Annotated in this window: 43 protein-coding genes and 1 riboswitch (2 of these 44 cut by a window edge); of the genes, 33 read left to right on the forward strand and 10 right to left on the reverse strand. The window is 35.2% G+C overall.

Going from position 1 to position 57,671, the window contains the following annotated elements; all coding sequences use genetic code 11:
• The 5 genes in view from SBO79_RS08945 to SBO79_RS08965 are tightly spaced (at most 52 nt apart) and all read left to right on the forward strand, a layout consistent with a single transcriptional unit that may run on beyond the window.
• Positions 1 to 3,800: the 3' portion of a DUF6603 domain-containing protein gene (locus tag SBO79_RS08945; RefSeq protein ID WP_318640076.1), read on the forward strand. 1,552 nt of this gene lie to the left of the window's left edge; the window shows 3,800 of its 5,352 coding nt (coding positions 1,553-5,352); its start codon lies beyond the left edge, outside the window; its stop codon occupies positions 3,798 to 3,800.
• A 17-nt stretch (positions 3,801 to 3,817) separates the two neighbouring features.
• A complete protein-coding gene (locus SBO79_RS08950) occupies positions 3,818 to 5,794 on the forward strand; it encodes a hypothetical protein (protein WP_318640077.1) in 1,977 nt (658 codons plus the stop codon).
• Positions 5,779 to 7,656, forward strand: coding sequence for a hypothetical protein (locus SBO79_RS08955; protein WP_318640078.1), 1,878 nt, complete (start codon positions 5,779 to 5,781; stop codon positions 7,654 to 7,656). Before SBO79_RS08950 ends, SBO79_RS08955 begins: the two co-directional genes overlap by 16 nt.
• Positions 7,657 to 7,708: 52 nt before the next feature.
• Entirely contained in the window at positions 7,709 to 13,708 is a 6,000-nt protein-coding gene (locus SBO79_RS08960; RefSeq protein WP_318640079.1) for a hypothetical protein, read from the forward strand.
• Between the two features lie 30 nt (positions 13,709 to 13,738).
• Positions 13,739 to 15,706: a hypothetical protein gene (locus SBO79_RS08965; protein ID WP_318640080.1), complete on the forward strand. Its 1,968-nt coding sequence runs from the start codon at positions 13,739 to 13,741 to the stop codon at positions 15,704 to 15,706.
• Positions 15,707 to 16,628: 922 nt separating this feature from the next.
• Here SBO79_RS08965 and SBO79_RS08970 read toward each other — a convergent pair.
• The 3 genes from SBO79_RS08970 to SBO79_RS08980 all read right to left on the reverse strand — a co-directional run bounded on the left by SBO79_RS08970 (position 16,629) and on the right by SBO79_RS08980 (position 21,383).
• Positions 16,629 to 17,327 (reverse strand): pseudouridine synthase, encoded by a 699-nt coding sequence (locus tag SBO79_RS08970; RefSeq protein WP_318640081.1) that lies wholly within the window; start codon positions 17,325 to 17,327, stop codon positions 16,629 to 16,631.
• 543 nt (positions 17,328 to 17,870) lie between these two features.
• Positions 17,871 to 19,421 (reverse strand): SDR family NAD(P)-dependent oxidoreductase, encoded by a 1,551-nt coding sequence (locus tag SBO79_RS08975; protein ID WP_318643495.1) that lies wholly within the window; start codon positions 19,419 to 19,421, stop codon positions 17,871 to 17,873.
• 513 nt (positions 19,422 to 19,934) lie between these two features.
• The gene (locus tag SBO79_RS08980) at positions 19,935 to 21,383 is read right to left on the reverse strand and encodes an FAD-dependent oxidoreductase (protein ID WP_318640082.1); all 1,449 of its coding nucleotides are present in this window, start codon (positions 21,381 to 21,383) and stop codon (positions 19,935 to 19,937) included.
• A gap of 366 nt (positions 21,384 to 21,749) precedes the next feature.
• Here SBO79_RS08980 and SBO79_RS08985 point away from each other — a divergent pair, with 366 nt between their 5' ends.
• Positions 21,750 to 21,893, forward strand: a complete 144-nt coding sequence (locus tag SBO79_RS08985) for a hypothetical protein (protein WP_318640083.1) — start codon at positions 21,750 to 21,752, stop codon at positions 21,891 to 21,893.
• A 103-nt stretch (positions 21,894 to 21,996) separates the two neighbouring features.
• Here the strand turns inward: SBO79_RS08985 and SBO79_RS08990 are convergent, their stop codons facing one another.
• Complete coding sequence (locus tag SBO79_RS08990; RefSeq protein WP_318640084.1) at positions 21,997 to 22,377, reverse strand: Fur family transcriptional regulator; 381 nt, start codon at positions 22,375 to 22,377, stop codon at positions 21,997 to 21,999.
• Positions 22,378 to 22,618: 241 nt separating this feature from the next.
• On the opposite strand from SBO79_RS08990, the gene SBO79_RS08995 reads away from it, so the two are divergent.
• The 9 genes from SBO79_RS08995 (at position 22,619) to SBO79_RS09035 (ending at position 32,141) form a co-directional block, all read left to right on the forward strand.
• Positions 22,619 to 22,840, forward strand: coding sequence for a hypothetical protein (locus tag SBO79_RS08995; protein WP_318640085.1), 222 nt, complete (start codon positions 22,619 to 22,621; stop codon positions 22,838 to 22,840).
• Between the two features lie 203 nt (positions 22,841 to 23,043).
• The gene (locus SBO79_RS09000; RefSeq protein ID WP_318640086.1) at positions 23,044 to 25,113 is read left to right on the forward strand and encodes a TonB-dependent receptor domain-containing protein; all 2,070 of its coding nucleotides are present in this window, start codon (positions 23,044 to 23,046) and stop codon (positions 25,111 to 25,113) included.
• A gap of 9 nt (positions 25,114 to 25,122) precedes the next feature.
• Positions 25,123 to 26,004 carry a hypothetical protein gene (locus tag SBO79_RS09005; RefSeq protein ID WP_318640087.1) on the forward strand — a complete coding sequence of 294 codons (882 nt, stop codon included), beginning with the start codon at positions 25,123 to 25,125 and terminating at the stop codon, positions 26,002 to 26,004.
• Between the two features lie 400 nt (positions 26,005 to 26,404).
• On the forward strand, positions 26,405 to 26,863 hold the full coding sequence (locus SBO79_RS09010; RefSeq protein ID WP_318640088.1) for an RNA methyltransferase: 459 nt from the start codon (positions 26,405 to 26,407) through the stop codon (positions 26,861 to 26,863).
• Between the two features lie 405 nt (positions 26,864 to 27,268).
• Positions 27,269 to 27,483, forward strand: a riboswitch (cobalamin riboswitch).
• A gap of 167 nt (positions 27,484 to 27,650) precedes the next feature.
• A complete protein-coding gene (locus SBO79_RS09015) occupies positions 27,651 to 28,952 on the forward strand; it encodes a T9SS type A sorting domain-containing protein (protein WP_318640089.1) in 1,302 nt (433 codons plus the stop codon).
• Positions 28,952 to 29,929 (forward strand): T9SS type A sorting domain-containing protein, encoded by a 978-nt coding sequence (locus SBO79_RS09020; protein ID WP_318640090.1) that lies wholly within the window; start codon positions 28,952 to 28,954, stop codon positions 29,927 to 29,929. Before SBO79_RS09015 ends, SBO79_RS09020 begins: the two co-directional genes overlap by 1 nt.
• Before the next feature lie 435 nt (positions 29,930 to 30,364).
• A complete protein-coding gene (locus tag SBO79_RS09025) occupies positions 30,365 to 31,042 on the forward strand; it encodes an SGNH/GDSL hydrolase family protein (RefSeq protein ID WP_318640091.1) in 678 nt (225 codons plus the stop codon).
• 116 nt (positions 31,043 to 31,158) lie between these two features.
• Positions 31,159 to 31,518, forward strand: a complete 360-nt coding sequence (locus SBO79_RS09030) for a nuclear transport factor 2 family protein (protein WP_318640092.1) — start codon at positions 31,159 to 31,161, stop codon at positions 31,516 to 31,518.
• Between the two features lie 158 nt (positions 31,519 to 31,676).
• The gene (locus SBO79_RS09035; RefSeq protein WP_318640093.1) at positions 31,677 to 32,141 is read left to right on the forward strand and encodes a VOC family protein; all 465 of its coding nucleotides are present in this window, start codon (positions 31,677 to 31,679) and stop codon (positions 32,139 to 32,141) included.
• A 335-nt stretch (positions 32,142 to 32,476) separates the two neighbouring features.
• Here the strand turns inward: SBO79_RS09035 and SBO79_RS09040 are convergent, their stop codons facing one another.
• The 3 genes from SBO79_RS09040 to SBO79_RS09050 form a co-directional block, all read right to left on the reverse strand.
• Positions 32,477 to 34,078, reverse strand: coding sequence for an ice-binding family protein (locus tag SBO79_RS09040; protein ID WP_318640094.1), 1,602 nt, complete (start codon positions 34,076 to 34,078; stop codon positions 32,477 to 32,479).
• Positions 34,079 to 34,554: 476 nt separating this feature from the next.
• Positions 34,555 to 34,857, reverse strand: a complete 303-nt coding sequence (locus tag SBO79_RS09045; protein WP_318640095.1) for a hypothetical protein — start codon at positions 34,855 to 34,857, stop codon at positions 34,555 to 34,557.
• A gap of 128 nt (positions 34,858 to 34,985) precedes the next feature.
• Entirely contained in the window at positions 34,986 to 35,978 is a 993-nt protein-coding gene (locus SBO79_RS09050; RefSeq protein ID WP_318640096.1) for a hypothetical protein, read from the reverse strand.
• A 430-nt stretch (positions 35,979 to 36,408) separates the two neighbouring features.
• On the opposite strand from SBO79_RS09050, the gene SBO79_RS09055 reads away from it, so the two are divergent.
• From SBO79_RS09055 to SBO79_RS09095, 9 genes are all read left to right on the forward strand, one after another.
• Complete coding sequence (locus SBO79_RS09055) at positions 36,409 to 36,549, forward strand: hypothetical protein (RefSeq protein ID WP_318640097.1); 141 nt, start codon at positions 36,409 to 36,411, stop codon at positions 36,547 to 36,549.
• A 226-nt stretch (positions 36,550 to 36,775) separates the two neighbouring features.
• Positions 36,776 to 39,073 (forward strand): glycosyltransferase, encoded by a 2,298-nt coding sequence (locus SBO79_RS09060; protein ID WP_318640098.1) that lies wholly within the window; start codon positions 36,776 to 36,778, stop codon positions 39,071 to 39,073.
• On the forward strand, positions 39,070 to 40,485 hold the full coding sequence (locus SBO79_RS09065) for a tyrosine-protein phosphatase (protein WP_318640099.1): 1,416 nt from the start codon (positions 39,070 to 39,072) through the stop codon (positions 40,483 to 40,485). Before SBO79_RS09060 ends, SBO79_RS09065 begins: the two co-directional genes overlap by 4 nt.
• On the forward strand, positions 40,472 to 41,437 hold the full coding sequence (locus SBO79_RS09070) for a methyltransferase (protein WP_454771241.1): 966 nt from the start codon (positions 40,472 to 40,474) through the stop codon (positions 41,435 to 41,437). Before SBO79_RS09065 ends, SBO79_RS09070 begins: the two co-directional genes overlap by 14 nt.
• The gene (locus SBO79_RS09075; protein ID WP_318640101.1) at positions 41,434 to 42,135 is read left to right on the forward strand and encodes a methyltransferase; all 702 of its coding nucleotides are present in this window, start codon (positions 41,434 to 41,436) and stop codon (positions 42,133 to 42,135) included. Before SBO79_RS09070 ends, SBO79_RS09075 begins: the two co-directional genes overlap by 4 nt.
• 1,054 nt (positions 42,136 to 43,189) lie before the next feature.
• Entirely contained in the window at positions 43,190 to 43,501 is a 312-nt protein-coding gene (locus SBO79_RS09080; protein ID WP_318640102.1) for a transposase, read from the forward strand.
• 8 nt (positions 43,502 to 43,509) lie between these two features.
• Positions 43,510 to 44,397, forward strand: coding sequence for an IS3 family transposase (locus tag SBO79_RS09085; protein ID WP_318643393.1), 888 nt, complete (start codon positions 43,510 to 43,512; stop codon positions 44,395 to 44,397).
• A 306-nt stretch (positions 44,398 to 44,703) separates the two neighbouring features.
• The gene (locus SBO79_RS09090; RefSeq protein ID WP_318640103.1) at positions 44,704 to 45,390 is read left to right on the forward strand and encodes an NAD-dependent deacylase; all 687 of its coding nucleotides are present in this window, start codon (positions 44,704 to 44,706) and stop codon (positions 45,388 to 45,390) included.
• Positions 45,391 to 45,751: 361 nt separating this feature from the next.
• A complete protein-coding gene (locus SBO79_RS09095) occupies positions 45,752 to 46,231 on the forward strand; it encodes a hypothetical protein (protein ID WP_318640104.1) in 480 nt (159 codons plus the stop codon).
• Positions 46,232 to 46,548: 317 nt separating this feature from the next.
• Here the strand turns inward: SBO79_RS09095 and SBO79_RS09100 are convergent, their stop codons facing one another.
• A complete protein-coding gene (locus SBO79_RS09100; RefSeq protein ID WP_318640105.1) occupies positions 46,549 to 47,016 on the reverse strand; it encodes a DUF6252 domain-containing protein in 468 nt (155 codons plus the stop codon).
• Positions 47,017 to 47,993: 977 nt separating this feature from the next.
• On the opposite strand from SBO79_RS09100, the gene SBO79_RS09105 reads away from it, so the two are divergent.
• Both SBO79_RS09105 and SBO79_RS09110 read left to right on the forward strand, forming a co-directional pair.
• Positions 47,994 to 50,312 carry an outer membrane beta-barrel protein gene (locus tag SBO79_RS09105; protein ID WP_318640106.1) on the forward strand — a complete coding sequence of 773 codons (2,319 nt, stop codon included), beginning with the start codon at positions 47,994 to 47,996 and terminating at the stop codon, positions 50,310 to 50,312.
• 4 nt (positions 50,313 to 50,316) lie between these two features.
• Positions 50,317 to 51,315, forward strand: a complete 999-nt coding sequence (locus SBO79_RS09110) for an OmpA family protein (protein WP_318640107.1) — start codon at positions 50,317 to 50,319, stop codon at positions 51,313 to 51,315.
• 129 nt (positions 51,316 to 51,444) lie between these two features.
• Here SBO79_RS09110 and SBO79_RS09115 read toward each other — a convergent pair whose 3' ends face one another.
• On the reverse strand, positions 51,445 to 51,621 hold the full coding sequence (locus tag SBO79_RS09115) for a BF3379 family histone-like protein (RefSeq protein ID WP_318640108.1): 177 nt from the start codon (positions 51,619 to 51,621) through the stop codon (positions 51,445 to 51,447).
• 434 nt (positions 51,622 to 52,055) lie between these two features.
• Here SBO79_RS09115 and SBO79_RS09120 point away from each other — a divergent pair, with 434 nt between their 5' ends.
• The 7 genes from SBO79_RS09120 to SBO79_RS09150 are packed head-to-tail and all read left to right on the forward strand — an operon-like array spanning position 52,056 to position 57,390.
• The gene (locus SBO79_RS09120; protein WP_318640109.1) at positions 52,056 to 53,183 is read left to right on the forward strand and encodes an NAD(P)/FAD-dependent oxidoreductase; all 1,128 of its coding nucleotides are present in this window, start codon (positions 52,056 to 52,058) and stop codon (positions 53,181 to 53,183) included.
• On the forward strand, positions 53,183 to 53,893 hold the full coding sequence (locus SBO79_RS09125; RefSeq protein WP_318640110.1) for a methyltransferase domain-containing protein: 711 nt from the start codon (positions 53,183 to 53,185) through the stop codon (positions 53,891 to 53,893). Before SBO79_RS09120 ends, SBO79_RS09125 begins: the two co-directional genes overlap by 1 nt.
• Positions 53,890 to 54,942 (forward strand): type III polyketide synthase, encoded by a 1,053-nt coding sequence (locus tag SBO79_RS09130; protein WP_318640111.1) that lies wholly within the window; start codon positions 53,890 to 53,892, stop codon positions 54,940 to 54,942. The genes SBO79_RS09125 and SBO79_RS09130 overlap by 4 nt, the downstream gene beginning before the upstream one ends.
• 2 nt (positions 54,943 to 54,944) lie before the next feature.
• Complete coding sequence (locus tag SBO79_RS09135; protein ID WP_318640112.1) at positions 54,945 to 55,376, forward strand: 3-hydroxyacyl-ACP dehydratase FabZ family protein; 432 nt, start codon at positions 54,945 to 54,947, stop codon at positions 55,374 to 55,376.
• Position 55,377: 1 nt separating this feature from the next.
• Positions 55,378 to 56,664, forward strand: a complete 1,287-nt coding sequence (locus SBO79_RS09140) for a beta-ketoacyl-[acyl-carrier-protein] synthase family protein (RefSeq protein ID WP_318640113.1) — start codon at positions 55,378 to 55,380, stop codon at positions 56,662 to 56,664.
• Positions 56,651 to 56,896 carry a phosphopantetheine-binding protein gene (locus tag SBO79_RS09145; RefSeq protein WP_318640114.1) on the forward strand — a complete coding sequence of 82 codons (246 nt, stop codon included), beginning with the start codon at positions 56,651 to 56,653 and terminating at the stop codon, positions 56,894 to 56,896. The genes SBO79_RS09140 and SBO79_RS09145 overlap by 14 nt, the downstream gene beginning before the upstream one ends.
• A complete protein-coding gene (locus SBO79_RS09150; RefSeq protein ID WP_318640115.1) occupies positions 56,893 to 57,390 on the forward strand; it encodes a 4'-phosphopantetheinyl transferase family protein in 498 nt (165 codons plus the stop codon). Before SBO79_RS09145 ends, SBO79_RS09150 begins: the two co-directional genes overlap by 4 nt.
• Positions 57,391 to 57,478: 88 nt before the next feature.
• Here the strand turns inward: SBO79_RS09150 and SBO79_RS09155 are convergent, their stop codons facing one another.
• On the reverse strand, positions 57,479 to 57,671 hold the 3' portion of the coding sequence (locus SBO79_RS09155) for a DUF6132 family protein (RefSeq protein ID WP_318640116.1). Its footprint extends 17 nt past the window's final position; the window shows 193 of its 210 coding nt (coding positions 18-210); its start codon lies off the right edge, out of view; the stop codon is at positions 57,479 to 57,481.

Consider the following 57,671-nt stretch of genomic DNA (forward strand, 5'->3'; position numbering starts at 1 on the left):
CAAAAATAGCCAATAATTTTTCCACCGTTCTTACTGATACTGAACAAGAATTAAGAAGCTTTAGTCATCTGACATTTGCAGATGAAATGGAAAACGAATTAAAGGCTGAATTTGTAAAGCAAACTAAAAATATTCCTCACGACTTGGGTGAGTTAACAAATAAAATACTGAACAATCCTTCTAGTCTGGCACCAAATGCCCTTATTTCTAATTTTGATTTAATCAACTACTTTAAAATTATTTCAGAAAAAATAAAGGAAACTGCTGCTCCTTTAAATCCTGAAACCTATTATGATAAATTTATTTCTACCAGTTTACAAGGTCTTCGTGAAATTGTAAATCAATCAAATAGTACGGCGGCTAGTTTTAAAGGTGTTGTGACAGGTACAGACTTGAAGGTGCTTGAAACAAGCTTTATTGCATTTTTTTCAGAGGTTTTAATAAGTACCTGGAAAGCACTTGCCAAGGAAATTATTGATTCTTACCTCAGACCATTTATCCATGTGATAGAGGCGATAATGAAAGGTAAGCTGCAAGAACTTTTAGTTTTAATATTGGATAGGATTAAAGATGAAGTAAGAACTATCAAAATTCTTATAGAGGAAATCCCAGCGATTTATAAAAATTTTGCAAATACTGTTTTTCCAATTATTCTAGATGTAAGTCAAGAGGGGATAAATAAATGGCAGGACGGCGTAGATCTTGCAATTACATTAGGAAGGCCTCTGTATGAGTTAATTGACGGTATTATTGCAAGTTCTGCATCTACTAAGAAAGACGAACACAAGGCTGTATTGGGAGGCGAAATTCCTCCAATTCCACCACAAGAAAATTCGGGAGCAAGTACTCTTCCATCGCCCTCATACCGCCCTACTTATTCATTAGATACTAATAATAAATTTCTATATATTAACTTATACGATACTAGAAAAAAAGAATATTCGACAAGCTATTTCGCGGCCGCCCTCACAATTTTTATTGCTGACAAAGAGATCAGTGCAGGAGTGTTTGAAACGGGAATTTATATGATTCCCGTGCTAAAAGGTGACTTAGATAAAGCATTTGACCTTGGTCAAAAGCATCAGATTAAATTTGGCCTTCAAGCATTTTTAAATAATGAAAGCGCCACTGATCCAGAGAAGATTAAGACCGCATTTCAAGAGGGTGCCATAGGTGTATTTTTCTCACACAAGTATTTTCAGTGGCTTGACGATACCGGCAGTATTGAAACGAGCGCCGATATTACGTTTTCTAGAAAAGCAACTGCTGGACCTATTGATATTATCAAGAGCACTTATTTAGATTTTTCTATAAAAGACTTTCCTCAAATGATATCTGTAGGTTATAAGAAAAGTGATTTTTTCTTTCGATATGAGGGAGAGGCAAAGGAGGGAACGATTGTCTTGAAAATTAGAGAAATCAATTCTTTTTTTTCTGAATTGCTCTCTGAAGATATTAGTGCGAAGTTTGATGTTGCACTTCTATATGATAGTTCAGATGGATTCAAATTTGATGGAGCCGCATCATTAAAAGTCGACTTTAATCCTAACATTAAAATTGCAGACTTCTTCACATTAAATAAAATTGGTCTGCTTATCGGGCCTGGAGATACCGAAGACTCTTCGATCAGCGCGATGATTACTACTTCTTTTACCGTAGATGTAGCTGTAGTTAAATTTTCGGTCGCAAACTTAAAAATTGGTGCTAACGTAAATTACCTAAAGGCCGATGGCTCTTTAGGAGATTTCGAGTTTTCTCCAACATTTGGATTTCCAACAGGAATGGCAGTTTTTATTGATGCATCTGCCGTTAAAGGAACTGGGATAATTGCGTATGATCCAGAAAAAGAAGAATTTTTAGGCGTCTTATATCTTAAAATACTTGAAAAAGTAGAGGTAAAGGCGTTGGCTTTATTAACTATGAAAATGCCAGATGAAGGCAAAGGCTTTAGCTTCGTAGGATTAATAAGTGTTTATTTTACCCCGGGAATCCAGCTGGGTATGGGATTCTCGCTTACTGGTTTAGGTGGTGCGATCGGACTTAATCGAGGTATTGATAAAGATGTCATGCAAGATGGCGTTAGAAAGGGAGAAGTTACCAGTGTGTTTTTTGTAGAAGATGTAGAAGAACACATGGATACTATGCTAACTCAAATTGGTTCCTATTTTCCTATCAAACGTGATCAGTTCTTTTTTGGAATATTAGCTCGGATTACGTATGCTGAAATTATAATCGTTGACTTTGGGTTGTTAATACAAGCCCCAAGTCCTACACAAGTTTTAATTGTTGGTGGTCTTTTTATCAACCTTCCTACAAAAGAAAAAGCCCTAGTAAAAATCAATGTATATTTTGACGGAGGGATAGATTTTGATAAAGGAATGTGGTTTAATGCATCTCTGGTCAATTCGGAACTAGTGAAGATTCAATTATTTGGCGATATCGCTTTTAGACTTAATTGGGGTAAAAATAAAGGATTTTTACTTTCCGCGGGGGGATTCCATCCAGCGTTTAAACCAGACGCATCATTCAATTTAGGAACATTGGTCCGTTTAGGGATGAAATTAGATTATAAAATAGTCAAATTAACTTTTGAGAGCTATTTTGCAATCACTTCTAATACGGTTCAATTAGGCGCGCAAGTCGATTTAAAAATAGGATGGGATAACGTTGGATTATTCGGGTATTTCGGATTTGATTGTCTTTTCCAATTCAAACCATTTCATTTTATTTTCGATGTTAGAATGGGTGTGGAAGCTAGATGGAGAAGTTGGAAATTACTTTCAATTAATCTTGAATTCTCGCTTTCTGGTCCAGCAAAATGGAATGCGAAAGGCCAAGCAAAATTCAAAATTTTATTCGTTTCCTTTAAAGTTAACTTCAATATTTCTTGGGGTAACGAGAATGTAGATACTCAAATAGGGTATGTTTCAACTTATGAAATGATTAGCACTGAATACTTTAAAGTTGAAAATTGGACCATTATTTCATCAGATTTCCAAAACCAGCAAGTTAAATTGGCGGAGCGTGTTCCAGAAGAGACGGATATTATCATGCAACCATTTGATGGTATTCAGTTTGAGCAACCCATGATTCCCTTAGGCGGAGATAAAGGAATTCAACGTTACGGGGAAGGAATTAGACCAATTGATTATTCTATAATTAAAATTACCAAAGTTGAAATTGGAACCACTAAATTTTTAAATTTAGGTGAGACCAAATATGATTTTGCTCCTTCTTTATTGTTCAATCTAGATGATAAGCAAAAATTGGCAAGCCCTTCTTACGAGAAAATGGCTAATGGAATACGAATTGAGACGAAGCTTAAAGAACGCCTTGTATCTAATGTTAAAGTAAAGAAGATTGATTACGTAATAGAACAGGATGAAATATCTCTAACCTCTGTGGGATATACTCGTACCAATACACAAAATGGAAAAAGGGAGAGAATTTTAAACGCTATCATTCCACATTCTACATCATCGACTATCACCTCTTTGCCAAAAAGCATTTCTGCTAATAGAGCTTTTACAAATGTATCGCATCGATCAGAAAATAGTTTTCAGCGTTATGCGTCGAGAATACAGAAAGATTTAGAAGAAAGAAATAGTAAAAAAATCGACAAGATTTTAAAGAGCTTAGAGAAGTCCTACGTGATTGTAGAAAAGGATAAGCCACCAGTGAGTGACAGTAACAACAATCGTAATAAAAGCCGTAGTTACGCGAAAATTAAGAAGGATAGTGAAAGAGCAATTAGAGATACGCCAAAATTAAAAGGCAAAATCTTTATAGTAAGAAAGTAACAGTAAAAATAGAAATCATGGCGGATAATAATAATACATATAGTTTTATTCCTTGGTTACGACGTGGCTTAAGTCGACAGATAAATCCAGCTGAAGTTGATACTTTCGCTAGTATAATTGATGAGGGTCCAACTTTAAAGCGTGCAAGCTTACGTGTTAAGACTACTTTCGATTTAACGCCAATTGCAAAGGATGGGCAAACTGCGCAAAATGATATTCGAACAGAAACAATAAATATCTCATTAGTAGGGCCTGGAGATGTTTCGGGTTTGCAACCAATTTCTATTTTGCAAGTCGTACCTGCAAATGGTGTAAAAAACTTTGAAAGTAACTACTTTCCTTTTATCGAATTTTTTGAGGAAGATATTCCTTGGAGATACACTCCCGCCAAAGAAGCTGGTGACAGATTGAGACCTTGGTTGACCTTACTAGTTTGCAAAAATGACGAATTTTTTGTGACCTCCAACAATGACGGACTTTCTCATTTATCACTTAAAATTACTGATGATGATAATTTTCTTAAAATATTTCCAAAGCCAAAAAATATTTGGAAGTCAGCTCACGTGCAATTTTCAAATAAAAAACTTGAAAAAGATGACAATTTAATTACAACTACCAATAGATTGCTAAATGAGAATGAAGATATTGCTTTTTCTCGCCTATTGTCGATGCGAAAACTTGAAGATAATACAGCCTATACCGCATTTCTCATTCCTTCTTTTGAGACAGGACGTTTATCAGGCTTATCATTACCTTTCAACGAGATTCCGGCTCAGCGTGCAGCTTGGGCCGAGAGTTTTGATCTTCAAAAAACCTCTAGGATACAGCCTTTTGACTTTCCAATTTATCATCACTGGGAATTTGAAACTTCGACAGCTGACTTTATTACACTAGCACGTAAACTTATGCCCATTGCTGCAGAAACGATGCCTGCAGCTTTACGAGTAGATGTGCAAAATATGGGAAACGGCTTGAGTTACTCAACACTTTCAGAAAGACCAAAGCGTAACGTAATTGATGTAGAAGTTGCTACAAAACCTATCAATTTTGAGTCCGAAGCTTTTCCAAATAGAGCAGATGAGCAAATAGTTGCGGATGTAATGAAAAATTTGCTTTCAAAAAATCCGACTTTGTTAGAGAATATGGGGCAAATAGGATTGCTTTCAACACATGCAGGCACTCAGAAAATGCAGAAGCAGACCAAAAACTTTGTTATCAGTAGAGTAATTGCATCGCTCAAGAATCCAACTCGAAAATCAACCGAAGAGTTAGAGGAACTTAAATTACGAAGAAATAAAGATTTGAAAAATCTCAATGTTCGTAGTGTCATGTCTCGTACACGAAACAGCGAAGATACTAGTGAAATGGACGATCCGTGGATTGTTCCACCTCTCTACGGCGCAAAGCACATAATGGCAACCTCACTTGAAATTGAAGATAATATCGATCACTCCTGGTTTCCGGAACTTAACTTAGATGTTAGACACAGATCTGCAGCAGGACTCGGAAAAAAAGTAGTGCAAAATAACCAAGAAGAATTTGTTCATAGGGCGTGGGAGCAAGTAGAGCTTATAAATGAGCTAAACCAGAGATTACGTGAGTACTTACTGAACTTACAATTGAATTCATCTTTATACCAGACACGATTTAATAGTAAATATTTAAAAGATTTGATGATTTATCTACAACCAATGAAATACGCACCTATTGGCGAAGATGGAGGTACCTTAAATGATGAGATTGTACGTAGAGGAATTCCTTCGGCTTACGCATCATCCGCCTTTCAGAGTATTTCTTCAAGTAAGTCTACTCCTGAGGTAACTACCGCATCGTTATCCAAAGCAATAGTTGATAATCGGGCGTATAAGATGAAAGATCATCTAATTAAAGACTTGCTGGATAAAGAACAGATCGAAGAAATATTCACATACTATCAAACTAGTTTAGAGTATAAGGAGCTAATTAAATACGAGGAATTATGGAAAAGCGTGTAGTAATAATTAATTCTATAGAAATTTACAAAAATCAGGCTTTTGCAAACGATGATATTAAAATTGTAGTTTGCTCTTTTGATGATGATGCTTCTGAAGAAGAAATTAATGCTGAACTTTTAAAAGTTGAAAGGGACGCATTTGAAGTTATCAAAACACTTCCACCTAATATGAAAATTGAACGTATTGATTTTGCAAGAGAGGTTGAATCATCAATATATGTTCTGGTGTACCGAAAAGCAGCAGATGTAGTTGGAAATATATTTGAACTCTTTGACGAAATTTCAATCAGAGACTTTATTGGGTATGGTTCGCAGACTAAGGTTCTTAAAAATTCTAAGTGTAAGTTATCTTATACCGTAGAAGGACCAAAAGTTGTGGACAATACATCAAAATTTGGATCATACGTATTCATAGTAAAACAAGTAACTTGTTATAAGCAAGAGGATTGGACTGGAAAGGATCAGCTAAGGTTAGAATTAACTCCTGATAATGGAAGCAAGAAAAAGTTTCCAAATAATACATCACATCGTAATATTGGAAAGGGGCAGACAATTAATTTTCAAGCTGGTGACGCTATTAAAGTAGTATTTCAAAATAGTATTACTTTAAAAGTTTTAGAAATTGATCGCTACGATGCCAACGATACTTTGGGCTTTGGAACATTTTACGGAACGGAAGTTAGCGACAAGATTTTTAAAGCAACACAAGATGGCGCAGACTACAGTATAGTATATGACATTAAAGCAATTACAAAAGTTATTGATAATTCATATGGCGGCTTCAATTCTACACCTTCAACTGGATACAAAAGACCTAATTTCCGTCCATTCTTTAAAAAGATTGATAATACTCAAAAAAAACTATCTAAACTACTAAGCTTTAACGAAGTAATTAGTTCTCCACTGATATCCACTATGCCAATTGTGGAAAATTTAAATGATAACATGAATCCGCTAAATAGTGCGGAGAAAGCACGAGTAGAAAAATTCATTGGAGCATATTATGAAGAATTTTTCAGCAATCCTGATGTACAAAAACGCTACATTGAAGAGTTGACGCATAGTCAATATCCAGTAATGGCATATCCGGTATTTCCAGAACCTGCCTATTACTATTTAAAACAATTTTCAGAGAAATTGATCTTGCCCGCATCAGGCTCTATGCCCGATAACTCAATGGCGCTCTTTGTAAACAACCCAGTCTTTGTGGAAGCATTTCTGTGTGGAATGAATACTGAGATGGGAAGAGAATTATTATGGAGAGAATATCCAACCGATTCTCGTGGATCCTATTTCCGTAAATTCTGGGATTCAGAAATTAAAAAAGACATAGGGCAAGAAGTCGCAAATGATTCTTTTTTTGATATTTTACCCATTCATAAATGGGAAAATGATAACGCAAATCACTCTGAAATCTTGAAAACGAAGAGTCAATTGGGACAAAATCACATGTCTGGAAAGGATGACTTATTAATATTTGCAATTAAAGGTGAGTTGCTAAAGAAATATCCAGAAACCTTAATTTTCTTGAGTAAAGGAGAACTTGATCATAACAAAATTATGTTGAAAGAAGATGCTCTAAAAATTCTTCCTGATTTGTCAGCGTGGTTAGGGGACGATACTTTCATAGTTGGTTTTCCTTCAAAATTTGAAGAGTTAATTGGAAACCCCGCTACTAATGATCCTGGATACTTTTTAACATTTATGAATCGTCCCGCTGAAACGCGCTTTGGAAGTTCAGAGTATAATTTTGATCAGGAAGGGACTGAGCATTCAGGAGAATCCGCTGCCAATTTATTAGTACAACCTTATATTTTCGGGAAGCACATTAGTCAGTTTTTAGATGGTTGGAAAGATATGTAATGAAGATTACAGATTTTAAATTTTAATTATTCGATTCAAAAAAAGTAATGGTATGAAAAAAATAAATTCACAAATAGATGCTGCTAGACTTGCCAAATTAAATCATTCGGTAACGCTTAATAGTACGCTATCGCCATATATGCTTTTTCCTGTGCGACTGGAAACTCATTTCAGAGAAGCTACTGTAAGTTCTAGACCTGAACATGAAAAAGAAATAGAAGATATATTAACTTCATTTGCAAACATTACCAATCGTTTAAATACAACTTTTCTTGTAAAAAATGAAGGCGTGATAAGCACTTATAGCGACTCTCTGCCAGAAGAGTTGTATGATTTGCGAGTCTTAATTGAAGAACTTGATCTGGTATCTTCTGAGCACAAAGGAGTAATACAAGACCTTGCCTTGAGATTGCATAATATCATGCCTAATTTTGGCGACAGTAAATTAGATACTTATTCAAAAGATATTGTAGAGGCTGCAAAAACTATAGAAATATCTACAGCTTTAAAAGAGAATAGAGCAACCGTTTTTATTAATGAATTACGAGCAAACTATAAATCATTAAAAACTCTCGCTGAATACACATATACTCCATATCGCAGTACTAAATATTATCAAAATAAAGATAAAGTTAATGCCGAAAATAAGCGTTTATACCGATATGTTTCTGGTCGTGTTATGACTATTAAAGATTCTTTCAGTACAGCCGAAAATCAATTGAAAGATATTCCTAGTCTCGATAATCGTCAAAGACACGTCGCTGTATTTGAATTATTTGCTAACAAATATTCTGAGTGGGAACTTTTATTTAATAAAATCGAAACAAATTTTAAGAATATTTATAAAAAGTTTGATTTCCAAAGAGAAAAATTAAATCAGAGGTATCACGAAGATTGGTTAAGTATTCTATTGGAAACCAAAACAAAGGCGAAAAACTTCACAACAAACTTTGATAAAAATATAGAAAATAAACCACGCACAGTTGCGCATTACACAAGGGTTGTTCAGTCTGCTTTACAAATGCAAATTGATTTATTACACGCATCCATTATCCAGAAATATATTCCCTACACTGAGTTGAAAGCTAAAATTTCAGGACTAAATTCTTCACTAGAAAAAACAATTTTTAATAATAGAACCGAAAAGGAATTGACTCTTGGAATATCTGCACAATTAAATGTAAACCTATCTGCCTACTACTCGTTGATGGTATCAAGAAATTTTGTTGATTATCAAGCTACAGTCAGCTCACAAAATAATGATATGTTCCTGAATTCTGTAAAACTGCAGACAGTTGTTGCAAAAATAGAAACTTTCAAAACTCAAAAACAATTGTGCGTGCGAATTTTTCCGGATGATATATTTATCCATCAGCATGAAAAGTTATTATCCAAGGAAGAGTTGACAGAAGGCAAGCGTTTCTGGATTAAATATTTTATAGCATCGGAAAATGAAAGTCATGAGAGAGAGGCTTGGAGCAGTTTTTGGAGAAAATTCGAAGTAATGCGTGCTTCATGGATAGCGCGGACACTTCGTCCCGAAGAATTATCAAAATTTTCTGATCGTCAACCTTTTAAAAATAGCGGAGTTTTAGAGAAGTTGCTTGATGAATTGGTGGAAATTAGTAATAATTACAATATTGATGAAAGTAAAAGCCAGACTTGTAACGAATCGAAAGTAATAGAAATGGTGCAGGTTTTCCTTCCCAAATTCTATGAAGTTCGAAAAATCGTTATGCAATATTCGAAAATCGTTGATTATCTATTCCAAAAAATAAATGGTGATCTAAGTTATGTTAAACGAAGATTGGAGACTTTTATATTCTTTTATAATAAAAATCTAGAATATATGAAGCGCGCAGATATGGTTTATACCGATCTTGATTTCCAATCATTATCAGCGTTTTACGATGAGTTAAATGATCTATTAGCACATATTGAAGATCACGAAGTGTCATTAGAAGTAATGGTCGACGAATATCTTGAGCGACTAGATTTTAAAGAGGTATTTTTCAAACAGAATATTAAAACTAGAGATGGTGATGCTTTCACTCCACCTCTTTCTGCCATTCTTCCAAATCGTTTTTTATTTTTTGGAGACACGATGCTAAATATTAATGGCAAGAAGCGAAATAAAAGAATTGTTCATGCGGGCCGAAAAGTAAAAAAAGGTTTAAAGTTAAGCATTGATTTTGGTGAAGATAATAATATAAATCCCTACCATTTAGACGTAGAGACGGGTGAAATTGACATTAGAGGTGGGATTAGATGGATGACTGATTATGAAATAGCTGTAAAGTCAGGGATGGCAATTACTATTCCGCTACCACACAGCGATTCTGAATATGAGAAGGCAAAATTTTCAGTTATTTATGTTTTAGGCGTTAAGGACAAGGTAAGTGACGATATGCTAGAGGATTTCTACAATGGTCATATTTATGGACAGTCAGGATTAGATTTTTTAAAGATTGGAACACCCACCAACAGTTTTGATGATATTGTTTCCGGGTATAACAGTGACGAATCTTTGCTGGAACAAAAACGATTTGAAATTGATGTCAAGGAAAATTTTAAAGGTGCGAATTCAAAACAGCTTTTTGATTCTTTATCCAATACAATCGGCATAGATATAAATAAGTTTAATGCTACTTTAGGCAGAGTAAATAGCTACGATAATAACGAAATTCAGAAAGCGAAAACTACTAACGCAATGATGTGCGAAGAATTATCTGATGCATTTAAAATTGCAAAAGATGGATCTGTGGAGAAGTGCAAAACGGGATTATTTTTAAAAAAAATACCTGAATTTGTTACCAACTACACTTTCGCAAGGGGGATTATTCCGCCTTTGCGAATTGGAAATCAGCCTTATGGGATACTACCAACGACAGCATATTCAAAATTTGAACTAGAATCTGCGTCAGACGATATAATTAATTATAGTAATCCTTCATTCCTAAAATTTGCACGTGAACTGTACTACCTATTAAAACGTTTAACCAATATATGGAACAGTTTAAAGCGAGATCATGTCATACATTCTGAAAATCTTAAAAAAGGAAATCCTCAGAAAAGATATTTAGAAATGATGAACTTGACCCCAACCTCAGTATCTTTTTTTGAAAGAACATTAGTTGAAGCGCTTCCAATTCTACACCCGGCAATTAACTATATGCCAATTGAAAATACACAAAATGCAGTTGCCAAGATCCTAAAAGATATGTTTGATATAACTTTTGAGACTAACAAAAATAGTGCGCGTGTCTTGGACGAATTACCTCTATTTAGATCTCATGCAATAGATGGAATGCTGGAAGAATTTTTTGATAAAGAAGCAAATGAACCAACCCTCAAACCTTTTATCGAAGAAATTCTCTATGGAATTGGAAATGAAAGTACAACAAATGATAATAAAGAGAAACTTTTAACAATAATGGAAGAGGATGAAATTCCACTTTTGGTCGCTGAATTTCTGGATCTATTTACTTACAGATTAGATGCTTGGTGGTCAGGATTGGTAAACTTCCAATTAGAGCGAATTCGTAAGGGAGAGTTTGGAAAAGCTAGTTTCGCCACAAGTATTGGAGCCTATGGCTGGGTGTTTAACTTAAATAGAAATATCAATAAATCTAAGAAAGAATTACCAAAGGCTCAAGCAGATAAGATTGGTCAAGAAATGAATCTTCGTGATCAAAAAAGTCCGATTTTTCAGGACGAAGAACACAACGAATTTATTCTTGCGCCATCTATTAATCAAGCTATTACTGCCGCAATTCTTCGGAGCGCTTATAAGAAAAGTAAAATTGAGGACGGCGACAGTCGTTTATGTATAAATTTATCATCGCTAAGAGTGAGACAGGCATTAAGATTAATCGATGGTGTGCGCAACGGTCTTTCTGTTGGAGCAGTTTTGGGCGCTGATTTAGAAAGAGGATTGCATGAAGCTTATAAAACTACCGGACAGGAATTAGATCGATATATCTATCCACTGCGTCAATTATTTCCATTAAAAATGGATATAAAATCTGAAAGTGAAGGCCCAGAAGCTAATTCTTATATAATGAGTGTCATTAACGGGGAATTGCTACTAAACAAAATTAACAAGGATAATGACGCTAGTGATTTCCGCTCGATGACCTTGTCAAATTATCTTCTTACTACTAATCCCGACGCCGAACCTGTAAAGTGGTTTCATGATTTATTTAAAGGTCGTCCAAGTGAACACAAATTAATTGCCGCCCGTCAAATTGAACAGTTGGCCGATACATTTGATGCATTGAGTGATTTGGTTTTATCTGAAGGTGTCTACCAACTTGTTCAAGGAAATCGAGTAGCTTTTTCTGCCTTAATGCAAAATATGCAGGACGGCCGCGTTTTCAATCTTCCTCAAATTACCGAAATTCCGATTCACTCCGCAGTAGTGCGTCATAAAGTAGCTATTGCACTTGATGCTACATCAGATATTGAGGTTTTGGGATGGGATAGAAATATATCGTCCGAGAATACTCAAAATGAAACCGTGATTGGAATCAACCCATGGGTTTTATCAAAGGTTGAACCAGCACTAAGTAGTTGGATTGGTAAAAATCTAGGAAGTGCTGATGATATTCGTTTTGTTATAGAACAAACGGATGACGACGATAAAATAACTGAAAGTTATTGTTCAATTTCTGAACTTGGGATTTCGCCTCTAACATATTTTTATCTATCTAGTAATATTTCCTTATTTGTCAGATATATTGAATTATCGTACAGAAAAAAACACAGACTATTTTCTCAAAAATTATCAATTGATTATAAAAAGAGAAAGAATACGTGGGGAGCAGAAATTAAAACGATTTTTGAGAATGAGTGGGTATTAAATAATCTCCGTTCACTGCTCGCTAATAGTCGTGCATTAACTGCTGAAGATTTTTCTACGACAGTTACTCATGGTGGTGGAATAAATTTAAAAGGAATAGATAAGGCCGAATTAAAAAATAGATTTCAACTACTATTAGATTATTGTAAAAAACTAAGTACAGACTTGCAATATTTAATAGAGGCTAGATCAAATTCTGAAAGCGAAACTGCTAACATGCAATTATGGACCGAGGCCGAAGTGATTGAAGTTGTAGATAAATTAGTAGAAAGTGCTTCGTTAGGTATTTCTACAGCGCTCACTTCTATATCATCAAATACATTTGAGTCTAAAACAGAAGAACAACAATTAAAGATGCAGAATAGTCTATTAGCTACTTGTCGTATCGTTTTTAGTACTATTACTTCCAATATTAAAAAATCAGAAACTGCGATTGCAGAGATAGATAATAATGATGAAGATTCTGTTTTAGCCACTTATACAAAAGCAATGCAAGAATTGTTGTATGCTAGTTTTCGAGTAATACCACACTTTAATTTGAAACCACTTTCTGCCGAAGAATTTGCAGCTCAATCAGAGCAACTAAAAGCTGATTTCTCATATCAAAATGTTTCACCTTTAGAAATGGAGAGTTGGACAAGTGAAGTTAGTAAAGTTCGTGAACCTATGGCTCAGTTTAATCAAATGAGAATGTTCTCTGACTTTTCAGGAATTCCGCTAGGGCAAGCAGCTGTTTTGCAGTTTCCTTTTAATGCTGAAAAGGATAAAGAATGGCTAGGAAGAGAAGTAGTTTCGGAAGATGCAATGGACGACAAGGAATCATTAGTTATTTATGAGAGAGAGAATTTTACTTCAGATGCCACTACTTTTAATGCAGGTTTAATTATTGACAATTGGATGGAATTCTTACCATATGAAAAACAGCGCGGAGGAATCGTCTTCAATTTTGACCAACCAAACGCCGAAGCACCTCAGGTAATTTTACTCTCAGTGCCTTCGAAAATTGTCATGCGAAAAAGAAAAGATCAGTCGATTGAAGCAAAAAATTGGACTTTGAATGATTTGATTGTCACTTTAAATGACACACGATTGATGGCGGAAAATAGGGCAGTAGAACCAGATCATTTATATGCAGAACCTGAACTTGCTAAAGTAATACCGTTATTAAAATATAAGAAAGTGAAAATTTGAAATAGTTAACATACTAAAATTATAGAAATTATGCCAAATAATAGTCCAAAATACAAGAACAAGTTTATCAAAGCTTATTTGGGTAGTAGTGAATTCAATAAGGCTGCCGAAACTTTTGGGTTATACTCGAAGGGGGAAATTCCTATGTTTCAGTCTCGAAGACTAGAAAGTCGCACTCGAAAACAAAATTCAAATACAGCACTTTCTTTTGGTGTACACGATCCTTTGTGGATGCTTACTCGTCAATGGCAATTTGGAGAATTTAAAGGAGATGATTGCGGTTCAGCTATTTGGGCAAAGGTCAAGATTGAGCACGCCGAACTGAGTTCAATTAGCAATGGGGAACATACTGTAAACATTAACAGAGACGACGCCCTAGAACATCGTGTAGAGCGAATGAACATCCACATTAGCGAAGCTGTTCGAGTTGATAGCGCTTACCGCTTTAAGAAAAGTATGGACTTCAGCTCAATAAAAAGTAAATCTAATCAAATAGTACACTATCTAAAAGATAAGTATGCAATTGCTTTTTTTGCGAATTCAGATCTTGAATTAGACACACCCAAAGAAGTAGTTGCCCAAGTGAGGAGGGAAAAAAACAATCATCTTGAAGCTTTCTTGTCAGCTTTTGCAACTAGATCATTTGACGGATATCAGGTATATCTCGGCATTATCGCAAACACTATTTTGGATGCAGAATTATCAAATATGCTATCTGCATCTGAGAACGCAGAATTTTCTTCTCTATGCCAGAATTATGCCGAATGGTTTAAAAAGACTTACCAACCAGTAGACGATAATTCTAATTTCTGGGTAGATGAAAAATTGGGTTATGAACTCTCAGTATCTTCAAAAGCCATACAACAGAAATATTCTGTAGAAGATTATCACTCCGGGCGACTTTCTTGGTATTCATTTGACGTTGAAAATGATGAAATGATACCTGAAGAATCTCAAACTACTCAAGAAAAATTTCTTACTTTTTTACCAACTCTAGCGGAGTTTCCAGGTTCACCTAACAAGAGATTATGGGCATTTGAAGATGCCAAAATAGCAATGGGAAATTCTGAATTGAGTGCAGATTCTTTAGCGAATGCGGTCATTTTACAATATACTACCATGTACGGAAATGATTGGCTAGTAACTCCCATGGAGCTCAGCGCGGGAATGATTTCGCAAGTAAAAGGAATTATAGTAACCGATGTTTTTGGAGTTCGCTATTTTATCGATAAATCAACCGGCGCAACTACTTCTGCAAATAGCTATTCTGGAAATTGGGAAATGTTTACCTCATCGATAAAAGGAGCTTACGAAAAGCAAAATTTTAAAACAGACGGTCGTCTATTTTTTCCTCCAACTGTACCTAGAACAGAAGAGAGTGGGGCAGTAGAAGAGGTACAGTTTTTAAGAGATGAAATGGCCAATATGGTGTGGGCCGTTGAAACAAAAATTAATGATGGTTGTGGAGGTACTTTAGATGGAGACAACTATGCTGCCGATGTAAGTGAAGTTTTAGAAAGTCTCAATGTTAAATCAGAAGGGTTGGAGGAGACAGACGCGGATTACTCTTACTTATTCCAAAATTCGGTACCTCTCAATTGGATTCCTTTCAGCCCCGTAAAATTCAATCCGGGAGAAGATAATGCTATCCGTGAAATACGTTTTCAAAGATCTACAATGCCTCTTTTTATTAAGGATCGTTTTGTTCCTATTAGACCATCTACACATTTGATGCGCACTGGAATCAATCTTCACGATGAGGTCACAGAATATAAGTTTATAAATGAAGAAGAGATTCTCGCTGTGGGAACAAAAGTTGTACTAACCAATCAACGAACTCGCTGGTTTAAAGGGAAAACCTATAACTGGCTGGGTGCTAAAAAAGAAATCAGTAAAACACAGGCAAATAGTGGACTGTCTTTTGACGAATTAGTTGAAATAGTATCTAAATCAGCTTCTGATTTAGACTTTAGAAAACCAGAAGAAAATTCAGAATAAATTATTATTTAAATCAGAAAGAATAAATACGTAAAACCTTGATAAACAACAATCTATTACGTATATTTACATTACGCAACGAAAATAAGTAGAACTAAGGAAGGGACCAGTGGCGATCTTTGAGGTAGAATACTATCTAATTGAACAAAATTGTAACGGAGAGAGGAGCGAAAAATAATAGTTGCGATACAGAGATATAGCTACGGCAACATCTTAATTGGCAAACCAAGCATTATATTTTTCTCAATTCGTTGAGATTTTTATGAGTAGGTATTTAACTGAGAAAGGGAAACAGAAAAGACTAATTGTTCATGCAAAGTCGATTTAATACGGCATAGTATGGCGATTTTGAAACTATCAAGTTTATCTAATTGGTGGGTTTGTTCAGGTATCAATGAGAGTATGGTCTCTTCCGGTCGGTCGTTAAGACCACGGCGGAGGCGGGATTAAAAATCGTTCATTCGGTCTTCCCTCGAGTTGATTATTTAAATCTAAAGCGCTACTTTGGTAAAACGAGGCAGCGCTTTTTTATGATTGTTTCTAAACCAATAAAGTTGACAGAAATGTTTACAACTAGGACTTATGCAGCATGACTGAAGGCACTACTTCTACTTTTATCGACCTATAATTTCTAGACTTATAAGCACAAGAAAATTTTGCCCTACTATTAAGTAGCGCACAAAATCTTAGAGCAAGCGATATCTCTACTGCCGGTTTTCACTATATTAAACAAACGTGTGAAGCCGAAGTTGCAAATTTTCTTAATTCTGATAACGTCTAAATAAGTGCACCCTTTTGAGAGCTAGGTAATGTGATGTCAATTCAGAAAAATTCGCAGCAATTTTGATATTTCAATTGTTGGTAAGAATCTTTCCTAAATTCTAAAAACACTCCAAAAAAAGAATACTTTTAATTTAGCATTCTATTCATACTCACCCAAATCCAGATTAAGAATATCACCTACGCGACTAAACTCTTCATTAATCTTTGCATTCAAGATAAGTTGTTCATTGTTAATAGGATGATGAAAAATCAGTTGATGTGCATGAAGCATCATTCCTTTCAATTCAAAAGTTTCTAGCCATAATTTATTTTGTTTGTTGCAACCATGAGGACGACTTCCTAAGATGGGATGAAAAATATGTTTGAAATGTTTTCGCAATTGATGCATGCGGCCCGTTTCGGGAATCGCTTCTACGAGGCAGTAGCGAGAGGTTGGTTTATGATTAAACTCTAAGTCAATTTCGGTTTTTTGCAGACGATGAAAGTAAGTAATTGCATTTTGCGTAATGTCATCATCATTGGTTAAATCATAATCAATAGTTACTTCTTCAGGCGACCAGCCACGTAAAATGGCTAGATACTTTTTCTCAACTTCGCGTGTAGCAAATCGCTCATTCATGATTTTCAATACTTCCTTATCCAACGCAAATAATAAAACGCCAGATGTTTTGCGGTCTAAGCGATGAATAGGATAGACGTGTTGTCCGCCAATTTGATTTCGCAATTCCTGAATTGCAAACTCTTTTGCGTCTCGCGCATAAAATGATTTGTGAACCAACAGTCCACTGGGTTTATTAATTGCAATAATATATTCGTCTTGGTACAGAATTTCTAACATTTGGCAAAAATAAATGAAATTCTGCCACAACGCCCGTTCTGACTTCATTACTTTGAGCATATTATGAACCTCTAAAAATCTTATTTCTATTGTTGTTTTTAAAATTATGGTTAGACGTTAAGGATTTGGTTCCCAAATTGGCGTAGTTTCCCCGCCATTATTATCGGGCGTAGTGGTCTTGATTAGCAAATAGTTATATATCTAAATTAAAATAGAATATAATTTTTTTACAAATTTAAACTGCTCTATAAAACTTGTTACTTATTAATTTTATATCCCAAATGTTCTAAGATGATGAGGTTTTGCGCAAAGGACAGGAACGGCATCCTTTGCTGCCAATTCAAAATTTTTAACTTGAAAACTAGAATTTGTGGCAGCAAAGATACAGTGGATGGCCTGACCTGAGCCAAACGAAATTTTCAATGTTATGATGGTCGTTGTGGCGAAGGTTGCGCCCAAAAAAAAGGCATCGAAATGAGCACTCAACCACTTTTGAAACTATGGATTACGATGCGAAACTGCCTGATGGCAATGGCGCTGCGTCTACCACGGAATCGGATTATAATCCTTTAAAAATTTTCCGCACCAATGTTTTCCGGTATTTATTCCGTCAAATAAAGGGTCCATCACTCGGGCGGCGCCATCTACAATATCCAAAGGTGGCTGGAAATCTTCTAATTCCTGCTTCTTTTTGGCCAATTCTGCCGGATCTTCATCGGTTACCCAGCCGGTATCTACGGCGTTCATAAAGATTCCAGCTTTGGCTAATTCGCCGGCGGCAGTGTGGGTAAGCATGTTCAGTGCGGCTTTGGCCATATTGGTGTGTGGATGACGCGCTTCTTTGAAAAAGCGATGGAATTTCCCTTCCATAGCCGAAACATTTATGATGTGTTTCTGTCCGGTATTGTCTTTTTTCATCACTTCCGAAAGGCGGTTGCACAGCACAAAAGGCGCTACGGAGTTCACAAGTTGCACTTCGATCATTTCGGTGGTTTCTATTTCGCCCAATTTCAATCGCCAGCTATTGGTTTTTCTCAAATCTACTTGCTGCAAATCGGCATCAAGTTCACCTTCGGGGAAAACTTCATTCGCCACCAACGCATTGTCAAAAGAGTAGGGGATCTGAGATAATTTGGCGGAAGCCCTCAAACCAATTCCTGGCTCAGGACCGTGCCAAGTTACCGGCATATTTTGGTTGGAAGAAGCGCCAGAAGTCAGCACTTTCAATTCGTCCAAACAACTTGTATGGTCTAGCAATAATGCTTGTGCTTGTTTTGGCAAAGAGGAGATTGGACTCTCTTCGTTCTCCATCAAATGGGTGTAAAATCCAGAAGGACGCCGCACAGTTTGAGCCGCATTATTGATCAAAATATCCAATCGATCGTACTTTTGTTCGATAAAATTGCAAAAAATCTCGACACTCGGAATATGGCGTAAATCCAATCCGTGAATCTTTAGGCGATGTCCCCAGTCCATAAAATCAGCTTCTTTTGAAAAACGCAAAGCCGAATCTACCGGGAAGCGGGTTGTTGCAATCACGGTCGCACCTCCGCGCAAAAGCATCAACGTAATATGATACCCAATTTTCAGGCGAGAGCCAGTGATCACCGCTACTTGCCCGTTAACATCGGCAGTCTGAAAACGTTTTGCGTAATTAAAATCACCGCAATCGCAACACATGGTATCGTAAAAATGGTGCATTTTTGTAAATTCCGTTTTGCAGACATAACAATTTCTAGGCGTTTCTAGTTCAAATTGTTCCTTACTATTGAGCTCGGTGAAAGCCAATAATTTTGGTGCTTGAAACACACTCGCTTCACGGGCATATCGAATTCCAGTCTCTTTTCTTGCCGTCCGGTCTTGCTTTTCCTTTTTGCGTTTGGCAACCAATTTACCGTCCTTTTTTCTGCGAGAAAGTTCATCTCTGTCGGGTCTAGAAAATTTTCCAGCCGCTATTAACAAAGCCGTTCGTTGCTCTTTTTCGATATCAAATATCTGGTCGGTATCGGAATTTAACTGTGTCAAAATGGCGATGCATCTATCAATTTCATCTGAACTTATGGCGCTATTAGGCGCTATTTCATCTTTCGTCATCATAAAAAAACGGGGATTATTTTTGGTCTTAATTCCAAATCGGCAAATATAGTTTTTTTAATTTTTATGGCGGCTTGTGGCTGTTTCATTCTTCACAGCCACAACCGGGCCATCCACTGTATCTTTGCTGCTATAACGATTTTCTCATACAAGAAATAGTCGTGATTACCGCCATTGTTAAAAATTTGAGTAGCAGCAAAGGATGCCGCTCCTGTCCCTGCCGCGGGCTAAAGTTCTTAATTCACACATTTTATTACATAGGGAGAATTATCAAGGTAAGATGTCTTCTTCAACTCGTGGATTATTTATGTGTTGTTTCTTCCACTTTACTTTGGCAACTGCCGCGACAGAAAAGCCGCACTTTTCATAAATTCATTGCAATCAAACGTTTACGAGTGAACAGAATTGTTTTTAAGATGTTTGCAGGTATTTGTTTACTAGCGAATTAATAGCCTAAAATTTTGAAGTGTTAGTCACTTTTAATTAACCTGCTGTTCAAAAAAAATAAATTGCTTATTTCTTCAAAATCCGTCCTCTTGGTGCATCGTTCTCGCAAAGTACTATTTCCGAATGTAGGAATTCGGCAGCAGTAGCAGAATCTTTTACTTTGACCGCACTACGATTGAGCATCTCCGCTTCAAATTCCTTTAATACTATTTGGCGTAAGCCCGCTTCTTTCCATTTCGAAAAAGAATTGCATTCATTATAAAGTAAACGTGCCAAAGTAAGTGCATCAATCAAGGCTTGATTTGCCCCTTGACCTTTAAAGGGACTCATCGGGTGGGCGGCATCGCCAATGAGGGTTGCTCGATTTGCTTTGCACAATTGTTCTGCTTGCAGAAGTTCGCGATCATACACAGGATAACCAGATATCTGAGCCTCCGAAGTCGCGGCTACAATTTGCGGAATAGGAGAGTGCCACTGTGTTCTTCGGCATGCCTCTTGTTTTAAAGCTTGAGGTCCTTTGGAGCTTAAGACTTTTGCATCTTCTTCCTCCATCGGAAAACTCAACTGCCACATCACGGTATCTGCATCGTAGGGCATTATATAAATACGTTCATTTCCGTTTGCAGTCTGAAATACCGTGGCGGAATCTAATAACGGACTTTCTAGATCATTTAATGAACTTAAGGGGCAAATGCCCAGTATTACAATACAACCCAAATAATGCAAGGGGGAATTTTCCTCGCCAATTAGTAGTTTTCGCACTGAACTGCGGATACCATCGGCACCAACCACAAGATCTGCTTTATAATGTTTGATTTGTCCATCAACCTGAAAACTTAAATCGACTTTTTGATCTTCTGTATCACAAAAGTCGATTAATTGATGTCCCCACTGTACCGAATTATCGCTGCCTAATTGCTCCAATAGTGCCAAACGTAGTTTTTGTCGTGCGATATGAATGTTGCAACGTTTTTGAGAAGTTGCTTCGGCGGTAGGCATCCATTTCCGCATTCCCCACTCTCCAATTACTTTCCCTTCGCAGGTGTGCACAAGGTGCTTTGTAGAAGTAACCCCAGCTTCCAAAGAGGATATCCCAAAACTTTCGATGACTTTGCTTGCCTGCTGCAAGGTGAGGCCGTAGCCTTGGGAGCGGGCTTCATAATCATTGTCGCGTTCAAAAATTGTGAAGGGAATTCCGCGATGCAAACAGGCCACGGCAAGTGCAACACCGCCAATTCCGGCGCCAATTATGGCAATATGCGGATAGTTTTCGGTGTCTGCAGCAGGAGAATTATCAGACGGAATTATTCCAGATCCCGAACATTTTGAGCATGTCTGCAAATGAGCTTTAGGAGGTAGCGGAGCAGAATTTTTATTTTCGCTGCTTTCAAACTGCTCTAGCGCTGCTTTATAGCGAAGCCGATTCTTCTTGCGAATGCCTTGACTCTTTTTGCCACGACCTTTACATTCTAAACAAATCGTCCAATTTGCGGCTTGATTTTCATCCTTTTTCACTGCTTCTTGCTTATTTTGACATTGATTTCTATCGGAAGAGATTGTATTTTCTTAAATCGCTTCTGGCGCTGAAAGTTTCTTTATTGAGTGGAATTACCTCAATTCTCCCATAGAAAATTATCGTCTAATACGTTTTTCTGTTTAGATCGATGGCGCAAAATTACTACAAATGAGTAGTCTAACAATTTTTTGACGTCTTAAAAATTATAAAGGTTCGTTATAATAATTGCTAATTTAAATTCTAAAAATGGTGCTAAAATACTTTTAGCGCTGTCCAAAAAGAGTCAACTTACGAAGCGTGACTTTGTGGTAGGGACAGAAATCCCCCGAGCGAAGTACATCCTTGCTGCTAGGCTAAAAAATCTTATGAAAATGGAATCAGGATTGCTGTACTACACGGCAATGCTATGGCAGCAAAATTATAGTGAATGTGCTGGTTCTGGCGGTAGGAACGCTCCGCTGCTAGTTGAGATGATGAAAACAATAAAAATGTTTTGCAAAGAAATATAGTTTCTAAAAGTGTACAGTATGCTATAAATTACATCAACTTTCCTACAAGTTAACTCTGTATATCAAATTTAAATAGAAGTCTGCACTCAGATTTTCGAAATCCTTACAATGTTCGACAGGATTTGCATACGCCGGTTAAAATACAATTGACGTTTTGAACCAGATAGTCGTCTGATATAGAAAATGTAACTTCTACAGGCAAGCATTCAATCCTTTCGCACTGCAAGCATTTAAAGTGGTAATGACTTTCAAATTTTTTGTTTTGATCACTCTTGTCACTGATGGCAAAATACTGCTTTCCGTCGTCCGCAACTATCCGGTGCAAAATGCCATCATCGCAAAAGCTGTTTAAAATACGGTAAATGGTAGCCCTATTTATTTCTAAATCTATTTCCTGCTCAATTGCATCTTGGCTCATGGCTTTTCCTGCCAAAGTTAAAATGTTCAGAACAGCCTCTTTAGCGGGTGTATTTCTTCTAATCATTGCTTAATGCGATTATTTCGCAATAACTTATCGCGATTATCTTGCAATAGTATAAAAATATATTATATTTGCCAAATATTTCAAATGCGACATAGTTGCGTTAGAGTGTCTTTTAATAGTCACAGAAAATAAGAAAGATAGCATTTCTCACATTATGATAGTTAGTCGCAGTAAAAACACAATTGTATATTTATTTCTCTTCCTTTTTCTCTCTTTGAAAATGGTTGGGTTACATACTTTTATGCACGCTGAAGATGACGATCACGCAACACCTTGTGCGGTCTGTGAACATGCGATTACCCAAAATCTCACGCCTTTTATTAGCCCTCAGGAGGAAGAGTTGGTAATTGCTAAAATCCAGATTAATGTCTTAAAAGAAACAAGAACAGCCTACAATTTTCTTGTGTCTTATTGTATTGCAACAAATCAGTTATTTTCAAGACCACCTCCCGCTACAACTTAAATCACCTCCGAACTTGATTGCCTGAACGACAGCGAACTTTAATTTCTCACGAGATTAAACCACTTTCGCATGCTTGAATAGTAACTGCTGCTTTAGAGAAAAATTCTTTTCCAAAAAAGAACATTTCTCCTCACAGCGGCATTCAATAAGCAGATCATCATTTTCGCTCCTCACTATATTTTCCCACAATTAAAAACGCACAAATGCATAATAAAAATATGCTAGTTGTTGCCTTCGCGCTATTTCATATAGTAGTATTTGGGCAACAGGATACTACCGCAATACATTTAGACGCCGTGATTTTAAAAACTGTCAATCTTCAAAAATCAATTTTTAAAACGCAGGATGTTAGCGAACTAGTGCAACGCATCAATACCGGTAAAGACCTTGCACATCATTTGCAGTCATTAACTGGTGTTCAAATTAGAAAATCTGGAGCCAATGTTTCAAAACCAATAATTGATGGTCTATCAAGTAGCCGTATTGTATATATGATAAACGGTGTAAAGTTAGAAAATCAGGATTGGGCAGATTCTCATTCGCCAGAAATAGATGCCGATTTAGCCAATATTCTAAGTGTATTGCGAGGTGCAGAGTCGGTTAAATATGGTTCTAATGCGTTAGGAGGTGTAGTTAATATCGAAACTGGTAGAATTCCAGATAATACTAGTATTAACGGGTCTGCAACAGTTCACTATTCTCAAAACACGCGTGGAATGGGCAGTAATTTGAAGCTTCAGCAGAATTTAAATCTTATAAAAGGCTTGCGTTGGCGAATTGGAACAAATTATACAAAACACGGCGACTATCATAATCAAGAATACAATGTTGCAAACTCTGGAACAAGTCTAAATAGTTACCAAACCGAGATAGAATATGCAGTTAAAAATGTGAAATTTAAATCCTTCTATTCTTATTACAATTCAAAGCAGGGGAATTATTTTGGAGCGCTTACTGGTAATATCGAAGAATTTGAAGAACGCATTAAACACGGTAAACCACTCGTCACTTTTCCTTACTCGTTTAATCTCCACGCACCCTATCAGGAAAGCACCCACCAGATTGCAAGTACCTCTGTGGATTGGAAATTTGCACCACATTATTTTTTAAAATCGCACTACTCATATCAAAAAAACCAGAAGGAAGAATTTGATATAAGACGAAGTGCATTGAGTTCAGTTCCCATTCAAGATCTGACTTTAACTGCAAATCACCTTGATATAGAATTAGGTAATAAAATCAACAATCGATATTCAGCACTCGGATTTCAAATACGAAGCAAGACCAATTACAATCAACCGGGGACGGGAGTCACTCCGAGCTTGCCGAATTATATCTATATGGAAAATTCACTTTATACCCATCACACGCTAAAACTGAAACAGTGGATGCTAAATGCGGGATTGCGTTATGATTGGGCATTTATGAACGCTAGAGGAATTAATTTCTTAGGTCAAAATTATGGAGAGAACAAAAACTTCTCAGCCTTGTCTGCCCAAGTAGCAGCCAAACGATCTACCGAAATGTGGGATTTCTATTCGTCCTTAAGTTACGGATGGCGCGTACCTGAATCGTATGAATTATATGCGAATGGCAAACAACACGGTATTCCTATTTATTATGTTGGAAATATGAATATGAGTCCAGAAAAAGGACAGAAATGGATGAATTCCATCACCTACAAAACAACGAATACAAGTTTAGAATTTCAGGGTTTTATTAATAGGATAGAAGATTATATTTATGCTGTGCCGACTCATCAGTACAAACAACTTTTTTCAGGTCCGGCTGCCATTTTCCAGTTTAAGCAACAAGATGCGTTACTAGCAGGCATTGACATTATTCATGCTACCGATATAAATTCTAATATAAATCTGATAAACAAATTTAGTTGGATTCAGGGACATGAAATTAGATCTAAAGCTGCTTTACCCAATATTTCTCCTATAAGAGTTCACAGCACTTTAAGCTATCAGCTACCCGTATTGGCAAATTTTCAAGACAACAGCTTTCGTCTTAGTCACGAATGGACTGCAAAGAAAAATGATTTCAATCCAGATTATGAGTTATCATCGAATACACCACCGGCCTATCATTTATTCAACTTGTCAGCCTCAACGAGCTATCCAATTGACAAAAATTCAGTACTAAAATTTACCACTAGCGTAGATAACCTATTTAATACATTATATAAGGACTATTTGAACCTACACCGCTATTTTGTTCACGATAGAGGACGTAGTATTAATGTGAACATTCAATTTAATTTTTAATTTTTTTTTATGAAAACACAATTTTTTAAAACGATTGTAGTAGCATTTTCAATTATGACTATGTTAGGTTTATCGTCTTGTAGTAAGGATGACTATCTTCCAGCCACGCCCAACGACGAATCATTGGAGCTAGGGCATGAAGAGTGGGCAAAAGTAACCTTCAGATTTCACCGAGGCCATTTGCATGGAGCTTCCTTTCATGGTAGTCCAACCAATGAAAATGTACAGTATTTCAAAGCCGTGCAAGAGATTAATTATGAGTATGATGCGTCCGGAAATTTAATTACACCAGAAACGCCTATTCGGTTAATCAAGGGCGAAATTTATGCTTTGGAAATAACCTATTTTGGTAAAAATGGTGAGCGTATCAATTCGGAATTTACCTCCGAAATCAACGCACCTATACATCAACATTTCTTTCTTACCAAGAATGCTAAGCAAATTAATACCGATATTGATTTTGCAAATGCTAGCACAATTCTAGACTACGTTTACCGTGATACCAATCCAGAAGATGGAATGTACTCGACCGCCGGAGTTACATTGAGAGCAGAGAATGACCCTATTGGTCTGAAAGGCTATTTTTTTGTAAATCAATCCTATACTCAATTTGATTTAAATGTAATTTTAGTACATATTTTAAAAGGAAATAAGTGGAATGGAAATGGAATGCCTTTCCCTTTTAACGCGCCAAGTAATGCCTTTTTAGGCACACAAGATCTAAATATTAAAATTCCGATAAGAGTATTTGCTAACCGTCCAGGCAATGAAGATTTTGATCAGTTTATCCAAGATATTGCCGATGAGTTTAATGTTTCTTTTGACGAGGCAGAAGCAGATTGGCTCGAAGCTGTAGAAACTCCTTTCGAAAGTGGACAATATTGGATGTAAATTCGGTGATTGGATTTTTAAACATTTTTAAAATTGTCGAAATTTAATACCAATTGCAGTAAACGCTTTGTAAGCACTATGTGTACAGAGCGCGAATTCTCCACTAATCAACGACTAGTGGAACTTTTTGAGTACTAGTTAAAATGACACCCAATTTTATTAAAGTTGGGTGTTTTTTGATTTATATTAAAAGTTGGCAGATATCTTTTCGATGGTAAAGTATGAAGTTGTTTAATTTCTGCAGTACTAGGACAAAGTGTGAGCATTAAACAGACTTTGAAAATTCCAATTTGCATATTTTTCTAAAGTAAAATTTTGCCTTTATTAGAACCAAGATAATTCTAGAATTATAAATTTTTTAAAATTTGAGAATACTACTCACAGTTTGTATTTTTGCCAGATGATTGACAATTTTACCACTGAATTTTTTGGCATCGGCATATTAAACGGAAAGACACCCGAAAATCTTGGTGTTTTGTGGCGTTCTGCGCAAAACCTCGGCGCAAGTTATATCTTTACAATCGGAAATCGCTATGCCAAACAAGCTTGCGATACCCACAATGCCGTAAAATCAATGCCTTATTTTCACTACGAAAATTTTGATGATTTCTACAAAAACCTACCAAAAGGAGCGCGATTAGTAGGAGTTGAGCTGGATGAAAGAGCCGAAGATTTGGAAACTTTTGAGCACCCACGGCGCTGTGTATATTTACTTGGAGCCGAAGATAATGGCCTTTCGAATCAAGCAATCGAAAAGTGCCATTTTCTAGTAAAATTCAAGTCAGAAAAAAGTTTAAACGTTTCGGTTGCGGGGAGCATTGTACTTTATGACCGAGGAATCGGGAAGCCTAGATCCTAAAAACACTGCATTAGTGCTTGTTCTTTCTTTCGAATTTCAAATGAACAGATTTTCGAAAGTGTTTTGTGAAAATTAATTATTCTAATTGATGGAAGTAATGGTGATTCTATAATCCATATTTTGAGTCGATTTACTTAATTTCAACCTTGAGGCATTATTGAAATCTAGTAAACTAATGTCGTTAGGTAAGTAAATACCGCGCATGTTATAGGTTCAAAATAAATTTTAACAAAGCCTCTAAACACAGTTTTAATCAACGCAGAAAACGATTTGCATTGTAGTGTTATATTATTTCGAGCCAAAAAACTAAGAGTTTAGAACTGTTTTCACAATTAGTCAATAACTAAGACTTCCCTTGTTTTTCCATCCACCAACAAACTCACAATACGTCTTATAATTTTGTTTACCTTTGCGGCAAATTAAGGTTGTTGTATTAATTATCTAATACTGCATTAAAAGGGAATTTGGTTTAAAACCAAAGCTGTTCCCGCAACTGTAAGCTATCATGCTTGTTGTTATCTACAAACCACTGTTTGAAAAATCGGTATTGCCGAGAAGTAGAATGGGAAGGTAAACAACAAGACGCAAGCCAGGAGACCTGCCTTATGTTTTCAAATTAATACTTGAATCTTCGGGAAAAAGATTCGGAAATTATGAAATTGTATTCCGTATATATCAGATCATTTTCCGTTGTCCTCGCATTAGTATGCGCGGTGTTTTTCTGTGAAATTCAAGTAGAAGTCCTTGCAAATATTTTCAAATCTTTTAATATTTAATTTTTTCTACAATGAAGAACATTACTACTCGTGCAACAATTTTGTGCATTATCTTATTTCTTTTTCAGTTTTACAACGCATCGGCGCAATATACTGACGGCGTTTTTGTACTTAACGAAGGGGGTGCAGGAAGCGGAAATGCTTCGGTGTCTTTCATATCAAATTCGGCAGTGACCAATAATATTTTTGGAATTCAGAATCCTGGAATTCCTAGTCTTGGCGATACCGCTCAAAGCATCAGCTTTAACGGAGATTATGCTTATATAATTCTGAACATCTCGAATACTGTCAAGGTTGTCAATCGCAATACATTTGCTTATGTAGCTACAATTAGTACTGGAATTAATAATCCTCGCTATATGGCTTTTGCAAATGGAAAAGGATATGTGACCAATTGGGGCGATGGCACCGCAACTTCGGGTGATTATATCGCGGTGATTGATTTAGATACAAACACGGTCGAAAGCAGCATCGCCATGAGCAGCGGGGTAGAGCGTATTATTTTGGTAAACGAAAAACTTTACGTAGCGCACCAAGGTGGTTTTGGTGTTGGCAACAGCATTTCGGTAATAGATCCCTTAACCGATCAAGTACAACAGACTATTGAAGTGGGCGATGTGCCGAATTCACTTTTGGTAAAAGACGGATTTCTTTATGTATTATGTGGTGGTACTCCATCGTGGTACCCAATACCAACTGACGGTAAATTGGTAAAAATTGATTTGGCTACCAATACGATTGTTACAACTTTGGATTTTCCGAACATGCATCCAAACAATTTGGAAATTAACACAGCAGCAACAGACTTTTTCTATACAATAGACGAGAATGTTTTTACAATTCCAGTAGATGCGACTACACTTCCAACGTTGCCATTATGCTCACTTTCGGCACAAGGTGTTTACGGAATTTATGGAATGGATCTAATTGACGACAAACTTTATGTAGCCGATGCGGGCAATTATGCTTCACCTGGAACAGTATATATCTTTGAAACATCTGGACTCTTGCTAGAAAACTTTACAGTTGGGGTGATTCCAAATAGTTTTTACAAAGCAGTTGAAGTATTGTCAAATCCTACAAATTCGCTTGCCGCTACAGTTAGCTTGTACCCAAATCCAGCTTCAGATATTTTCTATATCAACAATGGCGAGAACGCTTCTATTAAGATTTATGATAATGCAGGAAGAATGGTAAAAGAAGCAAATTACAATGCAGCAGGAATTTCGATTTCTAATTTATCTGCGGGTGTTTATTTTGTAGAAATTAGCAAGCAAGCTGACAAATCAGTACAACGTTTAATTGTCAACTAATGAATTTCAATTTTTGTTATAATCTAATTATTCTACTGCCTTTTGGCGTATTTGCGCAAAGCTATGCGCCGGCGGCAGGAGTAGCGGGATCTACAGCAATTCATAAAAATAGCCCACTGTTTGTGCAGTGGGCTTCTGGAATTACGGTCAGTCGTGGATTTATAAATATTTCAAATCCTAGTGCAACCTATGGCGGGACAAATTATGCGAGTTTCGGATTAGATAGCGATGCGCTTGGATTTCCTTCGGGTGCGGTGGTAAGTTTAGGTGATGCCGGATCTGCTGTTTTAACTTTCGATAATCCAATTGTCAATGGCGAAGGTTTTGATTTTGCCATCTTCGAAAATGGCTCGAGCAATTATCTAGAACTTGCTTTTGTAGAGGTTAGTTCTGACGGAATTAATTTTTTTAGGTTTCCTAATCATAGCCAAACGCAAACGGAAATACAACTAACGACTTTTGAAAGTCCTGAGCCTACTTTTATTAATAATCTGGCTGGAAAATATACCTCAGAATACGGAACGCCCTTTGATATTTCGGAACTTGCCGACCATGATTTGTTGGATAAGAATAACATTCAATATGTAAAAATTATTGATGTTGTGGGTTCAATAAATCCCGATTTTGCTAGCTATGATAGTTTTGGAAACAAAGTTAATGAGTCATTTCCAACGCCTTTTAACGCTGGAGGTTTTGATTTGCAGGGAGTGGGCGTTATAAGTAGTAATCTTGATGTGGATGGCTTTCGCCAAAATACCAATTGCACAATTTACCCAAATCCAACTAATGATCAATTTAGCATCAGCAATGCCGAGGAGGCAGCAGTTTCTATTTATAATCTAAATGGAGTTATGCTTTATTCGACAAATTTGTATCAGAATCAAAATGTTTCTGTTGGCCACCTGCCTAGTGGAATTTATTTGGTTAAAATCTTTTTGAATTCGGAAATAAAAAATTTGAAGTTAATAAAGCAGTAATTTTCAAACTTCAGAAGAAATACTTCCTTTCAAAATTTTATAAGCCTATCCCGGTTGATAATTTTGCCGAAAGGCTGACAAAACCTCGTCAATTAAATAGTACCTTTATTATATTATAATTATACCTTGATATAATGCTATTAATATTAGAGACGTTTAAAAAAATGAATACTTCCTTAGAAATTTAATGAAATTAAAGCCAAATGATGTCTTTTTTATTTCTATAAATCTAAAAATTGGAATCATCGCTTTTTACAACATGCCTCTAAATAAATCGAGTTTTTTTTATTTATAGACATAGTGATACTTGTAATTCAACTAATCAACTAATTGAAATTTAGTTACATAATTTCATAATTATATAATCTTAAATTTTATAATGGTTATAATTTTAAGTTGGTAATTGCTTTGATTATCACAACTAAATTTCAAACAATGAAAATTTTAGCAACTTATATCGGAATATTTTTGCTGTTCTGTTCTTGTTCGGTGACAAATCAGGATATTCCAGAAGCAGCCCTGAGGAAACGAAGTGTAAATATTCTTATCTTGGGAAATTCAGTATTGTGGCATCCTGCAAGCGAATCTCTTGGCTGGTATGGCGACTGGGGGATGGCTGCAAGCTCAGCCGAAAACGATTTTTTACACCTTTACAGTTCAATATTAAAGAGCGATCCTAGACTTTCGAATGTGCAAATTACTGCTCGAAACATTTCCACTTGGGAAAATACGATGCAGTTGGACCAAAATTTAGTTCAAGAATTAACCGAAAATTATTTTGATATCATCATCATAAGACTAGGGGAGAATGTATCTAATACTAGCAATTACACTGCTCAATTGCAGTCATTGATAGATAATTTTAGACTTAGAAATACTGAAGTTATAATTACGGGAACTATTTGGAAAAATAACCTTGTCGAAAGCACTCATAAAAATCTTGCTGCAAAGGAAAATTACAAGTACGTGTCTTTCAATAGTTTCCGATCAAGTTCGCGAAATTTTTCTTTTGGCAAATTTGCTAATTCTGCCGTAGCTGCTCACCCTTCAGATCAAGGGATGAATGAAATTGCAACTTTACTTGCGCAGGCAACTTTTGAACTTATAAAATAAAAACTTGTCTTTTTGCAAATAGCCTTATTTAAAATTGAATATTATTTAAGTAAGTATTTGGTAACTAATTGCTTATAAATCGGAAAATTAGAATAATTATTTTATCGAATTAACAAATGACATATTCAAACCAAGAAGTAGCCGAACTTTTCTCAATGGGAAAATTTGATGAGGTAATAAAGTATTTCAATGACACTATAGTTTGGGAGCTTATTGGTGAATCTACTTTTGAAGGTATTGATGCAGTAGTAGAAAACTGCAAATTAGTAGCAGAATATTTTAAATCGGTAGAAACAGATTTTCGCACTAATGATATTTTCGTATCAGACAATAAAGTAATAGTGATTGGATCGGCAGAATTTAGACAAAACGGAAAAGTTATAGATATTATCTCCGCCTGCGATATTTATGTATTCAATTCAGATATCGAAATAGAAAAAATATCATCTTACTGTATTTCGAACAAAACGAATTGATTAATAAGGCTTAAAACTCGATTTCAGTAGTGAGAGAAATTAATATTTCCATAGTAGATAATGATGCTAAATTTATAATTATGCATTAATTTTGATTTGATAATTATCGCTGAAAGTATTTCCTATTTTAATTAAAAATCAACCAATACTACTTTTTTATGGACAACCACAAAGAACAACATTCCGATTCAGATAATATGAACGAACTTACGCCAAAAGTTACGGGAATTGGTGGAATTTTCTTCTTTACAGAGAATCCGCAAAAAACAAGAGAGTGGTACGCCGAAAATTTGGGAATTGAAGTAAATGAATGGGGCTCGAGTTTCGAGTTTAGAAATGCCAACCGCCCACAAGAAATCAATTACTTACAATGGAGCCCCTTTAAAAATGGAAGTGAGTATTTTGATCCTTCCAAAAAGGAATTTATGATTAATTATAGAGTTCAAAATATAGAAGGATTGGTTTCAAAATTAGAAAGCAACGGCGTTACCATTGTTGATAAAATCGAAACTTTCGAATACGGGAAGTTTGTTCATATCATGGACGAAGATGGAAACAAATTAGAGCTTTGGGAGCCTATAGATAGCGTTTTTACCGAAATGGGAGGAGAGAGCACTAAATAAGATTTCGTGCTAGTATTTGTAAATTTGTGCTTTACTATGAAGTATCGGCATTTATAAAGTCGAACATCAAAAGCTATTTTTTTAGAAATAAATTTCAGTAGCGGATTACTGAAGTTTACATGATTTTTCCGAAAGAAAATTAAATTTAGAAGCATTACTACCGTTAGTTTCAATGTAAAGATTAGAACTTCAGAATGGCTGAAATTACTCTATAAAAATCACTGCATAAAAAAAGTCTGACTCTTGCGAATCAGACTTTTTCAATTATAATCCAGATTGTTTCTTACTTTATAGATAAAACAAATCATGTCATATTTTGACAGTAAATCAATAGACTATTTAGCTGACACTAATTTTCCAGTCGATGTAAATCCATTAGCACCTACGATTTTGTAGAAGTACATTCCCGCAGGAACATTTACATCCATCGTAGTTTCGCTTTGAGTTAAAGTTTGCTTCAAAACCTGAGCTCCAGTCACTGAATATAAGAACAGTTCGTGATTTCCACCTTCGGTAATTGATACAGATAAAGTGTTTGAAAAAGGGTTTGGATAGAAAGTCCCCGCTAGCTTTGTAGCCTCATTAACCGGTAATCCCAAACTATTGCAAGCAGGAGTCATTACTGCGGTTACAGTAGCCGTTGTTACAGCACCATTAGTTGTAAGTGCGCGACCTTGCAAGTTTACGCCAGTGTATAAGTGTACTGCACCGTTGTTCCCAACGATAGTACCTTTAAATTGTGTGTAATCGTTGATAATTGTTTTACCATCAATTTTCCAAAAAACGTTTTTTGCTTGTGCACCATTTACAAGTTCAATTTCAGCATAAGTGCTTGTTGAAAAGGCACCACTAATTTTGAAAACAAATACAGCATTAGCATTTCCTTGCGCATTTAGCGTAAGCTTATTTGTCAAGACAGTTGCTCCGTCCAAGAAGTATGTGTGAGGTGTAAGAACAAGGTTTTGACCTACTGCCGCTGGAAAAAGCAATTTGATATCTGTAGGAAGTGTATTCAAGTATTGGTAAACAATTCCAAGATCTTGTGCACACTGAGCCGTTGATGAATCTGGAATTGGGTGAATAGTTCCAGTTACATTTGCTGCTAGAAATCCAGTTGTAGTTCCAACATTAGTTCCCACATCGCCTGTAATATGAGTAACACCAGTGTTGTTAGCTTGACCATTTCCAGAGAAAATAGTGTAACAACCAACAGATAAAAGTGCAGGTGCAGTAGGACCTGTAAGGACAGCACTTCCACAACCAAGTGGAATTCTAACTGTTCCGCCGTGAATTGTCACTGCTCCAGTTGTAGAAAGAGCGCGACCTTCAATCTCAGTACCGACATTTAAGATAATTGCTGCATTGTTTGCAATTACATTTCCTTTAATTTTTGTGTTTGTTGCCAAATCGACAAGACCTTCAATTTTCCAAAAAACATTGCAGGCAACCGCACCGTTTGTAAGAACAACTTGTGCTGCAGCTCCCGAAGAAAATGCTCCGCCAATTTTAAAGATAAAAACCGCATTTGGATTTCCTTGACCGTTTAGAGTTAATATGCCATTCAAAGATGCAGGCGCTGTAACGCTGTAGATTCCTGCGTTTAATGACTGTCCCGAACCCAATAGTGGCGCAATCGTCGCAGTTGGAGTCGCCGAATTTAGCTGATTGTAAGCAACCAGCAATGATGCCTGAGCTGCGGCGCTGCTGCCATCCTGATCGTGCATAACACCATCAACATTTCCAAAGGCGGTACTTGAACCATTTTGAGTTCCCACGTTTCCTGTTATGTGCGAAGTACCCGTATTGCTTACTGCGCCGTTGGACGAAAATAAGGCAAATGATCCCGCAGCTCCCAAGCTTGGCGCCTGTGCATAACTAGTGGTCGAAAGTGTGAGCGCAGCAACCATAGTCGCCGCAAAAAGTAGATTTAATTTCATATAGAATTGGGGGTAGTGTAGGTCGAAATTGTTTCCGACACGGCGAAGGTGGTGTACAAAAAGACTTATTGATTCTGGCCATTATAAAATAAACTGATAATAATTCGTACTCATAAAATTAATTCGTAAAAATCTCAATGGATAGTGCAAAGCCAAAATTTAAAGCCAATAATCTTTAATAAGATATAACTTATAAATACTCCAAGACCTTCCATTGTTTTCATTAAAACATCGGCATGTTGGGGCTTTAAGGCAAGTCATGAAGTTAAGGGGTTTATATGCTGTAGCTAATGATGAGAATAGAATGTGTTCAAGTTTTATAGAGGTAAAATTGGAATTTATTCCGATGGATATCTCATTTAGGTAGCTGTTGTAGTCTGATTGGGATGAATGATATTGTAGCGTGGGAATTCATGGCGACGTATTGTGGTAAGCGCTAGGGTAATGTAGTAATGTTGGGATGGTTGATGTTATTACTATACAATATAAAAATGGCCATAACTTGCTTTTAGTTCTCGTAAAATGGCAACTGACGAATTCACGGGGTGATGGTCTAATTGTGCTACTGCTTCATTACATGTATATGCAAAATGCAATGTTTTTCTTGGGCGGCTTGCAGCTGCAACTGCGAAACCAATGACATTTTCAAATTCGTATTTCAGTACTCGCAGTTGCAGCCACAACCGGGCCATCCACTGTATCTTTGCTGCTAGAAAAACCACACTAGAGAAGAAAACTTCGTGATTGACGTCACAAAAGACATTTTCGGTTAGCAGCAAAGGATGCCGTTTCTGTCCCTGCCGCAAATACCAGTTAACAACCAAATAATTGTTCCCACTGGGCGAAACTTCAAAAATTAATAGACATCAATTATCATGAATCAATATGGATAAAAAGCGAAGATTGGTTATTTTTTTTTCGCTTCTGTGGTTACTCGACCTTCAACATAATTTTTCATACTACCTGGTTTTAGACCGAGTTTTCTTTCTGCATTAGCAATAGTTCCACCGTATGTATTTATTGCCCATTTACGTAATTGAATTTTGTAATCTCCTAATAACTCTTGGTGAGTTTTATCTTTTTTAAATTCAAAAACACTATAATCATTCCCTAAATTCCCTTGCATCTGCGTTTTTGAGAGAAAGTCGTTTACTACACTCCTATAAACTTGGTCTTCTAAAGTTTCATCAATTTTTCTACGATCCTTATAATGATAAATTCTGTAATTAAAATACAAACAAGCGATTTTATCCAAATCTCTAAATCCTCCTTCAAAGTTTGGTGATTGCACTTCTAAAAACCTTTGCAATTTTGCATTCCGTGGAATGGATGAAAGTGTTTTATATTCATTAAGATTCTCGAATTTCATTTTTTTCCATGTTATTTCGAAATCTTTTTGAATGGTTGAGTTGTCTGTTTTATAAGATGGAAATTCAACTATTAATTGGCTTATTCTATCCCATAAAATTCCTGTCAGACATACTCCATCTGCTCTCAAATCGTCGGCAGATTTATTTGAAGTAAAAACTATCCTTAGATTATATTTATTTTTAATTCCAAAAGTACCATCTGTAGTTGAGAGTGCTACAAATAGTAACTTTTCAAGTTCTTCATCTAACTCATCAATATCTTCAAAAACGAGAGTTTTAAATTCATTTTCTTCAAAGAGTTTGTCAAAATCTTCCTTTTTATTAATACTATTGGCTTCAACGAAATTTAATTCTTTTAAACATTTTTCTTCAAGATCATCTTTGTAATATTCTTGGAGATCATTAAATACTTTTTCAATAGAATAACGCTTTCCAACACCTCTATCTCCAATCACCATTAAACTAAACATTCCAGGATTTATTAAAAACACTTTTAACTTATCTAACGAAGATTCTCTATTACTTTCCATACATCAATTTATAATGTCAAAATTTTGACAAATTTACGGTAAAAATTTGATAGCTGTAAAAGTAAATAGTTTTGTTTTTACTTTTACTTCAACAAATAAAAACGGCCATTATGACAAGTGAAATACTAAGTTTCACAAATACAGACCACTTTTTGTATAGACAATGGGACAGAAAAATTGACGACTTACTACTAGGTAAAATTTTACCATACGTGAGTTATAGAAAAAATCAAAAAGAAGTAACTATCGCTTTTTCATCATTTTTAAAAAGCAATAGGATAAAAAGTAAAAATAACAACTGTTTAATTCTAATTACAAGAGGCGATGTCATACTAACTTGTTATTGGTGCAATGATCCAGAATATTTATATAACAGAGATAAAAATACTAATTTTCAAATATTTAATTAATTAACTTAAATACTAAAAAAATGACTAAAACAGCAAATCACAATTCGGATATTAAAAATCCAAACACTGGAACTTCAGGAACAAATAGAACCTACGATCAAAATCAAGGTAATAGAGGAAAGCAGTTAAATTCAAATCAGGTAGGAAAAACTAAGAATTAATTCATTTAAAATTTTACATTGCGTAAGCCGAAAAGCAAATAGAGTAGGCACAATATTTACATTAAAAATTATGAGCAAAGGTAAAGATGGCTTGCCAAGCAAAACGGGCAATTCTTCATGTGGAGATAGAACTAATAATCCGCCTAAGAAGTAGCTATTAAAGAGCTTTAATGTTGAAGAGGTAACTCTCCTACTTTTTATCAAAAATATTAAATTCAAAAGTATAATGCACATACTTAAAATTATTCACGGCTATCCACCAAACTACAATGCAGGTTCAGAAGTTTATAGTCAATCTATTTGCAATGAACTTTCAAAAAAGCACAAAGTTTCTATTTTTACGAGAGAAGAAAACCCTTATGCAAAAGATTTTGAAATTCGAAGTGAGTCAATAAATGAGAACTTGGATATTTATTATGTGAATAATCCGCACGGAAAAGATGGCTATAAACATTTAGAATTAGATAAAAATTTTGCTGCATTAATTCGGGAAATTAAGCCTCATGTTGCACATATCGGACATTTAAATCATCTATCAACGGGAATAATTGATGAACTTAATAAGTTAAATATTCCGATTATTTTTACGCTACATGACTTTTGGTTGATGTGTCCACGAGGTCAGTTTTTAACGAGAAGTATTGGTAAGGAAAATAATTTTCAATTATGTTCTGGTCAAGAAGATAAAAAATGTGCTACTAACTGCTATGAAGTTTATTTTAGTGGTAAAGAAGAGGACTTAGAAACTGATACCGACAATTGGAAAAACTGGATTCAAAACAGAATGAATGAAACCAGAAATATCGTTGACAAAGTAGCGTTATTTATTGCTCCTTCAAACTACTTGAGAGATCGTTTTATAAAAGATTTCAAGATTCCTGAGGACAAAATAACCTATTTAGATTATGGATTTCCTGTAGAATATTTAACTCAAACCGAAAAATCTGTAGAAATAACAAATTATACTTTTGGCTACATTGGAACACATATTCCTTCAAAAGGAATTAATTTATTAATTGAAGCTTTTTCGAAAATTGAAGCGGCAGCTACACTTAAAATATTTGGTAGAGCTAATGGGCAAAGTACCAATGCGTTAAAACAACTTGCTGAAATATCCATCAATCCAATCGAATTCCATGGTGAATATATTAATCAAAACTTGGCAAATGAAGTTTTTTCAAACGTCGATTGTATAGTAGTTCCGTCTATTTGGGCCGAAAATTCGCCACTTGTTATTCATGAAGCACAATCATGTAAAATTCCAGTTATAACTGCCGATTTTGGAGGGATGAAGGAATATGTAATGCACAAAGAGAATGGATTGTTATTTGAACATAGAAACGCAAATTCACTTCAAGAACAATTAGAATTTGCAATTAATAATGAAGAAGCAATGAAGCAATTTGGCGATAAAGGATATTTATATACTCCGGAAGGAAATATTCCAGACATTCAAAATCATTGTGAAGAACTGGAAAGAATTTATAACAAATACGATTATTCAAAAAATTTATGGAGGCTTACAATTGACACGAATCCTGAAGATTGCAATTTGAAATGCATTATGTGTGAAGAGCATAGTCCTTACAGTAATTTCATTCCAAATCTATTCAAAGAAACAGGTGTAAAACGAAGAAGAATGAAGTTTGAAACCGTAGAACGTATTTTTGAACAAGCTAAAAAATTAGGTGTTTCTGAAATCATTCCATCCACAATGGGCGAACCTTTATTGTACAAAGAATTTGATAAATTATTCGAATTATCAAAACGCCATAATATAAAAATTAACCTCACTACAAACGGAACTTTTCCAAAGAAGACTGTCTTAGAATGGGCGAAGTTGATTGTTCCAAATACGACAGATATTAAAATTAGTTGGAATGGAGCAACAAGAGAAACAGCTGAAGAAATTATGATTGGTGTTGACTTTGATAAAACAATTTTAAACATCCAAGAATTTATAGCCTATCGAAACTTATATTTCCAAGAAACAGGGTATTTCTGCAGGGTAACTTTACAACTAACATTTATGCAGAATAATATGCATGAACTGGCAGATATTATAAAACTTGCTGCTAAGTTGGGAGTGGATAGAGTCAAAGGCCATCAGCTTTGGACACATTTCGAGGAAATCGAATCACTTTCAATGAAATCTTCTCAAAATGGAATCAGCAAATGGAATCAATATGTAATAGAAGCTTATTTGGCTCAGGAAGAATATAGAAAACCAAATGGAGAAAAGGTGATATTAGAAAACATTATTGCCTTACAGGAAAATGAAAAACAAGCTGTTCCTTACGAATACGAATGCCCTTTTTTAACAAAAGAACTTTGGATTTCAGCAACTGGAAAAATATCACCCTGTTGCGCACCTGATAACCTAAGAAAAGAATTGGGAGATTTTGGAAATATTGAAGAGTTTTCGGTTGAAGAAGTATTAAATAGCACGATTTACAAAGACCTCGTTGCAAATTATAAATCAAAACCATTATGTCAAACCTGTAATATGCGTAAACCCGTATGATAGAAATTATAAATAAGTTAAAAGAAATACTGCGTGCAAATAATCAGATAAAAACTGCCTTTCTGTATGGTTCGTTTGCTCGAAAAACACCATCTGTCAATTCCGATGTAGATATTGCGACCGTAACAAGTAGTAGCTTTGACGTTGACATGTTAATAAATGATATAGAATCACAATTTTCAGCTAGTTTACTGAAAGTACTAAAAGTAGAACTTAGAAATAAAATAGTGCTTTATTTCAATGATTTGCCAAAAGTAGAAATAGCTTTTAGTACTACAATTTTGGAGCATAACCGTAATTATTTAGGGTCAGAAATTCCCATTCAAAATATAGAAAGTAACATACTGTTTGACAAATCACGAACGGCTATATCTCAACTTCAAGCAATAACTAAAGCTAAAACTGAAATTAATCAATCTGACGTAAATAAGTTGATTGATAAATTTTTATATGAATTTGAAAGTTGTTCTAATGCACATCGTCGAAGTGATGGATATCATTTTTATTATTTTTATAATATAGCGCTACATGTTGCTGTTCAATTATACCATTTTTCAAAAGGAGAAACTAAATATAATTTCCTTCCTAAAAACTTTATAACTGAAGTATTATGCAAAGAAGATCAAAATGATTTTTATGGTATAAAAGGAAGTTTGTTTTTACCCGAGGCAAATCAACAAAAAAGAAAATTACTTGATTTTTTCTACAAATCCCTCAATGATTTAAACTCAAAAAGTAAGCTAGATTCTATTAAACTTTTTTGCGAAGCGATTTATTCTCGGGATTTTCTGTGGAATTTTAGAGACATCAGCAAACATAATCCTAGAATTAAGAAAGGATTTGTTTACAGAACTGCAACAATGACATTATTTCAAAATGAATCCTTTTTTACGGACTTTATTCTAGACAAAAAGATTGGTTCTATTATAGATTTAAGAGCCGACCGAGAAGTTCTTGCAGATAACTATACCGCTTCAAACTTGGATAGATTTAACTATATCCATGCGCCTTTTGACCCATGGAATCAATCTATTGACTTTCAAGCAAATTATCATCAAGGTTCCAATATCGAGATTGCTTATCGATTTTTTGCTTTAGAATGTAAAATGTCAATCAAAACATCATTAGAAGCAATACTAAATGAACAGCACGCAGCAGCGATACATTGTCATGCAGGAAAGGACAGAACAGGTATTATAATTTCGATGCTTCATTTACTTTCAGGAGCTGACATAGCAACAGTCTACAGTGATTATTTGGCAACTGAAATGGATACTAAGAAGGAATTTTTAGATATTATTTTAAATATTATCCACCAAGAAGGCGGAATCGAAAACTACCTCCTTACATGCAATTTAACAAGAAATCAAATCAGTGACCTAAAAGTTAAAATCACAAATGCTAATAACTAATTCACTAAAATCATTTTTCACAGAACATTGGAAATATATGGCTGTAAATACCGCTTGTAAACTAAACTTATTTGAGTTCATTGCTAGCAAACCTGTTAATTCACGCCAGATTGCTCTTGAAATGGAATTAAATTTAATAGCCTTGCAATCACTTTTAAATGCTTTAGTTGCCAGTGATTTTTTAGAATTAAATGAAGAGTTGTATTCACTAACGTTTTCTTCATTACAACTTACAGAAAACCATCCCAAAAGCTTAAAATATGCCTGTATGAATTGGGCAGAAGAACACTTAAACGCTTGGCAAAATTTAGATTATTCTATTAAAACTGGAAAATCATCTTTTACTCATTTAACAGGTGAAAATTATTTTGAATATTTAAATAATTATCCTGAAAAATTAGATAAGTACCACAAAGCAATGTTTGAATATGCACGAGACGACTATGCTGAATTACATTTAAAAATTAATTTCGAAAAACATAATTCGATTTTGGATGTTGGGGGAGGTTACGGAGCGGCAATATCAACAATTAAAGCTAATTTTCCAGCAATTAATTGTGGGCTTTTTGACCTAAAAAATGTTATTAGAAATTGTATTTTACCTAATATTGAATTAATCGACGGTGATTTTTTTTCTTCAATTCCAACCGAATTTGACGCTTTAATCTTATCAAGAATATTGCACGATTGGAATGATGAAAAAGCAGAAGTAATCCTTGAGAATTGCTTTAAAGCATTACCTCGAAATGGCAATTTATATTTAATTGAGAATTGCTCTGATTTAATTTCAACAGATTTATCTTTATTGTCTTTAAATATGTTAGCAATGTGCGAAAGTTACGAACGGACTTTAAATTACTACCAACATCTTTGTACTAAGTCAGGCTTTACATTTGAAAACGCAATTAATTTAAACGAATTACAAACAATCATAATTTTTAAAAAGTCGTGAATTGGAAAGACATTAAAACAGCAACAGATAATACTCATTTTTTATATGATGATAATAAAATTTTTAATAGAAATTTTATAGAGGTTTTAAAATTTCATACGCCCGGAGTTGCGCCGGTAAAAGATTATTCTGGAGCCTTCCATATTACCGATGAAGGAAAGGATTTGTATAATCAAAGATATGAGAGAACATTTGGCTTTTATTGCAACCGCGCAGCGGTTATATCAGATAAATATTGGTTCCATATTGATGAGCGAGGACAACGAATAAGTAAAAAGAAATACGCATGGACAGGAAATTTTCAAGAGGAAATTTGTACAGTTAGGAATGGAAATAATGAATATTTCCATATTGATATATTAGGTAATAAAATATATAAAGAAAACTATATCTATGCGGGCGACTTTAAAGATGGAATTGCATGTGTAAAATTACAAAACGGCAATTTTAAGCATATCGATAGCAAAGGCAAGTTTATCAATGAAAGCGAATTTGTTGATTTAGGGATTTTCCATAAAAAGTATGCAACTGCAAAAGATAGAAAAGGGTGGTTTCACATAGACATTAATGGAATTGAATTGTATTCGGAAAGATATTTACTTGTTGAGCCTTTCTACAATGGATTTGCCTTAGTAACTTCCGTTATTGATCAAAAAAGTATAATTAATGAAAAAGGCGAATTAATCTTAATACTTTGATAGTTGTTATTTTGATTGGTCTGCCAAAATATAATATTAGTTGACCATTATTAGAACTTTGAAATCATTGCGGTGATTCGCAATTAGTAAGATTAAATGCCACTATAATAGAGAAATTTGAAAAAGGTAAGGTTTTGAAAAAGCAGATAGTCGCTAATTTCGAAAAACTATGATGTTCATTTAATTGTTATGTTCATTTTATATGAACACGCAGATTAAATGAACGAAAAGATAGAGTTTTACAATAGCGGACGGCCGATGTTTTTACCTAAGAATTAAGTCCCAAATCTTTAGCGAGTGTCTGTTGCGCACAGTCCCATAGGTACGGCTGATGTTTTTACCTAGGAATTTATTATCAGGGCGACTTATATGATAACATCTACGTTCAGTTATCTTTGTAGACGGGAATATTTCCTAGTCCCGTAGGGACGGCCGATATAATAGCGTCGCAATTCATTCCGATGATCGCATCGATACCAATATATTAACGTTAGATTTTATCACCATATTTTGCAATGAACGCCCCACACAACAGCTTCAGTCGTTAATTTTACCAATATTCAATGTCACCATAATCCCGCGGCAGGGACAGAAACGACCCGAGCAAAGCGAACTGGCGAAGCACATCCTTTGCTGCTTCCCACAATCTCAATCAAGGACCAAAAACCGAAGTCATCAAAATAGTCAAAGTCCTCTTGCAGCAAAGATATAGTGGATGGCCCGGTGCTTTTGCAGCCGCCCAAAAAAAACGAATCATCATAGAAAAGGGCGGAAGTCGCAGAGTATTTTGCAGGTATTTCGTCACTTTAAATCATCTTACAATCCAATCTGCCACACAATCATTGTTTGCAAATCATAATTTTGCTTTAGCTTTACGGCAATCTAGATTTTTATTATTCTAATATGCCTGAAATCTCTAACGATCGCAAAATTTTTACACTTTTGGAAGTTTCAAAAAGTGTGCAAAAGACAATATCTGAAAGGTATAGCTCTTAGTTTAGCCCCCGATAAGTTCGGAGTGTTATTTTAAATTTCAAACTTATATATTTGAGATATGAAATACAAGAAATGGACTTTAGATCAGAAGCTAGAAATATTAGCTAGTTCAGAAGAAATAGGTATTGTGGAGGCTTGCCGCAAATATGGCGTTAGTACAGGTACTTTATATAATTGGAAGAAAAAGCATGAGCATAAAGGAGAGGCTGGCTTAAAAGTGACATACGATACTAAAACGAAGGAGCATAAAGAAGTGGTTGAGGAAAATCGTATTCTGCGTAAGCTCTTAAGCGATCGGGAAATTGAGTTGGAAGTACAAAGAGAGCTTTTAAAAAAAAAGTTTGGGACATCCGATCCAAGAAAGATTTAGTAGACATTATCTATGCGAAGTATAAATGTAGTAAAGCTAAAATCATAAAGATGGTAGGCATAGTTGCCAGTAGCTATTATAGGAAGCCTAGCCTTGGTCGAAAAGGAAATACTGCCACAACAACCACTTTTCATCAAACTAAAGGTTTTGTAAGCCAGTGCGTGGTTGTAAAGTCTATTAAAAAGATATTAAAACACGAATTTATAGACTGTGGTTATCGACTGATGACTAGCTACTTAAAAAGAGATGGCTACAAGATAAATCATAAAAAACTATACCGAATTATGAAAGAGGAAGGTCTATTAAAACTCGAGAATAGAATTAGTAGAAGTGGTTCTGGTCGTAAATTCGTGAAGTTTAGAAAGGTTTATACCTCGAGACCTTTGCAATGTCTAGAGATGGATATTAAAATGGTGTGGGTGCCAAATGTTGGTAAAAATGCTTATTTACTATCTATAATTGATGTTCATACTAGAAGAATTTTAATAGATTATTTTTCTTTCACTATAAAACAAAATCATGTTATAGAATTGCTTTCACAACTCTTTGAAGACTATCAATATCCTGAAAGTGTCGTTATTAGAAGCGATAATGGAAGTCAGTTTATAGCTAAAAGTGTGCGCGAGTATTTAGGTTTGATAGGTGTCCAGCAGGAATTCACCCACGTTGCAACACCAGAAGAAAACGCTCATATAGAAGCTTATCATGGTATTCTAAAGAAAGAAGTATTCGCCAGGTTCGACTATCGCACGTTTGGAGAAATCGAGCAAATATTAAAACGATTTGTACCATTTTACAACAATCAAAGGCTTCACGGACTTTTAGGAAGAATAACTCCTATGGAGAAATGGAGCGCTGATAAACATCTAATTTTAATGAAAAAATTAACCGCATAATTAATAATCGAAATTTAGAATAATACTCTTGTTTTATAGGGGTCAAAACAGCTCTGCTTTTTGGGTGAAAGCGGAAATGAATAAACTCAATCATTAAAGCCATTCTGCCAAAATATCGAGGGAAGTGATTTAGCTAAGCACATCCTCTGCTGCCAACGTGTCTAGATGTATTTTACCGCAAAAGCTGTAGGGGTAGAGACACACTGTACAGCCGAGTGTCGGCGCAAGGAACTCTCCCGTGAAAGCTGCCATTAAAAAAATCATTATATTTATCACTGTTCAGAATTCTCAAAACAACAATTATTTATGAGCAAGAAAAAACACATCGTATTCTTTACCGGCGCCGGAATTAGTCAAGAAAGTGGGCTAAGTACTTTTCGAGGGCAATCGGGATTGTGGGACAATCATAAGATAGAGGAGATAGCCTCGCCAGAAGGTTTCGCCAAAAATCCGCAGCTAGTTTTAGATTTTTACAATTCTAGAAATGCCGAATTGCAGAAAGTTATGCCAAACGAGGCGCACTTGCTTATTGCCAAATTGGAAGAAAAATATGATGTGACGGTAATCACCCAAAATATTGATGATTTGCACGAGCGAGCGGGCTCTACAAAGGTGGTGCATCTACATGGCGAACTGATGAAATGCCGCAGTTGCAAGGATGAAAATAAATTTTATCCCTACGATAAAGCGATTAAAATTGGTGATTTGGCCGAAGATGGTAGTCAAATCAGGCCGTTTGTTGTCTGGTTTGGTGAGCAGGTGCCTAAGATGGATGAGGCGTTTGCAATCACAGAATCTGCCGATTTATTCGTGATTGTAGGCTCTTCGATGGTCGTGTATCCCGCGGCTTCACTACTACTTTCGGTACCGTTTGAAAGTGAGACCGTTTATATCGACCCGAATCCGTCTGTAGATCACGGAATTAATCTATTGGTTATAAAAGAAAAGGCTTCTGTAGGGATGCAAATTCTGATTGAAGAGTATTTACCATAGAAAAATAGCGCTGTACCTTAAATCCAGAAATCTCGAACAATATAAAATATTCTTGAAAGATTTTTAGATGCTGCATTTCTGCAAGTGCAATAGAATTCGTACAGCATGTTTTATCTTTAAGATCAATATGCAAGTAAAATAGCGAATGTTTTTATTAAGAAATTGATGCTGCACATTATGTTGAATTTTTAATAATTGATATTTGGAGATTAATTATAAGGATTATATACTCTATATTTTATATATTTCGAGAAACAATATTAGTAAGAAAAGATTATATTGCTAACTCTTTCTACTATCTTAACAAAGCATCGCTTCTAAAAAACATAGAACTAAATACTTTTATAACAATTCAATTTATATGAAATCACAAATCGTTAGTAGCCTTGCAACTTTATTTTTTCTGATTGTAAGTGTGGGATGTTCAAAGGACGATGAACATCAAGTATGCAGAGAGCCTAACATTACGATGATTGTTGATGGTGAATTGCAGACTTTTCAAGCTCTAGGTTATGGTATCGATTTAGAAGGAAACGGACATCGATTAGAGTTGTACTTCCACCGATATCAGGCAGAACCTTACCTTGAGCAGGGAGGATTTATAACGCTACGATTTAAAAAGACGGGTGAGAATATTATTGAAAAAATTTCTTGGCATCAGTACAAAGATGGCCTCACTTTTAATTCTGAACTAAATCAAGCTGAAATTCAAAGTAATGTCGAAATGAATACCGAATGGTGTTTTTACGGATCATTTTCGGGAAAATTTGATGATGGAAACCAGCAGATTGTAGTTTCTGATGCCAAAGTTAGTTACATTTACAATGAACCTATGAATTAGTCTAGTAATCGGAAGTCAATTATAAAAACAAATAAAAGCTGTCCCATAATATGTGATTGAATGATTTTGCCCGCGAGATCCAACAGAAATAATAATCTAAGAGAGGCGAAATTATTTTAAATAAAATATAAATTTTTTAATAAGACACTATATTTTTTTATATTAAAAAAAGAAAAAGTAAAAATATTATTTTCTTTATTCTTTGTGAAAATAATTGCAATTTTTTACTGAATAAAACAGGTTATAATGTAAAAAAAAATATTTAATAATATAGATATTTTTTTTACATAGCCTTTTGAAAATTAAAAATATTTAGCTTAATTGTACGCAATGAAAGTACCATTACTAATTGTTATTGTTGCCCCATCGCTGCTCGTTCCTGTAAAACTAAAAGTTCCTTTAATATAATCAGTATCGATGTCACTTATCGTAATGCTGCCTGTTGTAGCTACAAACACATCATCTTCTAGCCAAAAACTTGCACTGTATAATGTATCGATATTAGTAGTCGTAGCAGACACATTTTGCAGTTGGTGTGTTCCTACACTTGGCGAAACCGGCATCCATAATGATACACGAGTAATAGAATCATTGGCAAATATATATCCATTAATCAATTTTTGGAGAGATGTAAAAGTTTCAGGTTCAAAAATAAATTGTTGATTATTTGCGAAAAATTTCAGATATATTTCCGGCGTTTCATCAACAGGAACAGGATCGTCCGATGAGCAACTTGATAGTGTAAAAAAACAAAGTGCAAGGATTATTGCGGATATTTTTTTCATAATTAAAATATAAATAAGTGCTAAATGTAGGCTTTTTATCCGTCGAAATGACAAGATTTATTCTCTTTCCACGAATCCAAAAATAACTGGAGAATTCTAAATATTTTTGTCCATATTATAACTTATTTACATTTTTCACGTTTTTTTTTGGGCGGCTTGTTGCTGTTTCATTCTTCACAGCAACAACCGGGTCTTCCGCTGTATCTTTGCTGCTAGCAATTTTAGTTGTCACAGAATAGATCGTAATTAGTAGTATTGCACAAATAATGTTTAAGCAGCAAAGGATGCCGCTGCAACCCCTGCCGCAGAAGTCCGTATATAAGTTAATCAATTTTAAAATTGATATTATCAACTTACTTCCACTAAATTCACTTGGTAGCAAGATTGTAAAGATATGTTACATATAGCTTGAAATCGCAAAACAATTTCTAGATTTTTCCAATGTATATTGTAGGAAAATTTTTTATATCAAAACTGAAATTATCGATCAATTATAAAAAATTTTTGAGCGAGTTTTGTGAGAGTGTGTCGACAAAAAAATCGAAATAGTTCTTTTGTTAGATAGTAGACAAATTTAATATTCACTTACCTGGCTTTTAAAATTTAAAAGAATCAATTTGCACTATTTAGAGCAATAGCCGAATTATATAATTATTAATCTTCTTCTTATAAAAAAGAAGGTGCTAAATTGAATTATGTTTGTAACAAGATAAGATGATTAGGATATTACTTACAATATTATTTAAAATTACTGTCAGGATGCAAACTTTAAACCTTAACTAGAGCGAAAATTTAACTGATCTATATTAATATCTCAAGTGTTAAATAATATGTATGCTGATCTATGATATATGTCATAGAAATTAAATCATCTTACCAATACCTTTGCTTTAAATTAAAAACATAATTTTAAATATATTACAATATTTTTTATTAATGATTTGGAATTTTAAATTTTAATTATAAAAATTGAAACTATGAAGAGAATAATTACTACTTGTGCTTTGGCTTTTTTATCAGCTTATGGGCACGCTCAGATGAAAGATATTACCGTAACCTTACAACCTACCGCGAGCTATAATTGGTTTGATAAAAACACAGCTATTGACGATGGATTAATGTACGGTGCTAGAGTAGGTTTTGGATTTGGCGAATCGATTGAACTTCGAGGCGTTTATGAAAGATCTGCCGATTTAAAAAATACTGTCAATAATCTAGACATTTTTGACCAAGATTTTGTTAATAATTTTAACGCAAGATCGGTTGATATCGAGCGATTTGGGGGGGAATTCAAAGTTAATATTCCCACTCGCAGTACTTTTGTTCCATACCTTACTTTAGGGGCAGGGGTTCAAAATTTAAAAGTTGACGTTGCAGCAACCGATGCTTCGCAAAAAAGCGAATTAGAATCAGAGCAAATTTATTTAAATCTTGGGTTGGGAACTCAAATTAGATTAGGCGAAAGATTGTTTCTTAACCTAGAGGCAAAAAACACTGTATTTAATATGGATCCTGCATCTATTCTATATCAAGAAGGACAAGATCAGAGTGGGATTGAAGGGTATTTAAATGACAACGACAATACTAGAATGTACAACTGGTCAGTATTGGCTGGTTTACAATTATATTTAGGAGGTCGTAGTCCAGAAGAAATGAGTGCCTTAGATAGAGCATATCGAAATAAATTTTCAGGTGGTTTAGGTAATTTCCGATTAATTTTTGAACCTGCTGGAGCATTTATCAATTTTGATAACGATAGTAATCTTGCAGATACGTATCTATTAGGAGGAAAAGTTGGTTTTGATTTAAATCAGTATGTTGGAATTAGAGGTTACTACTATCAAGCAACTAAGGACGAGCAAGTGTCATTTGACTTTGATGATCTTGCAATGTACGGTGGAGACTTTGTAGCCAAGCTCAACGTTTCGCGCGGACTTGTCCCTTATCTAACTGTTGGTGGTGGATACTTGAACGTGAATAAAAATAAGTATGTTGGAAAAGACGGATTAACTGGTGCGTCATCTGGATATTTTGCTAAAGGTGGTCTAGGATTAAATGTGCCACTTGGAACAAATCTAGAAGTTTTTGGAGATGCAAGTATGTTATTTACATCTGAAAGAGAAGATAGTGATTTACAAAATATCATTTCGCCAGATGAGTTAAGAAGCCATACTATGTACAGTGTTGGTCTACGTCTTCAATTAGGCAAAAAATCTGATAATACAGATGCAATTGTACAAAGAGAAATTGATCGAAAAGTCGCTGATAGAACTAAAATATATCAAAAACGTATTGATGAATTAGAGTCAGAATTATCAGATGCTTACAAAAACAATGATACTGAAAAAGCGATTCAGATTATCGAAGAGAAGAAACAATTAGAGCGTCAGATGGACAATGACAAACGCGAGATTGAAGTACAATCGAAAGTAGATTCTCCTTTATCTGTAGACAGGTTAAAAGATGCGGAACTTGAATCTAGAATTCAAATGACTCCAAAAGAACTGGAGGATATGATCGAGAAAGTGATTCAAGGTGTAGATCAAGAATCTCGTGGACCAAGATCTACCGAAGATCGTATGGATCGTTTAGAAAGATTGTTATTGGAAGTGAACACTGGTACGTACAGAGAAAATCTATCTCCGGACCGTCAGCTAGACGCATCACAAAGAATTCTTGATAAGTTAAATGAGTTGGATAGAAAGATTGAAAGAAATACCGACAGAATGGATAACTTTGGAAATAATATTCAAAATCCAAACCAAGACAAAACTGTCATCATCAACCCATCACAAAGTCAACAACAACTTCCTATGGTGCAAGGAACTGAGACTAAAGTAATAACAGACCAAGACGGTAATACTATTGTGAAGTCGGAAACCGAAGATAAAGGTGTTGCAACAGGATTGGTTGTTAATGAAGGAATTTCAGTTTTTACTGGGGTAGCAATTGCAGATGACGCAGCTATGGTAATAGGGATTAGAGGTAATTATGCATTCTCAAATTCACCTTTTAAATTTATGCCAGATTTATACATCGCGCCAGGAAAAGACACTGGGTTTGGAATTAATGCCAATGTTGTTTTGCCATTTCAAGTGAATCAAGGTATAATTGGTGAGCCATACGCAGGAATTGGAGTAGGGTACAATCAAGCCGCGGGCGAAAGTACATTTGCACCAAACTTAGTTTTGGGTACTACTTTTAATATTTTGGGAGGTAAATTATTTGCAGACTATACAGCGCATAATTTCTTTGATATTCACCAAATATCGGTTGGTTACAAATTTAAATTTTAATAAGATGTCAATGCAAAATACAACTATAAAAGTAAAGACAATATTACTTTCTGTATGCTTACTATCTTCAGCAGGTCTTTTCGCGCAAAGCGAAAAGACCTCTGAAAAAAGTAGTATTGTAATGACAAAATCTGAACTGAACTCATTTTTGACGACAGTGGCAGAATCGAGACGTGCTCAACTTAGGGAGAGAGAAAATAGAAATGTAAAGCAGGATTTGGCCGAATTAAGATTGCAATATGAACGTGATTCAAGATCTCAAGGGTATGGTAACAATGGAGTTTCAAATCAGCAAGTGTTACAGGAATTGAGGTATCTTAATCAGCGAATTGATAATTTGGGCTACCGAAATGATAATAGTGGTTACAACAACCCGTCACGATCAAGAGATAACTCTACTATTATTATGCCGGGAGGATCAAATGCTACAAATCCAATGTATATGAACGATCGTGGAAGCTCGACGACTGTAATTCCTTCAAATAAAAAGAAGATTGACGAATATCAATTCAAGATTGATTCGTTAAAGAGCAGTGAAGCTAACAGAAATAATTTTGTGCAGAATAATTCCTATCCAGATAGCTTAAGCAATCTTAAAGGAAGTTTGTCAGATATTAGAAGGCAATTGGAGAATATGGAAGCTAAGTTAAAAGCTCCTAAGAATGTAAAACCGGAAAAAGAAAAGTCTTATTTTAAGCAGCAAGTTTATTTTGCAAACAATTCTGAAACGGTAAATTCTGAATATCTTCGATATGTCCAAGATTTAACGCAAATTTTAATCACATATCCTGAAGCCAAAGTGCTTCTAGAGGGGTGGGCGAGTCCAGTAGGAAAGGCTGATTATAATAAAAGACTTTCTATGCGAAGATCTGAGGCGGTTCAGAAAGCTTTCTTAAATAACGGAATTGATCAAAGTCGAATTTTGACATCCTTTAAAGGTGAGGATAAAAAATCATCAGATCAGCACGCGAGACGTGTAGACATGTCGATAATTGTACAGTAATGTAGGATTTGAATTCGAAAAACATCAAAAAATAATCCCGTAAGTCGACTGATTTACGGGATTTTTGTTTGCTTTCAAAAATAAAGGCCGAACATTTGCTCGGCCTTTAATTCAATAAATAATTTGAAATTATTTTTTTGACTCTTCTATCGAAACTTTTCTAAATTCTTTCAATAATTTTTCAAGCTCTAAAGTTGATTTACGAGCTCTTGCACCAGCAGCTTTTACTCCCTTTTCTGTTAGTGAATCAGTTTCTGAAGTAAATGTTTGGAATTCAGCGTTGATTTTTTCGATAAGATCTTTCATAATTAAGTTTAAATGTGAAAAACAAAAATACAGCACCTATGGCATATTTCAAAGATTAAATGATGAAAATTTTCTGTTAGAAGCCCTAAATTGGCACATTTTTCAAAAAGCTATACCATTTTGCGCTTCATTTTAATTTTTGGGCCAGCTGCCTTTCATTCTTCTTAGCAACAATTGTGATGTTCTCAATACCTTAGATGGCAAGGCGTTTTTACTTTTAGTAATTTGGCAGCTGTGGATAAGTCGCTTTAATCAACTAGGTCGATTTGCTATGATGCATGAATCAAGAAAACCTTGCTTCAATGAGTTGCACGAGAATAGCATTCAGAAGTTTTTTGAAAGTCACTAGTTTCTAACTACAAATAGAAATGCTGTAAAATTTTAACTCATACCGAAAACTTTCGGCACACTGCTTTCGCTATATTTACCAAACTATGAAAGTTCCAATTCTCATTCTTGGCGGAGGTTTAGCTGGACTTACAGCAGCAATTCATTTGTCCAAATTAGGACATCAAATTACGATTATAGAAAAAAATCGCTACCCAAGACATAAGGTCTGCGGCGAATATATTTCCAATGAAGTTGTTGAATATTATAAATGGCTTGGACTCGATAATATTTTGGCGCAAAGCCATCCTATAAATACTTTTAGATTAGAAATAGATCAAAATAATCTATCGGAAGTTGAGTTGCCTCTAGGTGGATTTGGAATAAGTAGGTATTTGCTCGATAATTTACTATATCATCAAGCGATGTCTCAAAACTGTATATTTATACACGAATCCGTCACTGAGATTAGTTTTCAGGATGGTTTTTTTAAAATTCTTTTAAATTCAGGTCAGGAAATTGAAACTCCAATTGCAATTGGAAGTTTCGGAAAACGCTCCAATATTGATGTGACTTTAAAACGTGGTTTTATTCAGAAGAAATCACACTGGTTAGCGGTTAAATCACATTATGCTGGACAGTTTGACGATAGAGTAGTTGGTCTTTATCCTTTTCACGGTGGCTATTGTGGAGTTTCTAAAGTTGAAGATGACAAAATTAATATCTGCTATATAGTTCAAACAGAAGTATTCAAGAAGTTCAAAAATATTCCAGATTTTACCGAGAATATCCTTTTTGAAAATCAGGGTTTAAAAAATATTTTAGCAAAATCAGAATCAATTTTCGAAAATCCGTTAACTATTAGTCAAATTTCATTCGACGAAAAAAAAGCAGTCGAAAATCATATTTTGATGATAGGAGATGCAGCAGGACTAATTCATCCCCTTTGTGGCAATGGAATGGCAATGGCGATTCACAGCGCGAAAATTGCTTCTGAATTAATTGATGATGCTTTAAAAAAGGAAAATTTCTCGAGAAAAATATTAGAGGCGCAATATGAGAAAAAGTGGAATCAAACTTTTAAAAACCGACTTGCGATGGGCAGAATATTATCATCGTTATTATTAAATCCAATGTTAACAAAAATAAGTCTGAAAACCGTCGCAAAATCTCCTGCTTTATTTAGATTTATAATTAAGAAAACCCACGGTAAACTAATTCCTAAACCTAGCTAATGAGTATCAATACGAAATTCCGAACAGATGAGCCTGAGATCATGGACGACTTTTCGCTAGAAGGCGAGGAGCTAAGAGATGCTTTGGACAAAATCGCCAAAATTAATCAATTGCTCGGGGGAAATAAGTTAACTTTAGAAGGACTGAAAGCAATTTTGCCGAAAGGCAGTAAAAAACCATTGACAATTGTCGATGTTGGCTGCGGAAATGGCGATATGTTGCGCACAATTGCTGACTTTGGAAATCAAGATGGCTATAACTTTAAACTTATCGGAATTGATGCCAATGCTTTTACTGTCAAACATGCTGAGAAGCTATCTGCAAATTATCAAAATATAAGTTTCTTGTGCGAAGATATATTTACCATTCAACCATCAAAAATTGATTGTGATGTAATTGTTTGTACCTTAACCTTGCATCATTTCAAAGATGATGAAATAGTTGACATTCTAAATGTCTTTAAAAAATCGGCAAAACTCGGAATTGTTATAAATGATTTACAAAGAAGTGCTGTGGCTTATCGATTGTTTCAATTATTATGTGTAATTTTTGGTCTCAATAGAATGTCGCGTGAAGATGGTCTTGTTTCGATTTTAAGAGGTTTCAAAAAAGAAGAATTAGTTGCTTTCTCAGAAAAATTAAATTTTAAAAAATACAGCATCGATTGGAAGTGGGCGTTTCGCTACCAATGGATTATTCAAAATATATGAGTATAAAAATTATAAAAGTTGCCAAGCAATTGCCGAAATATTCCAGAACAACCGCCGAAATAATTCCGTTTCTAGACGTTTGGCTGGAAGGTCAAGACGATCGTTTTATTAGGAAAGTCAAAAAAATTTTTGAAGGTGCCGCCGTAGACAAACGCTATTCGATAATGGATCCTCTTGAAGTTTTTACTGCTACTTCTTTCGAAGAGAAAAATGACATTTACGCGCGAGAAGTCACAATTCTTGGCGAGCAAGTTTTGAAGAAGGCCCTCGAAAAAGCCAATTGGAAAGGTGAGGATTTGGATTATATAATCACGGTGAGTTGCACCGGAATTATGATTCCGTCATTGGATGCTTATCTAATTAATAAACTGAAACTAAGACAAGACATCATCCGACTTCCTGTCACTGAAATGGGTTGTGCTGCAGGAATTTCGGGAATTATTTATGCTCAGAATTTTCTAAAAGCAAATCCAAATAAGAAAGCTGCGGTTATTGCGGTCGAAAGTCCTTCGGCCACTTTTCAGTTGAACGACTTTTCGATGCCAAATATTGTAAGTGCGGCCATCTTCGGAGATGGCGCCGCTTGCGTTCTGCTATCCTCGGACGAAAACGATGAAGGTCCGACGATTTTGGATCAGTCAATGTACCATTTTTACGATAATGAACACATGATGGGTTTCAAATTGACAAATTCAGGTTTGCAAATGATTTTGGATATTGAAGTGCCAAACACAATTGCATCACATTTTCCAGATATAATTCATCCATTTTTAGCGAAGAATAATTTAAAGATAGAAGACATTGACCATTTGATATTTCATCCCGGTGGAAAGAAGATCGTGCAAACGGTCGAAGAATTATTTTCAGATTTAGGAAAGAATATCAATGCGACTAAAGAGGTTTTGAGACTTTATGGAAATATGTCTAGCGCTACCGTTTTGTACGTTTTAGAACAGATTATGGACGAGAAACCTAAGAAAGGCGAAAAAGGAGTGATGCTTAGTTTTGGCCCTGGATTTTCGGCTCAACGCGTTTTATTAGAGTTTTAGAAATGACAAATCAAGAAATACTTTCAAAACTACCCTATTCAAAACCATTTTTGTTCGTTGACGAAATTATAGCAATTAACGAAAATGGAGTAGAAGGCACGTATTTTTTCGACGAAAGTCTAGATTTTTACAAAGGACATTTTAAAGATAATCCCGTAACTCCAGGAGTAATTTTGACCGAGACAATGGCGCAAATTGGCGTAGTTTGTTTGGGTATTTACCTATTGAAAGATTCATTTAATTCAAATAGCGTAATTGCTTTAACCTCAAGTGAAATAGAATATTTAAAACCAGTATATCCGAATCAAAAAGCAAGAGTAGTTTCTGAAAAAGTATATTTTAGATTTAATAAATTAAAGTGCAAAGTTTCGATGTTTAATCAAGCAAACGAAGAAGTTTGTCGCGGTACAATTGCTGGAATGATAATTTCATAAAATGGAAAAAAGAAGAGTCGTTATCACGGGAATCGGAATTGTTGCTCCAAATGGAGTTGGGAAAGTGGCGTTCCAAAAAGCACTTGAAAACGGAACTTCAGGAATCAAATTCGATCAGCAGTTAGCCGATCTGAAGTTTTCTTGTACGGTTTCGGGTAAACCTGATTTGGATGAAAATTATATCAAAGAATTTTTCACCGACTTAGAATTGCGGAATTTGAACGCATCTGGAATCTTGTACGGTGTAATTGCTGGAATGCAAGCTTGGAAAGATGCTGGTTTAGAAATAGCATCTGCCGAAACTCCAGATTATGACAGCGGAACAATCTTTGGATCTGGAACTTCTGGAATTGAGAAATTTCGCGAAAGCATTTACAAAATTGACGATTTACAAACTCGAAGACTAGGTAGCACGGTGGTTGCGCAAACAATGCTTAGTGGCGTGAGTGCCTTTCTTGCGGGGAAATTAGGCTTTGGAAATCAAGTTACCACCAATTCTTCTGCGTGCACCACAGGTACCGAAAGTTTGTTGATGGCTTATGAAAGAGTTCAATCCGGAAAAGCACTTCGAATGCTAGCGGGAAGTACAAGTGATTCTGGACCGTATATTTGGGCGGGTTTTGATGCTATGAAAGTCTGTACTTTTAAGCATAATGAAAATCCTGAAATGGCTTCACGACCAATGAGCGAAAGTGCTTCAGGATTTGTGCCTTCAAGCGGTGCAGGCGCGTTTGTGGTAGAAGATTTGAAATCTGCCTTAGCAAGAAATGCAACTATTTATGCCGAAATTCTCGGTGGGAATATCAATTCTGGCGGTCAACGCGGTTCGGGTACTATGACGGCTCCGAATGCAGAGGCGGTGCAGAAATGTATCAAAGATGCCGTGAAAGATGCAGGAATTGATGCAAAAGATATCGACGTTATTAATGGGCACCTGACAGCAACTTCCAAAGATGCTTTCGAAATTGAAAATTGGTCAAAAGCGTTGAATCGAAGTGGAGACGATTTTCCCTATATCAATTCTTTAAAAGGGATGGTTGGACATTGTTTGTCAGGCGCAGCAAGTGTAGAACTGGTGGCTTCAATTTTAGAAATTCAGAATGACTTTATCTTTCCGTCAATCAATTGCGAGGATTTCAATCCTGAAATATTAGAAATAATTAGTTTAAATAAAGTACCACAAAATACATTATATCAGCCTATTAATATTTTAGCAAAAGCTAGCTTTGGGTTTGGTGATGTAAATGGATGTGTAATTTTAAAAAAATATAAAAATGAATCAAATTGATCAATTGAGAGAAATCATTAAACCATATGTTCCAAAACCGGAACGACTTGAAAACCTAAATCCGGAAACAGATTTCATCAAGGATTTGGAAATAAATTCGGCAAATCTTGTGGATATAATTCTCGATATCGAGGAGAAATTCGACATCAATATAGATAATGAAGGAATGGAAAAAATGCTAAACGTAAAAGCAGCACTTTCCATAATCGATCTAGAACTAGCCAAAAAATGATCGGTAATGACATTGTCGATTTGCAATTAGCAAAAACGCAGAGCAATTGGCAAAGACTGAGATTTATAGAAAAAATCTTTACTATAAGCGAGCAAGATTTCATTCGACAATCTGAAAGCCCGGAATTGGAAATTTGGAAATTGTGGACTATGAAAGAGGCAGCTTATAAAATCTTTAATCGCGAAACAGGAATTAGAGGTTTTTTTCCGTGGAAATTGGACTGTGAAATAAAAGATTTTCGGATCGGTAAATTCGTGGGAAAAGTTTCAATTGGCAACAAAATGTATTTCACTGAAACTATTCAGAACGAAAATTATGTCTATACTATTGCTACTAGTTCTATAGCTCATTTCGAGAAAATTATAGAAATAAATTTAGATGATAAAATCGTAAAAATTGATGGTTTGCCTTTTAGGACTATTAATAAAATGCCAGTGTCAATTACTCACCACGGGCGATTTGAGCGCAGAATAAGTTTAGTGGATGGTTGTTAGCGATTATGAGATTAAAATCGAATTGCATGTTAACCTCAAATGCGCTGCGATAACATCACCTTATAAAATGGCAAGTTATTTTAGATACTTAATCCTCTCTGTTTTCCTCCGTTTTAGAAATTACAAACATATTAAAAAGTAGACCACCCAGCATTCCGCCATACAAAGTGCTATTAAAAGGTTTTGAAGTTATTGCACAACTTCCGGTTGCGCATCCTATAAAGTGATAATACGCATAACCCAAAACGAATCCCACCAAAATACCAATTCCTGTAATTATA

It is taken from the genome of Flavobacterium ardleyense, assembly GCF_033547075.1.
Classification (GTDB): domain Bacteria; phylum Bacteroidota; class Bacteroidia; order Flavobacteriales; family Flavobacteriaceae; genus Flavobacterium; species Flavobacterium ardleyense_A.

Bases quoted from the DNA above. Each gene is read 5' to 3' on its own strand.
- SBO79_RS08950 (WP_318640077.1), top strand. From the start codon at position 3,818: ATGGCGGATAATAATAATACATATAGTTTTATTCCTTGGTTACGACGT.
- SBO79_RS08955 (WP_318640078.1), top strand. From the start codon at position 5,779: ATGGAAAAGCGTGTAGTAATAATTAATTCTATAGAAATTTACAAAAAT.
- SBO79_RS08960 (WP_318640079.1), top strand. From the start codon at position 7,709: ATGAAAAAAATAAATTCACAAATAGATGCTGCTAGACTTGCCAAATTA.
- SBO79_RS08965 (WP_318640080.1), top strand. From the start codon at position 13,739: ATGCCAAATAATAGTCCAAAATACAAGAACAAGTTTATCAAAGCTTAT.
- SBO79_RS08970 (WP_318640081.1), bottom strand. From the start codon at position 17,327: ATGTTAGAAATTCTGTACCAAGACGAATATATTATTGCAATTAATAAA.
- SBO79_RS08975 (WP_318643495.1), bottom strand. From the start codon at position 19,421: ATGACGAAAGATGAAATAGCGCCTAATAGCGCCATAAGTTCAGATGAA.
- SBO79_RS08985 (WP_318640083.1), top strand. From the start codon at position 21,750: ATGAAAATGGAATCAGGATTGCTGTACTACACGGCAATGCTATGGCAG.
- SBO79_RS08990 (WP_318640084.1), bottom strand. From the start codon at position 22,377: ATGATTAGAAGAAATACACCCGCTAAAGAGGCTGTTCTGAACATTTTA.
- SBO79_RS08995 (WP_318640085.1), top strand. From the start codon at position 22,619: ATGCACGCTGAAGATGACGATCACGCAACACCTTGTGCGGTCTGTGAA.
- SBO79_RS09000 (WP_318640086.1), top strand. From the start codon at position 23,044: ATGCATAATAAAAATATGCTAGTTGTTGCCTTCGCGCTATTTCATATA.
- SBO79_RS09005 (WP_318640087.1), top strand. From the start codon at position 25,123: ATGAAAACACAATTTTTTAAAACGATTGTAGTAGCATTTTCAATTATG.
- SBO79_RS09010 (WP_318640088.1), top strand. From the start codon at position 26,405: ATGATTGACAATTTTACCACTGAATTTTTTGGCATCGGCATATTAAAC.
- SBO79_RS09015 (WP_318640089.1), top strand. From the start codon at position 27,651: ATGAAGAACATTACTACTCGTGCAACAATTTTGTGCATTATCTTATTT.
- SBO79_RS09020 (WP_318640090.1), top strand. From the start codon at position 28,952: ATGAATTTCAATTTTTGTTATAATCTAATTATTCTACTGCCTTTTGGC.
- SBO79_RS09025 (WP_318640091.1), top strand. From the start codon at position 30,365: ATGAAAATTTTAGCAACTTATATCGGAATATTTTTGCTGTTCTGTTCT.
- SBO79_RS09030 (WP_318640092.1), top strand. From the start codon at position 31,159: ATGACATATTCAAACCAAGAAGTAGCCGAACTTTTCTCAATGGGAAAA.
- SBO79_RS09035 (WP_318640093.1), top strand. From the start codon at position 31,677: ATGGACAACCACAAAGAACAACATTCCGATTCAGATAATATGAACGAA.
- SBO79_RS09040 (WP_318640094.1), bottom strand. From the start codon at position 34,078: ATGAAATTAAATCTACTTTTTGCGGCGACTATGGTTGCTGCGCTCACA.
- SBO79_RS09050 (WP_318640096.1), bottom strand. From the start codon at position 35,978: ATGGAAAGTAATAGAGAATCTTCGTTAGATAAGTTAAAAGTGTTTTTA.
- SBO79_RS09055 (WP_318640097.1), top strand. From the start codon at position 36,409: ATGACTAAAACAGCAAATCACAATTCGGATATTAAAAATCCAAACACT.
- SBO79_RS09060 (WP_318640098.1), top strand. From the start codon at position 36,776: ATGCACATACTTAAAATTATTCACGGCTATCCACCAAACTACAATGCA.
- SBO79_RS09065 (WP_318640099.1), top strand. From the start codon at position 39,070: ATGATAGAAATTATAAATAAGTTAAAAGAAATACTGCGTGCAAATAAT.
- SBO79_RS09070 (WP_454771241.1), top strand. From the start codon at position 40,472: ATGCTAATAACTAATTCACTAAAATCATTTTTCACAGAACATTGGAAA.
- SBO79_RS09080 (WP_318640102.1), top strand. From the start codon at position 43,190: ATGAAATACAAGAAATGGACTTTAGATCAGAAGCTAGAAATATTAGCT.
- SBO79_RS09090 (WP_318640103.1), top strand. From the start codon at position 44,704: ATGAGCAAGAAAAAACACATCGTATTCTTTACCGGCGCCGGAATTAGT.
- SBO79_RS09095 (WP_318640104.1), top strand. From the start codon at position 45,752: ATGAAATCACAAATCGTTAGTAGCCTTGCAACTTTATTTTTTCTGATT.
- SBO79_RS09100 (WP_318640105.1), bottom strand. From the start codon at position 47,016: ATGAAAAAAATATCCGCAATAATCCTTGCACTTTGTTTTTTTACACTA.
- SBO79_RS09105 (WP_318640106.1), top strand. From the start codon at position 47,994: ATGAAGAGAATAATTACTACTTGTGCTTTGGCTTTTTTATCAGCTTAT.
- SBO79_RS09110 (WP_318640107.1), top strand. From the start codon at position 50,317: ATGTCAATGCAAAATACAACTATAAAAGTAAAGACAATATTACTTTCT.
- SBO79_RS09115 (WP_318640108.1), bottom strand. From the start codon at position 51,621: ATGAAAGATCTTATCGAAAAAATCAACGCTGAATTCCAAACATTTACT.
- SBO79_RS09120 (WP_318640109.1), top strand. From the start codon at position 52,056: ATGAAAGTTCCAATTCTCATTCTTGGCGGAGGTTTAGCTGGACTTACA.
- SBO79_RS09125 (WP_318640110.1), top strand. From the start codon at position 53,183: ATGAGTATCAATACGAAATTCCGAACAGATGAGCCTGAGATCATGGAC.
- SBO79_RS09130 (WP_318640111.1), top strand. From the start codon at position 53,890: ATGAGTATAAAAATTATAAAAGTTGCCAAGCAATTGCCGAAATATTCC.
- SBO79_RS09135 (WP_318640112.1), top strand. From the start codon at position 54,945: ATGACAAATCAAGAAATACTTTCAAAACTACCCTATTCAAAACCATTT.
- SBO79_RS09140 (WP_318640113.1), top strand. From the start codon at position 55,378: ATGGAAAAAAGAAGAGTCGTTATCACGGGAATCGGAATTGTTGCTCCA.
- SBO79_RS09145 (WP_318640114.1), top strand. From the start codon at position 56,651: ATGAATCAAATTGATCAATTGAGAGAAATCATTAAACCATATGTTCCA.
- SBO79_RS09150 (WP_318640115.1), top strand. From the start codon at position 56,893: ATGATCGGTAATGACATTGTCGATTTGCAATTAGCAAAAACGCAGAGC.